The organism is Streptacidiphilus albus JL83 (assembly GCF_000744705.1).
GTDB lineage: Bacteria > Actinomycetota > Actinomycetes > Streptomycetales > Streptomycetaceae > Streptacidiphilus > Streptacidiphilus albus.
On the sequence record NZ_JQML01000001.1, the window covers coordinates 5,096,098 to 5,151,532 of the forward strand.

Here is a 55,435-nt window from a genome sequence, read left to right on the forward strand (position 1 = left end):
CGAAGCGCTGGTACGCCAGTACGCCGTCGACCAGCCGCGCGGTCTGCGCGCACTCGGCGGCCAGCCGCCGCAGCACCCAGTTCGCCTCCGGCCAGAGCTGGCCGGCCGGGTCGCGGGCCAACTGGTCCAGGGTCTCCTGGAGCCGGGTCAGCGGGGAGTGCAGCTCCTCCGAGAGCAGCGCGGTCAGATGGTCGTTGCGCGCGGTCAGCGCCAGCTGTGCGGTCCGGTCGGTGAACGTGACCACCGCGCCGACCAGCTGGTCCCCGTCGCGGACCGGAGCGGTCGACAGCTCCGCGCTGACCGGGCGTCCGTCCTTGCGCCAAAGCGTCGCCGACTTCACCCGGTGCTTGCGGCCGGAGGCCAGGGTGTCCGCCAGCGGGGACTCCTCGGGCGGCAGCAGCGTCCCGTCCGCGCGGGAGTGCAGTACCAGCGACAGCAGCTCCTGGCCGCCCAGCTCGCTCGCCCGGAAGCCCAGGATGTGCGCGGCGGCCGGGTTGACCAGCACCACCTTGCCGTCCATGTCCACGCCGACCACGCCCTCGGCGGCGGCCCGCAGGATCATCTCGGTCTGCTTGTGCTGGCGGCGCAGCTCGGCCTCGACCTCCAGCCGGGCGGACAGGTCGCGCACCACGATCAGCAGCAGGTCCCGGTCCGAGGGCGAGGGGGTGGGCCGGGCGGCGCCGCCGGTGCCGTAGCCGTAGCGGGACACCCCGCCGAAGGAGTCGTACGAGGAGGACCCGCCGAACCCCTCCCGGCCCTCGGCCTCGTCCTCGAACTCGTTGCCGGCCACCTCGACCGGGAAGGTCGTGCCGTCGGTCCGCCGGGCGGTCATCCGCACCGGCTTGGCCTCGTCCTCGGCACCGGCGTCGGTCGCGCGCGGCCGCATCGAGCCCGGGATCCGGCTCGGGTCGAACTCGGGGAGGAGGTCGAGGACGCCCATCCCGACCAGTGAGGTCCCGGGAGCCTGCAGGCTGCGGACGGCGGCGGCGTTGGCATCCACCACGGTGCCGTTGCTGTTCACCAGCAGTAGGGCATCCGGAAGAGCGTCGAGTATCGCTGCGAGGCGAGCAGTGCCTCGAGTCGGCCTGCTGCTCACGACGAGCGTCCTCCCTTGCCTGACTGCGCTTCCGCGGACCGGCCTGGCCTCGGACCGCCGCGGTGGCGGGCCTCCGTCCCCCAGGCGCGCCAGCAAGCACTATCCCACACTGTTTTTGCATACGCGGCGACCTGCCTAGTAACGTGGATACCAGTTGGCCGCAACCCTGCGGGTTGTGGCATCATCCATGCAGAGGTTGTGATCGCCGGTCGGCGAACGCAGTTCTCAGCAGGGAGGCTTCGCCTAGTCCGGTCTATGGCGCCGCACTGCTAATGCGGTTTGGGTCTTACCACCCATCCGGGGTTCAAATCCCCGAGCCTCCGCGTGATCAGGGTCCCTCGCTTCGGCGAGGGGCCCTGTCGTGTTTTCCGGGGCGGACGGGTTGGCTTCGGGGCGGCTCGAAACCGAGGGGCCGGGTCGGCCGTCGGACTTCCTCAAGGCCCTCGGGCCGGTCGGCGGGTCCGCACAGGAGACGTTGCTGCGGCAGGAGTTGGAGTGCCTGGCGCATCCCCGCTGCGGGCGGCGGCCGCCGAGCTGACCCGGCAGGCCGGGCGGCTGCGGGCCTGATTCACGTGAAACCCTGCGTTCGGGCGCTGCGGTGGACCGTCAGGTTCCGGTGGCCGGTGGATTCCCTCGGGTACGGCGTCCGCGTACTGTCCGGGCGCTGTCACGGTCCTGCAACATGATCTTGTAGCCGCTGCTCCGCAGCTCCCTCGCCGATGCGTCTCTGACCTGCTGTCAGGCGGTTTTCGGGGGCGGGTGCGGTCGGAATCGGGTCCGGTTGGCCGGTTGGCGGACACAACGGTTCCTGGTGTTCCATCGAGAGACGTCTTCGCCCGGATCCCCTCCGGCGTGGCAGGGGCGCGGCGGGACGTGGCAAGGAGCAGTGCATTGAACTCGATGAAGTCGTGGGTCTCAGGGGCCAGGACCGCAGGGTCGGCCGGGGTGCTGGCGCTGGTACTGGCGGGAGCGGCGGCCTGCTCGGGCTCCGGGGCCTCGGGCGGCCATGGAACGGCCGGGAGCGGCTCCTCCGCCGACGGGGCGCCCGCCGTCATCACCGTCACCCTGGCGAAGGACACGGCCGGGGACGTCGTTCCCGACCAGCCGGTCAGGATCGCGGTCAAGGGCGGGACGCTCGGCTCGGTCACCGTCGACGACTCCAAGGGCGACCCGGTGCCGGGCGCGCTGAACGCCGCCGCCGGGACCTGGACGCCCAGTGCGCCCTTCGCGGTCGGGGTGGCCTACACGCTCCGGGCCAGTGCCTCCCCGTCCGGGGGCGGCGGGAAGCCCAGCACCGACCAGGTCCCCTTCACGGTGGAGACGCCCAGCAGCGCCACCAGCATGCTGCTGGACTCGATCACGCCGGCGAAGGGCGCCGTGGTCGGTGTCGCCATGCCGGTCTCGGTGGTCTTCTCCAACCCGGTCGCCGACTCCGCGCGGGCGGCGGTGCAGAGCCGACTCAAGGTCACCACCAGCATCCCGGTCACCGGTGCCTGGCACTGGTTCAGCAGCACCCGGGTCGACTGGCGGCCGGAGAACTTCTGGAAGCCCGGCACCTCGGTGACGGTCGACGCCGACCTGGACGGGGTGAGCAACGGCAACGGCCGCATCGGGATCCACGACTACGTGCACACCTTCACCGTCGGCAGCGACGTCGAGACGGTGGTGGACGCGACCACCCACACCATGACCGTGTCCGAGAGCGGCAAGACCATCCGCACGCTCACCGTGGACACCGGCGGGCCCGGCTTCCAGACCTGGGGCGGCACCTTCGCGGTGATCGACAAGGAGGCCGAGGTCGAGATGACCTCCTGCAGCGTCGGCATCCAGTGCACCAAGGGCGCGCCGAACTACTACGACATCAAGCTGCCCTCGGACGTCCACCTGACCTTCTCCGGCACCTACGTCCACTTCTCGACCGGCGACACCGACCCGGGCGACAGCACCTCGCACGGCTGCGTCCACCTCTCGAAGGCCGACGCGCTGTGGTTCTTCAACACGGTCAAGGAGGGCGACCCGGTGACGATCAACGGCGTGCCCAAGAACGCGGCCCCGGACAACGGCTACGCCGACTTCAACCTGAGCTGGGCCCAGTGGACGGCGGGCAGCGCCTCCTGACCGCCCGGCGTGGTCCCCGGCGGCGCCGCGCCGGGGACCGCGCCCCTGCTCAGAGGGCACGGAAACTCGATTTCACCCGGAGCTGGTGCTCGTGTAATGTAGTTCTCGCAAGGCAGCGGGGCGAGTGCAAAACGTCCGGAAGCCGAGCAGAGCGCTCATAGCTCAACGGATAGAGCACTTGACTACGGATCAAGAGGTTGCAGGTTCGAATCCTGCTGAGCGCACAGCAAGTCGAAGGCCCCCACGGAAACGTGGGGGCCTTCGCCGTTCAGGCGCCGACCAGTTCGTCGACGGTCACCAGCCGGTAGCCGTCGTCCAGCAGCCCGCCGATCAGCACCGGCAGCGCGGCGACGGTCTGGCTCCGGTCGCCGCCGCCGTCGTGCATCAGCACGATCGAGCCGTCACGGGCCTGTTGCCGGGCGTTGGCCACGATCTGCTCCGCCCCGGGGGCGGCCCAGTCCTGGGTGTCGGTGTCCCACAGCACGGTGGTCATCCCGTGCTCGGCCGTCCAGCGCAGGGTGTCCGGCGTGCGGGAGCCGTAGGGCGTGCGGAGGTGGCCGGGCCTGACCCCGGTCACCGCTTCGAGCGCGGCGTTGGTCGCGTCGAGCTGGAACAGCAGGTCGTCCCGGGACAGGTCGGGCAGGAACGGGTGCGACCAGGTGTGGTTGCCGATGCCGTGGCCCTCGGCGGCGATCCTGGCGACCGTGCCGGGGGATGCGGCGGCGTGCAGCCCGACGCAGAAGAAGGTGCCGGGTACGCCGTGGTCCCGCAGGATGTCGAGGACCCGGTCGGTGTAGGGGGCGGTCGGGCCGTCGTCGAAGGTGAGCGCGATCCGCCGGCCGTGCCCTGCGCCGCCCCCGTCGCCGCGCAGCAGGTACCGCCCCTGCCCGGCCAGGTCGGCCGCCGTCTCCGCGCTGCGCTCCGCGTGCGCCGCCAGCTCGGCGACGCGGCCGCTCAGCGTGCCCGCGTCGTCGTCGGTCGCGACCAGCCGTCCGGGACGGGCCAGCGCGCACGCCGCCAGCTCGGCGGCGGTGACCGATGCGTCGGACGGCCGGGCCGGGAGGTCCCAGGGGTCGGCCCGCAGCACGGTCAGTCCGAACACCCGCAGCGGGCCGTCCAGCAGCCCGTTGGTGCTGTCCACGACCACGGTCGCGCCGGGGCCGCAGACGGTGCGCACATGCGCCGCGATCCGGGCGACCTCATCGGCCCCGAACCGCGCGCCCGGCCCGGCCGTCCCGTCGCTGCGGACACAGGCCACCGTGTAGCCGGCCCGGTCCCAGGCGATTCCAGCTGACCACATTTCAGCTCCCGTCTCGTTCGTCCACCGGACGAATGATCACAGCCCCGCCGAAAGCTGTCACCCGCCGCCGGCGGAGGCGGCCGGGCGGGGAGGGCCCGCTCCGGTGCGCTAGAGTTGTCGACTGGAAGCGCACGAATCCGGCGAAAGCAGCCGGTATGCAGCGGACCGAGCGCGCTCATAGCTCAACGGATAGAGCACTTGACTACGGATCAAGAGGTTGCAGGTTCGAATCCTGCTGAGCGCACAGCAGGTCGAAGGCCCCCACGAAACCGTGGGGGCCTTCGTCGTCCGCACGGGCGAAACAGGAGGGGCGGCGCCCGGCCCGGATCGGGCAGGCTGGCCGGATGAACATCGCCGAACCGTTTCCGCAGAGCCTGCAGGAGCTGCAGGACCGCTCCCCGATGGAACGCGCGCTGCGGCAGGTGGCCTCCGTCTCGTCCGGGCCGCCGCTCGATCCCGCGCTGCGGGTGACCCTGAACTTCCACCCGGACCGGGCGGCCGCCGACGGCCGCCCGATCCTGCGGGCGATGGCGGAGGACGGCGGCTACCGCTCCCAGTTCGTGACCGGTACCAGCAACGGCGGACTGACCGCCTTTCCCGGCGGGGACCGCTGGCGCTGGGAGGCCCGGATCTTCGGCGGGGCCTACGACGGGGCGCCGGCCTCCGCGCGTCCGGTCTACGGCGCGCTGGACTTCCGGGGCGGGGCGCTCGGGGCCGCGCCGCGCTTCGGCTCGGCCTTCTTCCGGCTGGCGGCGCCCACCCTAGCCAGGACCACCTTCTGCTACCCGGACAGCGTCCAGGAGCCGGCGCACTTCGGGGTCGCCGCCGCGATGCCGCTGATCGCGGTGGCCGAGGCCGACCGGCAGGACGCGCTGGACGACTACATCGAGGCGCAGGTGCACGGCCCGGTGCTACTGGGGCGCGACGTCGAGGCCCTGGTCCTCGACCCCTGCTACCGGGGGACGGCGGTCGAGGACGCGGCGCGGGCGCTGCCGTGCCGGCTGGAGTGGCACCCGGGGGTGGTCCTCACCGTCGACGAACTGCGTCGGCACCCGGGCTACCGGGGGCAGGAGTTCGTCGACCTGGGTGCGGAGATCGCCGTCGACGGGCGGCTCGACCCCGCCCTCATCGGGGCCGCCGCAGCCACCGGACGCCATGACGCACAGGCGTTGAAGCGGGTCTGGCACTACCTGGCCAGGTACGGCGTGCCCGGCAAGTAGTGTGGTGTACATTTAGTTGCTAGACGCAAGCAACAATGTAAGCAGTACGTGACGGAGAGTAACCATGGGCGGCACGGCGACGGCAGCCGAGGCGGCCAACGCACTGGGCGACGAGATCGCTCGCTTCGTGCGATTGGTGACCGCGTGGAAGCAACGGGCCAAGGACGACCCGGCCGGCGGTGACCGGCTGCTGCTCAGCCGGCTCGCCCGCTGCGGCCCCCGGCGCGCGACCGACCTGGCCGCCGACACCTACCTCGACCTCTCCACGGTGAGCCGGCAGATCCGCTCCCTGGTCGACCGGGGCCTGGTGGAGCGCAGCCCCGACCCCGAGGACCGGCGCGGCACCCTGCTGTCCGCGACCGCCGACGGGATCGCCGCCTTCGAGCACTACCGTGCGCAGCGCACCGACCAGTTGGCGGCCATCCTCGACGTCTGGCCGGATCAGGACCGCCATGAGCTGGTCCGCCTCTTCACCCGCCTCAACGACGACCTCGCAGAGAACCACGCCCAGCTCTTCGGCGGCACCGGGCAGCACCAAGGAGACAAGTAAGTGAGCAGCAGTCCGTCCGCGGCCACCGCCGGTAAACAGATACCCGAGTCCGGGGGCGGGCTGAGCCACCGCCAGATCCTGACCATTCTCAGCGGTCTGATGATGGGCATGTTCCTGGCGTCGCTGGACCAGACGATCGTCAGCACCGCGATCCGCACCATCGCCGACGACCTGCACGGGCTGAGCGAGCAGGCGTGGACCACCACCGCCTATCTGATCACCTCCACCATCGCCACGCCGCTCTACGGCAAGCTCTCCGACCTCTACGGCCGCAAGCCCTTCTTCCTCGCCGCGATCAGCATCTTCATCGTCGGCTCGATGGCCTGCACGTTCTCCACCTCGATGATCGAGCTGGCCGGGTTCCGCGCCTTCCAGGGCATCGGCGCCGGTGGTCTGATGTCGCTGGCGCTGGCGATCATCGGCGACATCGTCCCGCCGCGCGAGCGTGCCCGCTACCAGGGCTACATCCTGGCGGTCTTCGCCACCTCCAGCGTGCTGGGCCCGCTGGTCGGCGGCTTCCTGGCGGGACAGTCGACGATCCTCGGGATCGCCGGCTGGCGCTGGGTGTTCCTGGTCAACGTCCCGATCGGGATCGCGGCGCTGGTCGTCGTCGCCAAGGTGCTGAACGTCCCGCACAAGCGCCGCGAGCACCGGATCGACTGGCTCGGCGCGGTCCTGATCGCCGTCGGCGTGGTCCCGCTGCTGCTCGTCGCCGAGCAGGGGCAGGGCTGGGGCTGGAGCTCGACCCGTTCGCTGGCCTGCTTCGCGGTCGGCATCGTCGGCGTGATCGCCTGGATCCTGGTCGAGCGCCGGATGGGCGACGACGCGCTGATCCCGATGCGGCTCTTCGGCAGCAAGGTCTTCAGTCAGACCAGCATGCTGTCGGTCCTGGTCGGCGCGGGCATGTTCGGCGGGATGCTGATGATCCCGCAGTACCTGCAGATCGTGAAGGGCGCCAGCCCGACCGAGTCCGGTCTGATGATGCTGCCGCTGATGCTCGGCATGATGACCGCGTCCATCGCCACCGGCCAGCTGATCGCCCGCACCGGGCACTACAAGATCTTCCCGGTGATCGGCACGGCGTTGATGACCGTGGCGATGGTGCTGTTCCAGCAGCTGGTGCAGTGGAACACCCCGCTGCCCGAGACCATGGCCTTCATGCTGCTGCTCGGCGTCGGCCTCGGCTTCACCATGCAGACGCTGACGCTCGCGGTGCAGAACGCGGTCCGGCCGCAGGACATGGGCGTGGCCACGGCCTCCGCCACCTTCTTCCGGCAGCTGGGCGCGACCGCGGGCACCGCGGTCTTCCTCTCGGTGCTGTTCAGCAGCGTCGGCGGGAAGATCCAGACCGCTTTCACCGGAGCCGCGAAGACCGCCCAGTTCCAGGCGGCGCTGCACGACCCGGCGGTGGTCGCCGACCCGAACAACGCTCCGGTGATCGAGATGCTCAAGCACCCGGCGGCGGCCCGGAGCGGCGCCTCCTCCGTGCTCAGCGACTCCTCGTTCATCCAGAAGCTGACCGAGGTCTTCGCCGACCCGTTCAAGCAGGGCTTCGCCGACTCGATGCACACGGTGTTCCTGCTCGGCGGCATCGTCACCGCCGTCGCCTTCGTGCTGGTGCTCTTCATCAAGGAGGTGCCGCTGCGCAAGGTGTCCGCCATGCAGGCCCGGGCACAGGACGCCGCCGCGGCCGACAGGCAGCAGCTGAAGGACGAGCTGGCGGCCGAGTGGGTCCCGGAGGAGCCGGCCCTCTGACGACCGCTCGGACACGTGACCGGCCCCGCCCCCGAAAGGGGCGGGGCCGGTGGCGCTGGTGGTGCTCCAACTGGGAGGGTGTTGCCGCGCCGGTCCGGGCGCATGAACAGTCTGGAGAGCACATCGTGAAGGGCTTCCGCGGCTTCCTGCTGCGCGGCAACGTCGTCGACCTCGCGGTCGGTATCGTCATCGGCGCGGCGTTCACCGCCATCGTCACCGGCTTCGTCGCCGCCTTCCTCACCCCGATCATCGGTCTGATCAGCGGTACCAAGGGTGAGTTCGGCTCGGCGGTCTTCACCGTCGACGGGGTGAAGTTCCCCTACGGCACCTTCGTCCAGGCCGTGATCAGCTTCGTGCTGGTCGCCGCGTTCATCTACTTCTGCGTGGTGCTGCCGGTGAACAAGCTGACGGAGCGCTTCACCCCGAAGAAGGAGCCCGCGGTCACCACCAAGGACTGCCCCGAGTGCCTGAGCGCGGTGCCGCTCGCGGCCACCCGCTGCGCCTTCTGCACGGTGCAGCTCGCGCCGCCGCAGGGCCTGCCGCTGCAGAAGCCGGTCCACCACTGATCTCGGGTCAGCCGACCACCAGCGCCGGGCGGGCCGGGTCGTCGGCCCGGACGACCAGGTCGGCCGCCTCGGCCGGGCGCGCCTCCTGCTCGTAGCGGGCGAAGGCCGGCAGCGTCCACTGCTGGTCGGCGGGGGTGCGCCGGGCCAGCGCGGCCGGGCCGAGCCGCAGATGGACGGTCAGGTCCAGTGGGAACCAGCGGCCCAGCAGCAGCGGCCCGTCGAGTACCAGGACGCCGCCGGGCGGCAGCTCCACCGGCACGGCCCGCTTGGCCCGGTCCGCGCTCGCGTCGCGCAGCGCCGGCAGTACCCGGCCGCTGCCGCCCGGCTCCAGCGGGTCGAAGACCTCGCGGAACAGGGCGTTGGCGTCCAGCCAGCCGTCGTAGTAGGCGTCGGCGTCCCGGTGGCCGTACTCCAGCCGCAGCGAGGCGGGCCGGAGGAAGTCGCCGGCGTCGATCCGCAGCGCCGGGCGGCCGAGCAGCCGCAGCCGCTCGGCCACGGCATCGGCCAGTACGGCGGTGCGGGCGGCCGGGGCCCCGTCCACGGCGATGCGGAGCCGCCCGCCCTCGGGCAGCGGCAGCCCGGCGACGCGCTCGCCGACGGTGTCGGCGAGCGCGTCCGGGGTCAGCGGTCGGACCTGCACGTCACTCCAGTGCGCCCGGTGTGGACGGGTGATCAGGCCGAGGCGTCGTTCAGCAGCGCCAGCTCGTCCGCGGTCAGTTCCAGCTCGGCCACCGCGACCAGGGCCGGCAGCTGCTCCACGTTCCGGGCGCTGGCGATCGGCGCGGCGACGGTGGGCTGTGCGGCGAGCCAGGCCAGGGCCACGGTGGCGACCTCCGCCCGGTGTGCGGCGGCGACGGTGTCCAGGGCCGTGAGCACCTTCTTGCCGCGCTCCGAGGCCAGGTGCTTGGCGGCGCCGCCGGCGCGGACGCTGTCCACGGCCGGGCCGCCCTCCCGGTACTTGCCGGTGAGGAAGCCGGCCGCCAGCCCGTAGTAGGGGACCGCCGAGAGCCCGAACTTCGCGGCGACCTCCGCGAGTTCGCCCTCGTAGCGGTCGCGGGCGACCAGGTTGTACTCGGGCTGGAGGGCCACGTACGCGGCCAGGCCCTCGGCCCGGGCGAACTCCAGCGAGGCGGTCAGCCGGGCGGGGGAGATGTTGGAGGCGGCGACCTGCCGCACCTTGCCGGCCCGGACCAGGCCGTCCAGCGCCGTGACGATCTCCTCGACCGGGGTGCTCTCGTCGTCGAAGTGGGTGTAGAGCAGGTCGATGCTGTCGGTGCCGAGACGGCGCAGCGACTGCTCGGTGGCGGCGGTGATGTTGGCGGCCCGCAGCCCCTTGTACTCGGGGTGGGCGCCGACCTTGGTGGCGATGACGACCTGGTCGCGGTTGCCGCGCGCGGCCACCCACCGGCCCAGGATGGTCTCGGACTCGCCGCCCTTGTTGCCCGGGGCCCAGGCCGAGTAGGCGTCGGCGGTGTCGACGAAGTTGCCGCCGGCCGCAGCGTAGGCGTCGAGCACGGCGAAGGAGGTGGATTCGTCGGCCGTCCAGCCGAAGACGTTGCCGCCCAGGGCCAGCGGGAAGACCTGCAGGTCGCTGGAGCCGAGCGGGGTGCGGTGAGAGGTCGTCATGTGTCGGCACAACACCGGGGGTCGACCGGGTATTTCCGGCCGGGGCTCGGAGGCGGGCCGAGGGGGGTCTCCCCTGATCTTCCGATGTTCAGTACAGTGAATTGCATTCACGAACATGAACACTGTCGTGAGTGCCGTCGCTCTGCCGTCACCCAAGTCGAGGAGCCCCATGGATCTGCACGCTGCCCTGGTCCCGCCGCTCTCCTTCCCGCTCACCCCGTTCACCGACGACGACCGCCTCGACGGCGAGGTCTTCGCCGCCCATGTCGACCAGCAGATCGCGGCCGGCACCACCGCCGTCTTCGTCGCCTGCGGGACCGGCGAGTTCACCGCCCTCGGCCGCGAGGAGTACCGCCAGGTCGTCGCCATCGCGGTGAAGACCTCGGCCGGACGGGTCCCGGTCCTCGCCGGAGCGGGCGGCGGCCCCGCCATCGCCCGGGAGCACCTCGCCGACGCCACCGCGGCCGGCGCCGACGGCATCCTGCTGCTGCCGCCCTACCTGGTCGGCTCCACCCCCGAGGGGGTGCTCGACCACATCCGCTACGTCGTCCGCGACAGCGCGCTGCCGGTGATCGTCTACCAGCGCGCCAACGCCCGGCTCAGCCCCGCCACCGCGCTGGCCCTGCTCGACCTGGAGCCGGTGATCGGCCTCAAGGACGGCATCGGCGACATCGAGCAGATGCAGCGCATCGTCGCCACCGTCCGTACCAGCGACCATCCCCGGGCGGGCGGGTTCCACTTCCTCAACGGCCTGCCCACCGCCGAGCTCTCCGCCCGCGCCTACCGGGCCATCGGCGTCGGCAGCTACTCCTCGGCGGTGCACGCCTTCGCCCCCGACCTCGCCCACGCCTTCGCCCGCGCCCTCGACAACGGCGACGACGCCCTGGTGGACGCGCTGCTGGCGGCCTTCCTGCTGCCGCTGGCCGACCTCCGCGACCAGGTCCCCGGCTACGCCGTCGCGCTGATCAAGGCCGCCGCCCGGCTCGAAGGGATTCCGGTCGGCCCGGTCCGTCCGCCGCTGGTCGAGCCCCGGCCCGAACACGTCGCGGAGCTGGCCCGGATCGTCGCGGCCGGCCGGGCGGTCCTGGCCGAGCGGGCGGCCAGGGGATGAGGATCCGCCGGATCACCGTCACGCCCGTCGCCTTCCACGATCCCGCGCTGCTCAACGCCGTCGGCGTGCACGAGCCCTACGCGCTGCGCAGCGTCGTCCAACTGCACTGCGAGGGACCGGAGGGCGCCGTCGTCGGGCTCGGGGAGTCCTACGGGGACGACGCCTTCCTGGAACTGCTCCGCACCTCGGCCGAGGCCGTCATCGGCCTGGACGTGTTCCACCTCGGCCGGATCGAGCAGGCCGTCGCGGCCGCGCTCGGCGGCGGCGCCTTCGCCGACCGGCACGGACTCACCGGCGCCGGGTCCACCAGCAAGACCCTGCTGTCGGTCTTCGCCGCCTTCGAGGTCGCCTGCCTGGACGCCCAGGGCCGGACCGTCGGCCGTTCCGTCGCCGACCTGCTCGGCGGCCCGGTCAGGGACAGCGTGCCCTTCTCCGCCTACCTCTTCTACAAGTGGGCCGGGCACCCCGGGGCGGGGTGCCCGACCGGCGTCGAAGAGGGCGGGGACGAGTGGGGCGAGGCGCTGGACGCCGACGCCGTCGTCCGTCAGGCCCGGCGCATGATCGACCGCTACGGCTTCGGCGCGGTCAAGCTCAAGGGCGGGGTCCTCCCCCCGGAGGAGGAGGTGGAGGCGGTGCTCGCACTGCGGGCCGCCTTCCCCCGGCTGCCGCTCCGGCTCGACCCCAACGCCGCCTGGACCGTCCCGACCGCGCTGCAGGTGGCCGAACGGCTCGACGGGGTGCTGGAGTACCTGGAGGACCCGGTGGCCGGCATCGACGCCATGGCCGAGGTCGCCCGCAGCGCGCCGATGCCGCTCGCCACCAACATGTGCGTGGTCGCCCCCGAGCACCTCGCCCCGGCCCTGCGGGCGCGGGCGATCGGGGTGCTGCTCTCCGACCACCACTACTGGGGCGGCCTCCGGCACACCCGCGAACTCGCGGGACTGTGCGCGGACTTCGGCGTCGGGATGTCCATGCACTCCAACAGCCATCTCGGGATCAGCCTGGCCGCCATGGTCCAGGTCGCCGCGGCGACCCCGCAGCTCGACTACGCCTGCGACACCCACTGGCCCTGGAAGCGCGCGGACGAGGATGTCGTCCGGCCCGGTGCGCTGCGCTTCGTCGACGGTGCGGTGCCGCTGCCGTCGGGGCCCGGCCTCGGCGTCGAGCTGGACCCGGACGGCCTGGCCCGGCTGCACGAGCTCTACCTGCGCTGCGGGCTGCGCCGCCGCGACGACACCGGCTACCGGCAGCGGGTGGAGCCCGGCTTCCGCCCCCGGCAGCCCGGCTGGTGAGCACGGAGACGGACCGTCCGGGCAACCGGTCCGGCCACTCTGGTACAGGACTGCGACACGTCGAAGTGACTACTGTTCGTCCGGATTGGCTAGAGTCCTCTGCCATGGCCGACTACCAGAACACCCCCGTCGAGGATCCGTCCGCGAGCACCCAGATGTTCCGTGCCTTCGTCGACGATCCCCAGCCCCAGCCCGCCACCGCCGTCAGCGGCGGCAGCCGCACCGGAATGATCACTCTTGGCGTGATCGTCGCGCTCGTGGTCGTGATCGGCGTCGTCTACCTCGCGATCAAGTAGTCGCGGGGGCGGACGTACCGCGCCCTTCCCGTCCCCCGTTCACCACGGCTCCCGTCCGTTCACCACGGCCCCGCAGCCGACCGTCGCCCCCGGCGGTCCGCTGCGGGGCCGTGGTGCGCCCCGGCCGCGACGCCCGGCGGCCGGTACGCGACCTCGGGCACCGGTACCGGCCCCGGCGCTGTTCGCGGGCCTGCCTAGACTGGCCGGGCACTGCCCACACGCTAGCTCGGACCGGTTCGAGCAGGGGAGAGAGGCCGACGTGAGCGAGCCGCAGACGATCCACCCGCAGGCACCCGTCCCGGCCCGCAGCCTGGGCCTGAACACCGCCGCCAACGCCCGTGACCTCGGCGGCTACCGCACCGCCGAGGGGCGGACCGTGCGCAGCGGGGTCGCCCTCAGGGCCGAGGCACTGGTCCGGCTCGACGACGCCGACCTGGAGACGCTGACCGCGATCGGCGTCCGCCAGGTCGTCGACCTGCGCGGCCTCAACGAGGTCCAGGAGAACGGCAGCGACCGGCTGCCGGGGCTGGACCCGGTCGACATCGCCACGGTGGAGCTGACCGACGGCGTCGCCGTGGTCGAGGGCGACGCGATCCGGCTGCTGCACCTGCCGGTGTACTCGCCCGACCACGACATCTACGTCGAGCTGCGGGAGGTCCTCGGCAGCCAGGACGCGGCGGCGCAGCGCGCGCTGCTCGGCGACGGCGGGGGCGAGCGGATCATGACGGAGATGTACCGCTGGTTCGTGACCGACCCGGTGATCCGTACGCGCTTCGCGGAGACGGTTCGGCTGCTGGCCGACCAGGCGGGCACGCCGGTGCTGTTCCACTGCACGGCCGGCAAGGACCGGACCGGCTGGGTGGCGGCGATCGTGCTGACGGCGCTCGGAGTGGACCGGGACACGGTCTACGCGGACTACCTGCTCACCAACGAGCGCTCGGCGGCGGTGGTGGAGCGGATCATGGAGTCCTTCACCCGGCACAAGGTACTGGAGGACCCCTCGCTGATCCTCCCGGTGCTCCGGGCCGACGCGGCCTACCTGGACGCCGCCTTCGCGGCCGTGGCGGAGGGGTGGACGGACTTCGAGAGCTTCCTCACCGACGGGCTCGACCTGGATGCGGCCGAGCTGGCCGCGCTCCGAGCCAACCTGCTGACGGACTGACTCCGGCGCTCTACTGACCCCGGCGCTCACTGACCCCGGCGCTCTGCTGACCCGGGCGTTCTGCTGACTCCGGCGTTCTGCTGACTCCGGTGCTTCGCGCGCGGGGCGGTGGCTCGGGCCGCCCCGCTCGGCGAATTCCTGTGCTTCCACGACCGTGCGATCAGGCCTCCGAGATCAGGCCCTCGCGGAGCGTGGCCAGGGTGCGGGTGAGCAGCCGGGAGACGTGCATCTGCGAGATGCCGATCTCGTCGCCGATCTGCGACTGGGTCATGTTGCCGAAGAAGCGCAGCATGATGATCCGCCGCTCCCGGGCGGGCAGCCGGGCCAGCAGCGGCTTCAGCGACTCCCGGTACTCCACGCCCTCCATGGCGGCGTCCTCGTAGCCGAGGCGCTCGGCCAGCGGTCCGTCGCCGTCCTCGTCGGTCGGGGCGGTGTCCAGCGAGCTGGCGGTGTAGGCGTTGCCGACGGCGAGGCCCTCCACCACGTCCTCCTCGCTGACGCCCAGGCAGGCGGCCAACTCGGCGACGGTGGGCGAGCGGTCCAGCTTCTGCGAGAGCTCGTCGCCGGCCCGGGTGAGCGAGAGCCGCAGCTCCTGCAGCCGCCGGGGGACGCGGACGGACCAGCTGGTGTCGCGGAAGAAGCGCTTGATCTCGCCGATGATGGTGGGCATGGCGAAGGTCGGGAACTCGACGCCGCGCTCGTTGTCGAAGCGGTCGATGGCCTTGATCAGACCGATGGTGCCGACCTGGATGATGTCCTCCATCGGCTCGTTGCGGCTGCGGAACCGGGCCGCGGCGTAGCGCACGAGCGGGAGGTTGAGTTCGATCAGGGTGTCGCGGACGTAGGTGTAGTCGCGGCACTCGGGCGTCAGCGTGGCGAAGCGCTGGAACAGCGAGCGGGAGAGGGTGCGGGTGTCGAGCCCGTCCCTCTCGACGACCGGGTCGCCGCCGTCGGCCGCCGCGGCGTCCGCCGGGGCGGCCTCCGTCAGCAGCACCGTCGGCGGGATGACGGTGCGTGAGATCACTGACCGGTCCGCGACGGTCGGCACGGCGGCGGCCTTGACTGCGGTTTTGGAGAGGACGACGACCTCCGACAGCACGATGTCGGGCACCGCGTGCTCCGGTCCGACCGCCCGGGGGGCGGGCAGGACCGACGTGGTGGAGTGAACCTCAGGGCTGCCCAGGTTTACGGACACGCTACCCCCTCATGTCTGCACAACTGTCGAAGAGTCGACAAGACGACGACTCGATGTACCTCCACTGGGATACCGGCACAGCATCCCCTGCAAACCCGAACAGGACCAGATGTCACGCGGCGGTAACGTGTCGTCAGGCCTGGTTTGGCTTGGAGTGCGAGGGAAAACGGCTGCTTCTGGGCCGGTCACGGGTGCTGCGGGGGAGGCTAGTGTTCCCAGGAGTTGCTGTTGCGCAACCGCGTGAAGATCCTTGCCAGCAGCCGGGATACGTGCATTTGCGACATTCCGAGCTCGGTGCTGATCTGCGACTGCGTCAGATTGCCGAAGAAGCGCAGCATCACGATCTGCCGCTCCCGCTCGGGCAGCTGGACCAGCAGGTGCCGGACCATGTCCCGATGCTCCACATGGGTGAGGGTCGCGTCCTCGTAGCCGAGGCGGTCGAGCAGGGCGAGCCCGCCGTCGTGCTCCTGTGCCGCCTCCAGCGAGGTGGCGTTGTAGGCCCGTCCGGCGTCCAGGCAGGCCCGGACGTCCTCCTCCGGGATCCGCAGGTTGGCGGCGATCTCCGGAATCTTGGGCATCCGGCCGTGGGCGACCGTCAGGTCCTCCATCGCGGCGCTGACCTGGACCCACAGCTCCTGGAGCCGGCGCGGCACGTGCATGGTGCGGACGTTGTCGCGGAAGTACCGCTTGATCTCGCCGAGGATGGTCGGCAGGGCGTAGGTGGGGAACTGGACGCCGCGGGTCGGGTCGAACCGGTCGATCGCGTTGATCAGCCCGATGGTGCCGACCTGGACCACGTCCTCCATCGGCTCGCTGCGGCCCCGGAAGCGGGCGGCGGCGTAGCGGACCAGCGGCAGGTTGACCTCGATCAGTGCGGCCCTGACCCGCTCGCGCTCGGGGGCCCCGGGCGGCAGCTCGGCCAGCCGTTCGAACAGGACCCGAGTGAGGGTGCGCACATCCACCCGTGACTGGTCCACGGGGACGGCGGCCGCGGGTGCGTCACCCTCGTCCTTCGCGCTCCCCTGTGTCTGCACCGACACGCCGCCCCTCGCGAGCTCCCAAGAGGCGCAACGCGTGCCCCAGTCCACCATCCGGCAAACCGGTCATAGCATCACAAGACACATGCTATCGGGGCAAGCACCGCATACAGGTGTGTTGGTGGGAACTGTTCGGGGGAGTGAACGAAAGCCGCCGTCCGGCGGTGCCGCGGCCGATCCGGCCGCCCGTTCGGCCACCCCCCGGCCCGGTCAGACCTCGATGTCCGCGATCACCCAGGTCGCGAAGGCCTTCCACAGGGAGACGCCGGCCTGGTGCGCGGGGTGGACCAGGTACGCCTGGAGCGCGGCGGCGTCGTCGACGAGGCTGTTGATCGCGAAGTCGTAGGCGATGTCACGGTCGGTGACGTTCCACCCGCACTCCCATTCGCGCAGTTCGATGATCTTCGTGCCCAGCTCGGCGAAGACCTCGGCGCCTTCGACGACTCGCGGGTCGTCCCTGGTGACGCCCTCGTTGAGCTTGAAAAGGACCAGGTGGCGGATCATCGGGCGCTCCTCGGACGGTTGATCGAGATCTCCCGAGACTACTTCACCAGGCTGGTCATGAAGGTGCCCACCGACTTGGCCGCGTTCGATATCCCGGTGAAGCCGACCTGGACCAGCGAGGCCGCGCGTACGGGCGAGGTGATGATCGTGTAGAGCACAAAGATGACCAGTAGATACATCGCGATCTTCCTTGCCTGCCCCATGACCCCGTCCGCCTCCCTGGTGCACCCGCCGTGCCACCCCTGCCGCGCTACCCCTGTTGGCCGAAGCCTAGCGCCGAAGGCCGTTCATATGACCGGTCTGCCGGGCATCGGGTGTTCCGGTGCCCCTGCGGTCCCAGGGGTAACGAGCGTGTCAGGACGGTGGGTCATAAGTCCTGCCAAATCGGGTCCAATGCCGGATGCGCGACGCATGTTCGTGTAGCAGAGTTGGTGGTGTACCGAGCGGGTCTGGCAGGAACCTCCCGGTATGAGGATCCGGAACCCCCGCTGTGGGACCGGCGCCGCGACTTCCCCCGACGCGGCCCGGTTGTGGGGTTCCGCCCAGGGGGGCGGCTTGTCCCCCCGCAACCGCCCCCCTGCCAACCTCAGGTCCGCAAGGACCGTGAGCCTCTTCCCCGGGCAGATGGTGGTCAACCCGAGGAAGGGGCCCTTTTGCGTTCCCGGCCGCCCGCCCGGCCGCCCGCCCGGCTGCTAACCGCCCCCGACTTCCGCCCGCCCCGACTGCCGCCGGCCCCGACCGGGGCTCAGGCTGCCGACCCGCTGTCTGGTGACAGCGCCGTCGTCGCCGCCCCGGCGGGCGTCAGCCGCTGCGCGGGGTCGGCCGGGCCGGTGGGCGCGAACCGCACCAGCAACATGGCCGCGTCGTCGTCGAGCGGGCCGGAGGTGTGCGCGGTGAGTGCCCGGCGCAGGCCGTCCAGGCCGTCGTGCAGGTCGTCCGCGTCGAGCAGGTGCGCGTGGTCGGGGACCGGGAAGAACTCGCCGGCCGCGTCCCTGGCCTCGGCCGCGCCGTCGGTGTAGAGCAGCACCCGGTCGCCCGGCCGCAGCACCGCCGTGCAGCGCCCGGGCTCGGAGTCGCCCAGCGAGCCGAGGCCCAGCGGCAGGCCGGGCACGGCAGGCTCGGCGAACTCGGTGGTGCCCTCGGCCCGGCGGATCAGCGGCGCCGGGTGGCCGTAGTTCAGCACGGTGACCTCACCGTCGTCGCGGCACTCGACCAGGACGGCGGTGACGAACTCCTCGCTGTCGCTCCGGCGTCCCAGCGCCCGTTCGAGCCGCGCGCCCACCTGCTCCAGCGTGGCGGCCTCCGGTGCGGCCTCGCGGAACGCGCCCAGGACGGTGGCCGCGCTGCGCACCCCGTCCAGCCCCTTGCCCTGGACGTCCCCGACCACCGCGCGCAGGCCGCCCGGGATCGGCACGGCCTCGTAGAGGTCGCCGCCGATCGTGGCCGTGGCGGCGGCCGAGGTGTAGGAGAAGGCGAGGTCGAGACCGCCGATGCGGGCCGGCACCGGGCGGAGGATGACCTGCTGGGCGACGTCCGCGACCATCCGCACCTCGGCGAGTTCGCGTTCGGCGTTCTGCCGCTCCTGCTCGGACCTGGTGCGCATCGAGGCGGCGTAGGCCGCCGCGGCGGTGACGGCGGCGACCGCCACATAGGCGACCACGCCCCGGGCCTGGAACTCCAGGCCGTTGGCGGTCGCCATCACGAAGCAGACCAGCAGCGCGACGACGCCCGACAGCAGCACCCGGAGCAGGCTGCGGTTGGCCGAGGCCAGGGCGGGGCCGATCGAGCAGAGCGGGAGCAGAACGATGTCGTCGCCGGCCGCCAGGTCGCCCACGACCGCACCCGCGAGTGCGGCGTAGGGCAGAACGGTGGTGACCGTGTCCCGCAGCCTGCCGCGCGAATGCATGTGGTGTCTCCCGTCTCCCTGGGGCCGGCCTGTCTCCGCTCCGTCGCCCGGCGTGGGGCAGACGGGCGTCAAGCCAAGGGTACCTAAACCGGGCAAAAGCCAGTTTTGCCCTTGTCTCGTCCTGACTGGCCCGTCGAGCGTCCGGTGCTGTTCAGCCGAGGAAGTCGACGCGATCGATCAGGCCCTCGCGAACCCGGTAGGCCACCAGGGTGCGGATCGGATCGGCGGCCACGCCGTGGGCCAGTTCGTGGTCGACCACCCAGTCGCCCTCGCCGAGCCGCCCCAGGATCTCGGCCCGGCAGCGGCCCTGGGCGAATTGCCCGGTGTAGTGGTCGCGCAGGGCCTGGCGGCCCTGCAGCAGACTGCCGTCACGCCGCTGGATGAGGACGTCCTCGGCATAGGCGGCGGCGAAGGCGTCGATGTCGTGGCTGTTGTAGGCGGTGAGCTGCTGCTCGACCACCGCGCGCGGATCGGTCATGTGCGTGATCAGTCCTAACCCGGGTGAATCTGACGGATGGTTCAGAGGGCGAGACGGCGGGTGGCGAGTTCGGCGTAGAGCGCGGCGCCGTCGGAGAGCACCGCGTCGTCGAACTCCGCGTAGGGCGAGTGGTTGAGCGGCAGGTTGTCGAGGTCGGCCCCCTTCGGCGCGGCGCCGAGCCACGCGAACGAGCCCGGAACGGCCTCCAGTACCCGGGAGAAGTCCTCCGCCCCGGTCATCGGGTTCGGCATCGGCTGGTAGCGCTCCTCGCCGAAGACCTCCCGGACGGTGTCCGCCAGGAAGTCGGTCTCGGCCCCGTCGGTCACGGTCACCGGGTACCCGGGGAGGTACTCGACCTCGGCCCGTAGGCCGTGGGCGGCGGCGATGGCCCTGGCCAGCTCCACCACGCTGTCGGCGACCTTGGCCCGCGCCTCGGCGGAGAAGGTGCGCACGGTCGCCTCGAACCGGGCGGTCTCGGGGATGATGTTGCGCTGGGTGCCCGCCTGGAGCAGCCCGACGGTGACCACCACCGGATCGAACACGTCGAAGCGGCGGGTCACCATGGTCTGCAGGGCGGTGACCATCTCGCAGGCCGCCGGGACGGGGTCCTTGGCCCGATGCGGCGCCGAGCCGTGGCCGCCGGCGCCGTGGACGGTGACGTTCAGCGCGTCGGAGGCGGCCAGGATCGGCCCGCGCCGGGACCTGAACTCCCCCTGCGGCATGGCCGACGCCACGTGCAGGGCGTAGGCGGCGACCGGGCGTCGGCCCGCCGCGTCCAGCACGCCCTCGGCCAGCATGGCGCCGGCTCCGTCCCAACCCTCCTCGCCGGGCTGGAACATGAGGACCACGTCGCCGTGGAGCTGCTCCCGCCGTGCGGCCAGCAGGTGCGCGGCGCCCGCGAGCATGGCGGTGTGCAGGTCGTGTCCGCAGGCGTGCATGGCGCCGTTGCCGGCGGCGAACGGCAGGGGGGCCTTCTCGGCGATCGGCAGGCCGTCCATGTCGGCGCGCAGCAGCACCGCCGGACCCGGTCGGCCGCCGCGCAGCACGGCGGTGACCGAACTCAGCGCGGAGCCCAGGCTCACCTCCAGCGGCAGTCCGTCGAGGGCCTGCAGCACCCGCTCCTGGGTGCGCGGCAGGGCGAGGCCCAACTCGGGGATCCGGTGGAGGTCGTGGCGGAGCCGGATCAGGTCCGGGGCCAGCCCTAGAGCGTCGTCGTACAGGGACACGGGTACCTCCGTCGAAACCGCCGGTGGCGGGAGTTTGCGCAGAGCGATCTTGTTCCGTGATTCTGGGTGTTACGGCGGGAATCTCCCGCGATTTCGCAGGATCACACCATGAAGAGGCCCTCCGATGAACGAATCCACCGGCGGTCGACGGTGACCGGCGCCGATGTGACCGTGGACGAGCTGGACCTCGCCCTGGTGAACGCGCTGCAGCTGCGGCCCCGGGCACCCTGGTCGCTGCTCGCCCAGACCCTCGGGATCAGCCCGGTCACCGCTGCCCGCCGCTGGCGACGGCTCTCGGAGGCCGGGATCGCCTGGGTGACCGCCTACGGCCTGCCGCACCCCGAGGACCGCGGCTGCGTCGCCTACCTCGACCTCGACTGCGCTCCCGACCGGCTCCGGCAGATCGCCGACGACCTGGCCGAGGACCCGCACGTGATGAGCATCGAGCACCACTCCCAGGGCTGCGACCTCGTCGTCACCGCGGCCTTCACCGACCTGGCGGCGGTCTCCCGGTACACCACCGAGCGGCTCGGCCGGCTCCCCGGGGTCAACGCCGTCCGCGTCCACCTGGCGACCGGCTTCTACGCCGAGGGGATTCGTTGGCGACTGGACTCACTGGACCCCGCCCAGCGCGTGGAGCTGCACGGCGATCACCCGTCGGGCGCCGGGCCACTGTCCGGAGCGCGAGCCGAAGTCCGGGAGGAGGACCGGGAGTTGCTGATCAGACTGGGCGTCGACGGCCGCCTCGACCAGGCCGAGCTGGCCGCCGCCACCGGGCTCAGCCCGTCCACGCTGCGCCGCCGCCTGGACCGGCTGGCCGCCACCGACACGATCCGCTTCCGCTGCGAGATCGCCGCCCGCGATGCCGGCCGACCGGTGATGGCGACCTTCCGGGCCGACCTTCCCCCGGACCGGTTCGAGGAGGTCGGCCCCCAACTCGCCAGGCTCCCCGAGATCCGGCTGTGCGTGTCCGTCACCGGCGCCCACAACCTCATCCTCTCCGTCTGGCAGCGCTCGCTCGCCGACGTACAGCGACTGGAGTCCGCCCTCGCCCGGAGGTTCCCCGACCTGCGGGTGGCCGAGCGCCGCGTGTCACTGCGCACCGTGAAGCGGATGGGCCGGATCCTCGACGCGGACGGACGCGCGCTCCGCGCCGTCCCGATGGACATCTGGCGGGACCCGACCCCGGTCCCCGCGCCGCACCCCGGTCGGGACCGGAACGCGTGAGGCCCCGACCGTCACCGGTCGGGGCCTCACGTCTGTCCTGCTCAGAGCAGTAGCGGTGGGATTCGAACCCACGGTGAAGGTGCCCCACACACACGCTTTCGAGGTCTGCACCTGGGTTCTGCGGGCGGTTCGCCATGATCCACAGCTGTTCGCCTCGGTTCATTACCGCAGGTCAGGCGGGCTCGGCTCGACATCAAGGCCGTAGCCGGACGAGCGCGGACAGCGGCGGATGAGACTGCAGACAGCCAAGACCGACTCGGCTCAGCCGATCACTGCCTCGGGCCGCTGTTCACGACGGCCAGGTGGACCATCGCCACAGGATGTACGCCGCTGAGACGAAGAAGATCACCGCCTCGACGTCCACGGCGCGCATCCACTTCCAGATCCTCCTCAACGGTGCACCATTCCCTGCTGTCTGGCCGACTGTGCCAGCGGGGTCGCGGCACGGATTCCTCGGACGAGGACGCGCCCGCCGGCAAGGGGGGCGAACATGAATGCGACCGGGGCTGCGCCGGTCCGCCGCCGGGCCCGGTCCTGCGCGGACGCGGTGGGCGGCAACCGCGCACGCCTGCCGGGCTCCGGGCGTGGGCGGGGTGGCTAGGACGCGTCCTTCTCGCCGCGCACCAGCCACAGGCCGACTCCGGTGGCGAGGGCGACCACGCCCGACACAGCCCGGCTGATGATCTCGGTGGTTCCGCTGAGGTCGGCGAAGTTGGTGAAGTAGACGGCCGCGCAGAGAGCGATGACGAACAGAATCCAGAGCGTGGCCTTCATGGGGTGGTGCCTCCTGTGTTGAGCTGAAAAGTGATCGGCAGCTTTGGTCTGGGGGCTGCCTCCCTTACGTCATCCACTCTGCCCGTGCGCTCGGGCGCACACATCAGAGCAGTCCCCCCGATCAATGGTGTAGCCCGCTACACCCCGCTCCCCGCGCGGGTCGCCTAGCCTGATCCGTATGCGCGAACCGGTCCGTAGAGCGGGAAGGGCTTCGGTCCAGCTGCTGGTCGGAGCGGGAGTCAGCGTGGCCTGCTACCTGCTGCTCGGCATGCTGATGGTCACCACGGTCCTCTCGCTGACCGTGATCGGCGCCGGTCTGCTGCCCGAGGGCGTACTCACGCTGCGCCGGCTGGCGGGCTTTCAGCGCCGCCGTACCTCCGAATGGACCGGGGAACCGCTGCCGGAGGCGTATCTGCCCCTGGCCGGCTCGCTGACAGCGCGGTTGCGGACAGCAGCCAGTGATCCCGGCACGGCGCGCGACCTGTTGTGGATGGCTGCGGACCTCGTCTACGGCATGGCGCTGATGAGTGCGGCGCTGCTGCTGTGGGTGCCCGCGCTACTGGTCGACGCTGTCTGGTGCGGCGCGGCCAGGAACGATGCGGTGCTGCTGCCGGTGATCGGGCGGCTCGCCGACCTGGAGGCGTCCTGGTCGCACCTGCTGCTGCAGCCCTCCCCGGATGCCGGTACGGCCGACCGGATCGAGCAGCTGACCGTCACCAGGGCGGGAGCGGTGGCCGCCCACGGCGCGGAACTGCGCCGGATCGAGCGGGACCTGCACGACGGGGCGCAGGCGCACCTGGTGGCGCTCTCCATGCGGCTGGGCCTGGCCCGTCGGGCGTACGACTCCGACCCGGCGACCGCGCGACGGCTGCTGGAGGAGGCACAGGACCAGGCCGAGACGGCCCTGACCGAGCTGCGCCATGTCGTGCGCGGCATTCACCCGCCGATCCTGACCGACCGCGGACTGGCCGGGGCCGTCCGTGCGCTGGCGGCGGGCAGCGGGCTGGCCGTCGACGTCGAGACCGGCGGCGTCGAGGACGGGCCGCGCGCACCCGCGGCGGTCGAGGCGGCGGCGTACTTCGCGGTGGCGGAGGCGCTGACCAATGCCGCCAAACACAGCGGCTCCGACCAGGCCCGGGTGGAACTGGTCCGGTCGCCCGGGATGCTCCGCATCTCGGTGCGGGACGAGGGGCGCGGCGGAGCCCTGGCGAGCGGTGACGGCTCGGGGCTGCTCGGATTGCGTCGCCGGGTGGCGGCGCTCGACGGAACCGTGGGCATCACCAGCCCGGTGGGAGGCCCTACTGTGATCACTGTGGAGCTGCCGTGCGCGTGGTGACCACTCAGGCTCAGAGGTAGACCGTCTCCGAGGGGAACCGTCGTGCGGGTAGTGATCGCCGAGGACAACGTCCTGCTGCGGGAGGGGCTGCAACTGCTCCTCTCGTCCTCGGGGCACGAGGTGGTGGGTGTGGCCTCCACCGGTCCGGAGGTACTGCCACTGCTGCTGGAGCACCGTCCGGACGTCGCCGTGCTGGACGTCCGGATGCCGCCCGCCTTCCGCGACGAGGGGCTGCGGGCGGCCCTCGCCGCCCGCGAGCAGCTGCCGGACCTGCCGGTCCTGGTCCTGTCCCAGTACGTCGAGGAGACCTACGCCGCCGAGCTGCTCAGCGGCGGCGCCCGGGGTGTCGGCTATCTGCTGAAGGACCGGGTGGGCCGGGTCGACGAGTTCCTCGACGCATTGGAGCGGGTGGCGGCTGGCGGTACAGCGCTGGACCCGGAGGTGGTGACGGAACTGATGCAGCGCCGCCGCGACCATCCGCTGGACGGCCTCACTCCCAGGGAGCGCGAGGTCCTGGGCCTGATGGCACAGGGCCAGGACAACGCGTCGATCGCGAAGGCACTGGTGATCACGGAGCGCTCGGTGCACAAGCACATCAGCAACGTCTTCGCGAAGCTGGGCCTGCCACCGAGCGACACCGGGCACCGCAGGGTGCTGGCGGTCCTCGCCTTCCTCAACTCCTGAGCCCCTGCATTCCTGAGCCCCTGCATTCCTGAGCCCCTGCATTCCTGAGCCCCTGCATTCCTGAGCCCTTCCGGGTCAGGTGGTGCGGCGGCGCAGCACTCGGCGGGCCGGGGCGAGTACGCCCGCGAAGCCGGTGAGCACCGGGACCGCCACCATCAGGCCCAGCTCGGCCGGCGGCAGGTACGGCAGGCTGTGGGCGACCGTCAGGGTGAAGGCCAGCAGGGGGAACGCGGCGACGGCCGCGCCCACCACCAGGCCGGTCGCGGTGACCGCTGCCGCCTCCACCCGCAGCATCAGGCGCAGTTGCCCCCGGCTCGCGCCCAGGCGGCGCAGCAGGGCCAGTTCGGGACACCGGCCGACCGTGATCAGCGCGAGTGTGCTGAACACCGCGATGACGGTGAGGGCGGCGATCGCGGCCATCAGCACCGTCGACATGGTGCTGTTCAGCTGCGCGCCCTCGACGGTGAGCTGTATCGGCGCGGCGGGTGATTGGACCTGGGCTCCCGCGCCGGGGGCGAGACTCTGCAGGGCGTGCCGGACGCCGGTCGTGTTCACGCCCGGGTCCGTCGCGACCAGGACCTGTTCCGCTGCCGGCGCGGACATGTGCCGAGCCAGTTCGCCTTCGGCCAGCATGAAGTCGCCCAGGGCCAGCGAGCGGTCGTAGACCGCAACCACCCGCAACCGCTGCTGCTCCCCGTCGTCGAAGCGCAGGGTCACCGTCGAACCGACCCCGACGTCGAGGGACTTGGCGCGTTCGGCGCCCACCGCCACGGTGCCGGGCTGTCCGAGATCGGTGAGACTGCCGTCGGTCACCTCTGGGTCCAGGGTGCCGGTCAGTCCCCCGGGGGTGACCCCGAGTACGGGCAGTCGGTCCAGCAGCGGGCTGCCCGCCGAGGTGTGCGGCAGGATCACCGTGCCCGGCAGGATGTCCGTGGCCGCCGCGACCCCCGGCACCCTGAGGGCCTGCTGCGCCGTGATTCCGGCACCCGACACCGAGAACTCGGCGCGCATCGCCCGATCGGCCTGCGCGGCCCCTGCGTGGACCATCGTGGCGCCCGCCGAGAACTGGACCGCGGCAAAGGCGATCACCAGCACGATCGGGGTGATCGCCGCGCCCAGTCGGCGGGTGTCCGACGCACAGGCAGCGGCCGCGAGCCTGCCGGACGCTCCGCCCAGATGCCGCATCGGTCCACCCAGGACGCGCAGCGCACCGCGAGCGATCCACGGGCCGAGCAGCGCGCAGGCGGCGACCATGGTCACGGCCGCCGTCCCCGCCGCAGCCGCGGCGGTGTCACTGTTCTGCAGGGTCGCGGCACCCGCCGCGCTCACCCCGCAGAACAGCAGGGCCAGACCGGTGATCCGCCGGGCCGTCCCCGGTTCCGCCGGGCGCCCGGTGGGGCGGCCGCAGGCGAACGGGACGACCGCCCGCGCGGCACCGACCGTCAGCCCTGCCGTGACCAGGACCACGGTGAACAGCCAGGGCGGGGTGGGCAGTTCGAGGCCGTCCGGCAGCGCCCCCTGGGCCCGTAGCAGGTGCCACAGTCCCAGGAAGGCCGGGACCGCGGCGACCGCGCCGACAAGTGCGGCCCACATGCCGATCCGCACGACCTCCCTCCCGACCGAGGAGCGGAGCTGGCGCGGCGTCATCCCGACCGCGCGCAGCAGGGCCAGTTCACCGGAGCGCTGTTGGAGTGCCTGGGCCACCAGGGAGGAGAGAACCAGCAGGGCGATCACGAGAACCAGCCCGGAGACCGTGGCCAGCATCCCCAACAGCTCGCCCTGGACGGGTGCGGTCGCCAGATACTCGGCATTCCCGCGACCGTCACCTGTCAGCACCCGCAGCGACGAGGAATCCCCAGGAGCCCGCCGGCCCGCACTCATGTCCTGCATGTGGGCGGCGTCCAGGGCGTGCCGCACCTCGGTGTACAGCTGCCGTGCCGAGACCCCGGAGGCGGGCAGCACCCCGATGGCGTCGACCGAGGCCGGGTGACCCGCGAGCTCCTGCGCGCGGTCCTGGGTGAAGTAGAGCGCCGGCGGACCGTCCGCCACCCCGACGACCCGGTAGCTGCCCTCGGTCGCCGTCGTGACCTCCTGCCCGGTCCGAAGACCGAGGCCGAAGCCCGCGACCACCTCGTCGGGCCGCTGCGGGGCCCGTCCGTCACGAAGCCCGTACGGCGCCAAAGCGGCGGCCGGCCAGGGCCGTCCGGCCACCGGCTGCACCTGGACCTGGTTCTGCACCTGGTTCTGCACCTGGCTCTGGTCCACCGTTTCCGAGGTCGCCGTCCGGCTGTCCACGCGTACCCCGGGAACGGTGAAGACGTCGTCCGCGACCACGGACCCCACCACCGGCAGCGAGCGCAACAGCTCGACAGCGCCGATCGGCACGCCCACCCTTTCGGTGAGCGGTGCCGTCGCCGTCGTGGGCGGGTCGCCCCAGGGCTTCGTCGTGTACCGGGTGGACTGGTTACCGGTCACCACCACCGGTGCCGCGGCGTACCGGTCCACCGAGGCGTGGCCGAGTGCGGCCGAGCCGATGGCCAGGCCCACGCCGCCGAGCAGCGCCGAGACCATCGCGAGCGCCACGAACAGGGACGCCCATGCCCTGCGGTGGGTCTTCAGCGCACGCGAGGCGAGCAGGCGCGTGGCCGCGCGGCCCTCCCGCCACCGCACCCGCGGCCTGTCGACGCGCTTGTCCGCCGTGCGCTTCCCCGCCGTGTTCATCGCTGCCGTCCCAGTCCGCGAAGTGCTTGTCGGACGTCGCCGGCCTGCGGATGCGCCAGACGGCCCGCGATCCTGCCCGAGTCGAGGAAGATCGCCTCATCGGCCCACTGCGCGGCCATGGGGTCGTGGGTGACCAGGACGACCGTTCGGCCCCGCTGGTCCACCGCCGATCGCAGCAGCGCCAGGACCTCGTCGGCGGTCACCGGGTCGAGCGCGGCCGTCGGCTCGTCAGCGAAGATCACCTCCGGTTCGGTGACCAGGGCCCGCGCGATCGCCACCCGCTGCTGCTGCCCACCGGACAGCCTGGCCGGGATGTCCTGCGCGCGGTCGGCCAGGCCCACCGACGCCAGCGCGGCCAGCCCCCGCTCCAGCCGCGCCGCTCCCGCCAGCATCAGCGGCAGCACGGTGTTCTCCAGCACCGTCAACGACGGCACCAGGTTGAGGGACTGGAAGACGAAGCCGATCCGGTCCCGCCGCAGCCGACTGAGCGCGGTCTCCTTGAGCCCCGCGAGATCGGTCCCCCCGAGCCGCACCGTTCCGCTGGTGGGCCGTTCGAGACCGGCGGCGCACTGCAGCAGCGTGGACTTGCCCGAACCCGACCGGCCCATCACCGCGAGAAAGCCGCCGCGCGGCACATTCAGGCTCACCTCGTCCAGCGCGGGCGCGACCTTCCCGTACCTCCGGCTGACCCTGTCGAGGGTCAATGCGTCCCCCGACTCGGCCGTGACCGCCACGGCGGGGCCGCCGCTCCGCCACTTGATCTCTCCCATAGCTCCCTCGCTCACTCTCACCCACGTCAGGCGGCCGAAACCGCCACCCATGACGCTAGGGAAGGCAGGAATGAGCGAGGAGCCTGCCAGTACCCGTCGTTGAGACAGCACAGGTACCTAGGAACAGGTGGAGCCAGCTCCACCTCAAGGTCCGAAGCGGAGGCGGTGGAGCGTAGTAGCCGCGCTGAGGAACTGAGGACCACCGGAGTAAAAAGCACCCGGTGCTCATCCCGGTGGCTGCCAGCGGACCTGGCTGCGGCTTGGTGACGCGCTGCTCGACATCGAAGCTGATACGCCTCTCGGCCGGTGATTCAGAGCGCCGTCGTGATCTTGACCCCGGGCGCCAGGTGGCGCACGTACCCGCCGCCCAGATTTTTGAACACTGTGACTCGGGCGATCAGGTCGGCGCGCAGGCCACCGGCCGTGTCGTCCAGCCGCTCGGCGGTCTGTGGGCGCCGTGGCCGACCATCGCTGCCCGCAGCTGGACGAGGGCGGTTTGGGGAGACATCTTCCGGAATCACCAAAGTGAGATTGTTGATTTGTTTGGAGATTTGCTGCGAACTGCGGCTTGAGCGAGCGGCAGGCCCAGTACGCCCTGGAACTGCTGCGCGAGGAAGGGCGTGCCGAGCTGCTCGGGGGACGGGGAGTTACAAGCAAGTACCGAACCTGGAAAGAGGACTGATGTTGCTTTGGTCGGGGTCGACTCCGGAGCGACGGCAGCGCAGTCACACACGCCGCAGGAGCGTGTTCCTCGCCCCCCGGACGGTCACTGAACCGCCCTTGACCAGCTGATTTGTGGCCGGGGCAGGGCTTTCACGGAACCTCGATCGAGACTGCAGATGAGACCGGAACGCGTGAGGCCCCGACCGTTGCCGGTCGGGGCCTCACGTCTGTCCTGCTCAGAGCGGTAGCGGTGGGATTCGAACCCACGGTGAAGTTGCCCCCACACACGCTTTCGAGGTCTGCACCTGGGTTCTGGGGGCGGCTCAGCATGATCCACGGTTGCTTGTCAGCGTTCGTCTCTGCCGGTCAGCGCCGGTGTAGCAGGGGCCGAGGCCATCCGCGAATCTGGGCGAATCATGGTGGATGAGACTAGGAACGCGGGGCGCTCGGCGGCGGCGAGGGATCAGGTCCCTGCGACCATGTGCCCGCACTCGCGCTCCAGCGGAGCTTCTCCACGCCATCGGCGGAGAGGACCGGGTCGGCGAAGGCTGTCACGTGCTGGACCACCTCATCGAATTCCTCGGGATAGCCGACTGCGGCAGGTCCTTGTCGTCGGCGCCACGCGGTGTAGGAGGACTGGCGGCGGACTCCGAGGTCTGTGATCGAGGTGCTGAGCCGTTGCAAGGGGATGCCGCGATGCTCGGCGGTCGCGACCACGGCCGCCGTAAGCTCGTCCCCGTCGAGGTCGTTGAGGGTGAGTAGACGATAGAGGTCCGCGTAGTCCCGGTCGCGGGTGTTGAGGTCCCCGAGGGAAACCGCAGTCGTGAGCTTCTCGGCGATGACGGTGGCCAGCGGATAGCCGAAGAGCTGGAAGCTCTCCGCGGCGAGATGCTGGGGGTAGTCGACGACTTGCGGTTCGGGTGTGACCGGGTCGCCGAAGCTGACGTCGAGTTGGAGCTTGAGCCGAGCGCGGGCAATCGTCGCCGCCATGACCAGGCGCAGGCCGTGGTACTCGTCCTCCTCGCGGATCGGTACGGCTTTGAGAGTCGCGGGGTCGAAGGTGACGCCATCGTCGACCTCGGCCGCCGCGATCGCTGTGATCCGGCGAACGATCTCGGCTTCCTCGCCGAGGAAGCCACAGCCGAGGATGTCGATGTCTCGCGTCATCCGACGAGCACCGAACCTGGCCAGCAACAGGCCGCCCTTGAGGATGAAGTGCCGGCCTCCGAGCGGTGACTGCGCCAACCGGTAGAGAAACCGCTCGAGTACGTACTCGACCATGATCTCGTCGGTCGAGCGGCCATCTCTCCGAGCCAGGTTGCGCAGGTCGTTGTAGACACGACCCGACTGGGTGTCACGGGTGGGATTCGGCATCAGGCAAGGACCGCCTCAACTGCGGGACGAATGACGGACAGTGCCCCGAGTTCACGGGCGATGCGCTGTAGTTCGCCCACCCCGGGGCGTCCGCTTGTCCGCAGGTACCGACCCAGTGCGGACAGGGCGAGTGATTCGCCGATCTGCTTGCGGTGGCGCATGGCATCAACCACGCTCCGAGCGGCGCTGTATAGCGGGATCCACTCGTTCTGGGCTGCCTCGAAGCGCTCGATACCCAGGGCGAAGGTTTCGGCGGAGTACTGGGTGACCACGACGGGTGGATAGGCGATCACTGGTCGGTGGGTACCCCGAGGCACCGCTATGTGGACAGCCGCAGGGATGTCGTCGATCAGTTCGTGGAGCGCCAGCGCGGACTCGCCGCACACTACGGCTCTCGGTGCCCGCGTGCAGACGGCGAGGAGATCCAGGTGCGCGGTCTCTGGGGCCGTCGCGCGGCGGTAGACGCCGTAGGACAGCTCGTCGATCTCTGCAGCCGCGGCCAAGGTCGCCATATCGCGCGGGGAGAGCCCCGACCGACGGGCCTGTCCCGTGGTGAAGGTGGGGGGGAGCGCGGCGAGGCGCTGCTCAAGCCGCGAGGCTTCCAGAGCACTCATGTATTGAATCCTACCCCTCCGATGGCCACAGGGGATGGATTCGATACAGGCTGATCTTTCGATGGAAGTAATGTCCCATTTTTCGCCCGTATCGGAATCTGCTGAGACTGGAACGCGTGAGGCCCCGACCGTTGCCGGTCGGGGCCTCACGTCTGTCCTGCTCAGAGCGGTAGCGGTGGGATTCGAACCCACGGTGAAGTTGCCCCCACACACGCTTTCGAGGCGTGCTCCTTTGGCCGCTCGGACACGCTACCGTGGGACAGCCTACCGGATGCCGGGCAGTGCTCCTAAACGGCTTTCGGGGAGGCCCCCGGAAGGCGCTGCCCGTCGAAGAAGGCGTGGAGGTCGGCGGCGCACTCGGCGGCCAGGACGCCCGCGACGACCTCCGGGCGGTGGTTCAGCCGGCGGTCGCGGACGACGTCCCAGAGCGAGCCGGCCGCGCCGGCCTTGTCGTCCAGGGCGCCGTAGACCACCCGGTGCAGCCGGGAGAGGACGATCGCGCCCGCGCACATGGTGCAGGGCTCCAGCGTGACCACCAGGGTGCAGCCGGTCAGCCGCCAGCCGTCCGCCGCCGCGCGGGCGGCCTCGCGGATGGCCTGGATCTCCGCGTGGGCCGTGGGGTCGCCCACGGCCTCGCGCTCGTTGTGGCCGCGGCCGATGACCGTGCCGTCCGGGGCGAACACCAGCGCGCCGACCGGCACGTCGCCGCTCGGCAGCGCGTGCCGGGCCTCGGCCAGCGCCAGCCGCATGGCCGGGGCCCACTTGTCGCGGAGCGGATCGGTGCCGGTGCCGGTGTCGGTACGGGTGCGCATGGACTCCAGTGTCCTGTACCGCCGCGTGTCCGGGTCCGGCCGGTACCCGGCCGGACCCGGACACGCTCGCGCTAGCGGACGGCCTCCAGCACCTCGCTGCAGCCCAGCGCATCCGCGATCTCGGACAGCGCGTCGCCGGGGATCGCACCCTCGACGCTCATGTCCATCAGCTCCTTGGCGCCGACGCCGTACTCGATCAGCAGCCCGGCATCGCCGAGCGGCCCGTTCGGCACCCCGTCGAGGTCGCCGGCCAGGGCGTCCTCGTCCTCGTCGTCGTCCTCGTCATCACTGTCCTCGTCCAGCTCGACCACCAGGTCGTCGAGGTCGTCGTCCGACCCCCGACCGAGCAGCTCGTCGGTGAGGAGGATCTCCCCGTACGCGCTCCGCGAGGCAGCGGCGGCGTCGGAGACGAAGATCCTCGGGTCCTCCTCGCCGTCCACGCGGATGACGGAGAACCAGACGTCCTCCTGCTCGATGAGGACCAGGACGGTCTCTTCGTCCGTCGCGGCCTCTCGCGCCAGATCGGCCAGATCGGCGAGGGTCTCGACGTCATCAAGCTCGGTCCCGCTCACGTCCCACCCGTCCTCGGTGCGAGCGAGCAATGCAGCGAAGTACGCCACCAGCGACTCTCCCAGGGTCTTGTGCGGCTAGGCCACGCCCGTCGTATCGGGGTGCCCGTGCGAACGCCCCATCGGCATCGTGACAGAAACCGGAGCCTTGCGGGGAGTGTTCGGCAGCGCGTCTTCCCTGGTCGTGTCGTGAGCCGGGGGTGGCGCACGCACTCATACCCGGAAGGTCCGCATTCGCACGGCTTGCCGGGCGCGTGCCGCTTTGGTGCGGCGCGGCTGCACCCGGGCCCGGAGTTCGCGGGCTTCGGTCAGTTCGCGCAGGAAGGCGGCCCGCCGGCGGCGGCGCTCGGCCGGAGTCTCTGATCGTGGCTGGGCGTGGCGTTCGGCGCCGGCCGGGTCCGTGCTGCCGGTCGGGGCGTCGGCGGCCCTCCGCTGGTCGGACATGCCTGCTCCCGGGGAAGAATGGATGCGCTTCACGGTGCCCCTTCCCGTTGGCGGCACATTGACACCCGTGCCGCCGGAATCGAACGCTCCGGACCGGAGTCCCGGCGTGGCGGAGGGGTGTGTCGTGCACCGCGTCCTGCTCGGTTAGGGTCACTGTCATGCGCATTCACGTCCTGGACCACCCGCTGGTGGCGCACAAGCTCTCCACGCTGCGCGACGAGCGCACCGACTCGCCGACCTTCCGCCGTCTTGCGGACGAGCTGGTGACCCTGCTGGCGTACGAGGCGACCCGGGACGTCCGCACCGAGCCGGTGGAGATCACCACGCCGGTGGCGGTCACCACGGGTGTCCGGCTCAGCTACCCGCGTCCGCTGGTGGTGCCGATCCTGCGGGCCGGGCTCGGGATGCTGGACGGGATGACCCGGCTGCTGCCGACCGCCGAGGTGGGCTTCCTCGGGATGGTGCGCAACGAGGAGACCCTGGTCCCCGAGACCTACGCCACGCGGATGCCGGAGGACCTCTCGGGCCGTCAGGTCTACGTGCTGGACCCGATGCTGGCGACCGGCGGCACGCTGGTGGCGGCGATCCGGCTGCTGATCGGGCGTGGCGCGGACGACGTCACCGCGATCTGCCTGCTGTCCGCCCCGGAGGGGGTCGCAGTACTGGAGCGGGAGCTGGCCGGTCTGCCGGTCACCCTGGTCACGGCGGCGGTGGACGACCACCTGAACGAGCACGGCTACATCGTCCCCGGCCTGGGCGATGCCGGGGACCGGCTCTACGGGACGGCCGGGGACTGATCCCCGGCCCGGCCCCACGGCCCCCGGGCGGCGCTCAGCAGCGCGCGGTGGCCGCGGGGGTCGGCTTGGTCGCCAGCGTCAGCGCCTGCGCGGCCTGGGCCGGGGTGGCCAGGGCGGTGAAGGTGTTGCCGATCACCAGGTCGACCGAGCCGTCCTTGCGCGTGTCGGTCACCGGTTTGGCCCCGGTCACCTCGGAGCCGAGGACCAGCATGGCCTTGGCGCCGGCCGCCCCGCCGGTGACCTGCGCCGGTCCGGCGATCTTGCTCTGCAGCGGCGCCGGGGCGTTGCCCACCGTGCCGATGGTGAAGCCACGCTGCTTCAGCAGGGCGGCGGTGCGTCCGGCCAGGCCCACCTGGTTGGTCGCGTTGTAGACGTTGACGGTGATCCCGGCGCCCGGGCCGGTGCCCGCAGCCGCCGCGCCCTTGGCCCCGGCGGAGGCCCCAGCCCCCGCCGAAGCCCCGGCGGAGGCTGAAGTCCGAGTGGCCGCGGATGCCCTGCCGGACGGCGCGGAGACGCTGTCGGCGGCATCGCCGGAGGCCGTGTGCACGCAGCCGGCGGTACCGGCGGCGGTGGTCCGTCGCCCGCCGCCGAAGATGCCGACGAGCTGCACGGTGCCCCAGGCCAGGACCGAGAGCGTGAGCACTCCGGCGATGGCGATCAGGATGCGCCGACGGCGCTGGTGCGGACGACGTAGCCGGGGATAAGCAGTACCGGTGATGCGGTACTGCTTTCCCTTGAGGCCAGGGGGAGTCAACATGCTCACCGCGGGATGCCCCTTGCGCCGGACGGTCATTGCTGGTGATTGAGCGACTACTGGGTGCTGCTGTCGCCAGCCTAATGCCGAAATCGGACGATGCGCACTAAAGGATCATCATCTGGGTTATTGGGGCACTCGAAAGTGTGTCCTGAGGGCCGATCAGTCCATCGCCGGCAGCCGTCAGTCCATCTCCAGCACGCGCGCGTGCAGCACCTGACGCTGTTGCAGGGCGGCGCGGACCGCCCGGTGCAGCCCGTCCTCCAGGTAGAGGTCGCCCCGCCACTTCACGACATGCGCGAAGAGGTCGCCGTAGAAGGTGGAGTCCTCGGCGAGCAGGGTCTCCAGGTCGAGCTGTCCCTTGGTGGTGACGAGCTGGTCCAGACGCACGGGCCGCGGGGCCACGTCCGCCCACTGTCGGGTGCTGACCCGGCCGTGATCCGGGTAGGGTCGCGCGTTACCGATACGCTTGAAGATCACACGGAAAGCCTACCGTTCCCGGAGGGTCGGCCGCAGCCAGGTCGGCCGGGAGCGGCGAAGGGCCCCGTTCCCACCTGCGCTTTTCCTGGCAGGCCGGGAGCGGTTGCGGCCGCGTTGTCACTCCGGAGTGGTGCGCGCCGCGAATTCGCACCCCTGATTCCGGACCCGCGAATCCGGAGCGCCGATTCCGGAGCGCCGATTCCGGACCCGCCGTCACCGGGACGACAGCGCGGCTCCGATCCGGTCCATCGAGGACAGCCGCATCAGGCCGTAGTTGTAGAACTCGACCTCGGGCACGCCCAGCCCGGCCAGGACGCGGATCTTCTCGGCCAGGTTCTCCGGCCCTTCGCAGTCCTTGGACATCGGCCGCAGGATCACGGCCAGGGCCTCCGGGGCGACGCCGTGCAGGGCGAAGGCGGCGACCTTCTCGCGGACCTCGGCGGCGGTGCGGGCGTAGCCGAGGGTCTCGATCTGCGGGACGGCCTTGGCGAGCGCGGGCAGGTCGACGCCGGAGAGCCAGCCCGCGCCGGGGCCGTCGGCATCCATGAAGGAGAGCCGGATGCCGTGCTCGGCCGCGACCGCGGCGGCCTCGGCGGCCAGCCCGGTGACGGTCGCGGCGGCGGCGTCGATGTAGGCGGCGAGTGCCCCGCCGGCCAGCGAGTCGAGCGCGGTGTCGTCCGCCGCCGCGTCCTCGTCGGCGAGGCGGCGGCGGATCTCCGCGCGGACCACGTCGCGGACCTCGTCGGCGGGGACGCCGAGCCGGTCGGCGTGGGCCCGGCAGTGGTCGCAGAAGCAGAGCCCGAGCAGGGCCTCGGTCAGCGGGCCCAGCTGTTCGAAGTAGCGCTCGTGGTGGTAGCCGTGCCGGAGGCCGTGGAAGTGCAGCGACTCGGCCCGGATGGCGTCCACGCCGTAGCGGCCGTGCTCGGCGACCAGGGCCAGCACATAGGCGCGGACGTCGGGGTTGGCCGGGCAGAGGTCGGTCAGCGAGCGGTCGCCGAAGGCGTTGGCGGGGGCGCAGTCGGGGTGCTGGAAGCCGAGCCGGTCGTTGTGCAGGAACACGGTCCAGGCGTGCAGCTTCATTCCGCGCCGGGTGGTCTCGGCGGCGGCCTCGGCGAAGGGGTCGCGCCCGTCGATGGCGGTGGACGGCACCGGCTGCAGTCGCAGGCCCTGCCAGCGGGCGGGGTCGGGGCGGAAGTAGGCCGCGCCGGGCTCCAGGTAGCGGACCACCCGCGCGGGGTTGTGCGGGAAGATGTCGCGCGCCTCGTGGTAGACGGAGGCGAGGGTGACCCCGTCGACCCCGGCGCGGTCGCGGAGGTTGCCGAAGAACCCGTCGGCGCCCTCGTCGATCAGGTCGGTGGCAAAGGCGAGGACGGACGACTGCATGGGGGGACTCCGGCAGGTCAGGGGCGGGTGCGCTGCCCGGCCAGGGTATCCGGATCGCCCGGATTGGTATAGACCTAATGGGGTCTATCGGGACTGGTCGGGAGCGGCCGGATCGGCCGTTGCAGCGCTCCGGCCCGCGGTGCCGGGCCCTGCCCAGGGGCGGATCGGGCCGGGGTGGTTCAGATCCAGTCCTTGTGGCGGAAGGTCAGGTAGAGCACCACCGACAGGACGATCATCAGGGCGCTGGAGGTGTAGAAGCCGGTGTGGCCGCCGAAGCCGGGGAAGGGGACGTTCTGGCCGTAGAAACCGGTGACGGCGGTGGGCACGGCGATGATCGAGGCCCAGCTGGTGACCTTCTTCATGATCATGTTCATCCGGTTGCCCTGGACCGTCAGATGGGTCTCCATCACCGAGGTGACCAGGTCGCGCAGCGACTCGGTCCACTCGGTGGCACGCAGGACGTGGTCGTAGACGTCCTGGTAGTAGGGCATCAGCGGTTCGGTGACCAGGTGCAGGTCGCGCCGGAGCAGGGAGTTGACGACCTCGCGCATCGGCAGCACCACCCGGCGCAGCCGCACCAGGTTCTTCCGCAGCTCGTAGGTCTGCCGCTGGAGGGCCTGCGCCTCGGTCCGGCCGTCCTCGAACAGCAGTTCCTCCAACTCCTCGATCCGCTCGTCGAGTTCCTGGACGGCGGCGAAGTGACCGTCCACCAGGAAGTCGAGCAGGCCGTGGAGCAGGAAGCCGACGCCCTGCTTGGCCAGGTCGGGGGAGTTGTCCCAGCGGTCGACCACGCCGTCCATGGTGAAGCGGTCGTCGGTGCGGACGGTGATCAGGGCGTTGGCGGTGACGAAGACCGAGAGCTCGACGGTGTCGAGGTTGTTGGCGGACTGGTCGGAGCAGACCGCGTAGGCGCTCATGAAGAGGTGGTCGCGGTAGCGGTCCAGCTTGGGGCGCTGGTGCTCGTGGCCGGCGTCCTCGACGGCGAGCTCGTGCAGCCCGAACTCCTCGCGGATCATGTCGAAGTCGGCGGCGGTGGGAGCGCACAGATCCAGCCACACCATGGCGCCGGCTTCGCCGAGGTGGGTCGATATCTCCTGGCAGGAGAAGTTCTCGGCGGAGAGGACGCCGTCGCGGTACAGCCGGGTTCGAGCCATGCGGGTCAGCGTAGCGAGGAGGTCGGCGCGCGGATCGGGCGGCCCTGGTCGACACGCGGGCCGGGGCCGGGAAGCAAGACTTACCGGTATATGTCCTGGCATACCGGTGTCTGTGCCCAGGCCACGGCCCGTTCCCCGGCTGTTCATGCGCCGTCCCCGCAACCCGGGGGCGGCGGTCGTCCATGGCTGTGACTCTTCGGGCGATTCCCGAGGATCGCTGGAACATGCCCATGGAGGCCGCAGTGCCAAACCCCTCGCGCAGAACCGTGCTCCGTGGTGCGGCAACGGCCGGTGTCGCCGCCGCCGTTCCGCTCTCGCCCGTCTTCTGGGCGCAGCCCGCCATCGCCGACGCCCCGGCGCCGGACCAGATCCACCTCCAGTACGGCAACCGCCCGTACGAGCAGATGACGGTCTCCTGGTCGACGGCGGCCGGCGTCCACAAGCCGCAGGTGCGGATCGGCACGGTCGAGGGCGGACTCGGGCACACGGTCCAGGCGGAGACGCTGACCTATGTCGACGGGCTCAACAAGGTCGAGACCTACACCCACCACGCCCGGCTGAACGGGCTGCGCCCCGACACCACCTATGTGTACGAGGTGACCCACAACGGCGCCTCGCCGGTGCGGGGCACCTTCCGCACCGCGCCCGACAAGGACCGCGCCGCGTTCCGCTTCACCAGCTTCGGCGACCTGAGCACCGGCGACGCCTCCTTCGCCAAGTCCTCGGTCAACGCCCGGACCGCGGTGCACCAGGTCGAGCAGTTCGACCCGCTGTTCCACCTGCTCAACGGCGACCTGGCCTACGCCAACAACAACACCGCCCAGCAGCCGCAGTGCTGGGACGCCTTCATGAACAACATGCAGGTGTCGGCGGCCAACCGGCCGTGGATGCCGGCGCCCGGCAACCACGAGGTCGAGGCCGGCAACGGCACCCTCGGCTACAACTCGTACCACACCCGCTTCCAGCTGCCGGACAACGGCAGCCGCGACTACGCCGGCAACTGGTACAGCTTCCAGGTCGGTTCGGTGCTGTTCGTCTCCATCGACGGCAACGACATCGTGGTCGAGGACGATTCGAGCATCGACCCGACGACCGGTCAGTCGATCTACATCCACGGCTACAGCCAGGGTGCGCAGGTCGCCTGGCTGGAGCGGACCCTGTCGCGGGCCCGGTCCGGCCGGGACGTGGACTGGATCGTGGTCTCCATGCACCAGTTCGCCATGTCCTCCTCCGCCACCAGCCACGGCGGCGACATGGGCATCCGGGAGACGCTGCTGCCGCTGTTCGACAAGTACACGGTGGACCTGGTGCTGGCCGGCCACGACCACGACTACGAGCGCACCCACCCGGTGCACGGCACCGACCCGGGCACGCTGCTCCGGCCGACGGTGGTCAGCGACGACCTGTTGGAGATCGACAGCTCCAAGGGCGCCGTCCACATGATCCTCGGCGGCGGCGGCACCGCCTCGGCCGACGACGTCTTCCTGCCGGACGACGCCAACGGCATCCCCACCGCCTTCGTCCGCACCCAGCGGCTGACCTTCAAGGCCAACCCGGACGCGACCGAGGAGGCCACCTGGTCGGCGGTGCGCGACCCCAACACCGCCTACCCGTACGGGGTCGCGGTCTTCGACGTCGACCCGGGCACGCTGCCCGGCGGCCGGACCACGATCACCGTGAACTACTACCACACCCCCGTCGCGACGGCCGCGCAGCCGTTCCCGGCGCCGGTGCTGTTCGACAGCTTCACCCTCTACCGCGACCGCTCCGACGGCTGGGGCCTGCACCGCCACGGCGGCAGCCTGGTCGGCGCGACGGCCTGATCCACGCCGGAAGAGGGGGCGGTCCACCGGCGGTCGGGCCGCCCCCTGCGAATCCATACCCGATCCATGCGGGAATGACTGGCCTCGACGGTCCTATGAGAATATTTTCAGCTGCTGCCATGTGCGGATGCCATGGACCGCATTCACCCAGGCCAGGAGCCCGATCCCGTTGTCGCTGACCGAGTCGTCCGAGCACGAGACCGCAGCTTCACCCTCGTCGGCGGAGGCGGAGGAGGCACCCGACCTTCCGCAGCGGCTGCGCGCCGCCCTGCGGCGGGCGGTGCGCTCGCCCTGCAGCTGGCTGGTGGCGATAGCCGTCGCCGTCTACGGCACCTTCGGGTACCACCAGTACACCCAGCTCAAGACGGGCGCCTGCGACCTGGGGATCTTCTACCAGGCCACCGAGGGCTGGGCGTTCCACGGCTTCCCGACCGACCCGATCAAGGGCTTCCCGCAGATCGGCGACCACTTCTCGCCGATCTTCATGCTGCTCGCCCCGGCGCTGTGGGTCTACAACTCGCCGCTGACGCTGGTCTTCGCCCAGGTGCTGCTGCTCTGCTCGGCGGCGGTCCCGGTCTACCTGGTGGCCCGACGGGCCTGGGGGCGGCCGGTCGCCTCGGTGATCACCGCCGCCTTCCTCTCCAGCATGGGCATCCAGGGCTCCGTCGCCTTCCCGGTGCACGAGGTGATGTTCGGCGCTCCACTGATCGGCTGGGCGCTGGAGCGGGCGCTGTCGAAGAAGTGGACCGCCGCCTCACTGATCATGGCCTGCGGCGTCTTCGTCAAGGAGGACATGGGCGCCATGGTCGTCATGTTCGGCCTCTGGGCGCTGCTGAACCGCAAGTGGCGGCACGCCCTGGCGCTCTTCGTCTGGGGCGCCGGGATGTTCGTGCTGACCATCGACGTGATCATTCCGCACTACAACCCCAGCGGCTTCACCTACGCGGCCGACTACGCGGGCAACCTGCACGCGAACAACTTCAACCAGCTGATCGTCTCGCTGGTGAGCCACCCCGGGACGGGGCTGCACCTGCTGTTCGACGACCCGGTGAAGCAGCAGACCTGGCTGGACCTGCTGAGGCCGGTCGCCTTCATGTGCCTGGCCTCGCCGATCGCCCTGCTGGGCGCGCCGATGATGGTGACCCGGATGCTCTCCGCCCGGAACACCGAGTGGGGCGACCAGCTCTACTACGACATGCCGCTGATGGTCATCACGTTCATCGGCGCGATGGACGGGGTGCAGCGCGTCCTCCGGCTGGTGCGGCGGTTCCTGCCCCGGCTGGACCGGGCCTGGCTGCCCGCGCTGGCCGGCTGCTGCCTGGCCGCCGTCTCGCTGGTGACGACGGTGAACATGGACCGGCACCGGCAGATCTACGCCTGGCTCACCACCTCGACCTTCACCTCCCGGCCCAGCTGGGTCGCGGACGTCCACGCGGCGCTGGCGGTGGTGCCCTCCGGGGTGGAGGTGCGGGCCACCAACAACCTGGTGGTCCCGCTGGCCGCGCGGGACACCGTCACCCTGGTCGGCTCGAACGTCGACAAGGGGAGCTGGGCCGCGGTGGACACCAGCAACCCGCAGTGCCCGATCAGCGCCAGCGCGATCCCGGCCTATCTGACGCAGCTGGAGTCGCAGGGCTTCCGGGTGGTCGCCCAGTACGGTCCGATCGAGATCCTGCACCAGGCCTGACCGGCGCGAAGAGCGCTCTTGACGTGCGGCGAAGGAGATGACAATTTAAGTTAGTCAACTTTACGAACCAACGGGAACGGCGTGGCGATGGTGGAACAGCTCACTCGGCAGCTCAACCTGCGCACGGTCATGGACCTGTTCGTGGCGGTGGGCCGGATCAGCAGAGCCGAGCTCGCCCGGCGCACCGGCCTCTCCAAGCAGACCGTCTCGGAGCTGGTCGGCGAGTTGGAGGAGGGCGGCTGGATCCGCTACACCGGCGACAGCGTGTCCTCCGGCGCCAGCGGACGCGCCGCCGCCCTCTACGAGCTGGACCCGAGCGCCGGCGCCATCGTCGGGGTCGACCTCGGCGGCACCAAGATCAACGCTGCCCTCGGCGACTTCAGCGGCGCCGTGCTGCGCGAGGCGACCGCCCCCACCGACCCGCGCGGCGGCCGGTACGTCATCGCCCAGATCGTCGGCCTGGCCCGCGAGCTCGTCGCCGCCGAGGGCGTCGACCCGGCCCGGCTGCGGGTGCTCGCGCTCGGCAGCCCCGGCGCCCTGGACCGTGACACCGGCGTGATGGCCTTCGCCCCCAACATCCCCTCCTTCGGCGACCTGGACGTGGCCCGGGAGATCGCCGCCGAGCTCGGCACCGTCGTCGTCGTCGACAACGACGTCAATATCGCGGCCCTGGGCGAGCACTGGGCCGGGCACGGCCGGGGGCAGTCGGAGTTCGTCTTCATCGCCGTCGGCACCGGCATCGGGATGGGCCTGATCACCGGCGGGGTGCTGCGCACCGGCGCCACCGGCGCGGCCGGGGAGATCGCCTACCTGCCGCTCGGCACCGACCCCTTCGACCCGGCCAACCAGGTCAAGGGCCCGCTGGAGGAGGCCGTGGCCGGCGAGGGACTGGCCCGCCGCTACGCGGGCGGACCGGCCGGCCGGGGCAGCGTGCCGGAGATCTTCGCCGCCGCCGCGGCCGGGGAGCCGGCCGCGCTGGCCGCACTGGACGAGGAGGCCCGGCTGATCGCGCTGTCGATCTGCGCGGTCGCGGCCGTGCTCGATCCCGCGCTGGCCGTCATCGGCGGCGGCATCGGCTCCCGCCCGGAGCTGCTGGAGCCGGTCCGCGCCTGGCTGGCCCGGCTGATGCCGCGTCCGGTGCCGGTGCGGACCAGCGAGCTCGGCCCGCGGGCCGGCCTGCTCGGCGCCGTCGCCGTCGGCCTGCGGACCGCACACCAGAGGCTGTTCCAGGCGCCGGGCCAGTCCACCGCCGCCGACCGGGGACCGGTCCCGGTCCCCGCCCCCGCACTCGACCGGGTCGTCACCGCCGCACCGGTGCCGGTCCCGGTCGGGGGCTGACCCCAGGTCGGCCCCGACCGGAGCAGGGGGCGCCGCCGAGTACTTCGGCGGCGCCCCCTGCTCCGTTCCGTACGTCGTTCAGTACCGGTTCGGCTCCTCAGTGCGCGGTCTCCAGCGTCCGGTCGTCCATCTTCGGGCGGATCTCCACGGCGGGCTTCGACGGCAGCGGCTGCTGGTTCTGGTACGGGTGGCGGCCGACGAAGGAGGTCCGCCTGCCCTGGGCCTTCAGCCTGCGGCGGGCGCCCCGGCCCTTCAGCCCGGCCAGTGCGATCAGCAGGAAGACGCCGAGCCAGATCAGCGTCATCGGCCGGGCCATCCGCTTGACCCGGGTCAGCATCGGGGTGGTGTTGTGCCAGGCGGCGGTGGAGTTGTGGCCGACCACCACCGTGCCCTCGGCCCTGGAGGCCGAGACCGGGCTCGGGCCCGAACCGGTGAGGGTGTTGTCCGCGACCCGCGTCCCGCCGACCGTGCCGACCAGGGTGATGCCGTGCTCCTGGGCGCCCTTCACGGTGTTCCCGGAGATCCCGGCACTGGAGTCGCGCAGGTAGATGCCGGTCACCGCGCCCTGCACGGTGTTGCCGGTGACCACCGCGCCGGTGTCGCCGTCGCGCACCGATATGCCCTCGCGCTGCTGCGCGGTGAGGGTGTTGTCGACGACCGAGACGTGCGCGGCGCTGCGCCGGACCACGATGCCCATGGTGTTGCCGACCACGGAGTTGTGGTCGAGGTCGACGTTCTGCCCGCCGAGCACCTCGATGCCGTAGTGGCCGTTGTCCTGGGTGCTGCTGTGGGTGACGGTGTTGTTGCCGTAGGCGCCGACCGGCTCGCCGGAGGCCGAGGGGCCGGCGGACAGCGCCTGCCCGTTGATGGTGAAGCCGTTGCCGGAGTTGTCCATCGCGGTCGAGTTGCTGATCTCGACGTCCTGGGCGGCCCGGGCGATGTCGAAGCCGTCGCCGTGGTTGCTGTTGGAGCTGTCGTCGCTGAGCACCGCGTTGGTGGCGAAGCGGTGCAGCACGATGCCGGCGATCAGACTGCCGGTGACCTGGGTGCCACTGATCTCGATGCCCTGGGCGCTGGAGATGAAGATGCCGTAGGCGTTGCCCTGGATCACCGAGTCGGAGATCTTGGCCGAGACGTAGGACAGGCCGCTGACGTCGTACTGGTTGCCGGTGCCGTTCAGGGCGCCGGTCGGCAGGCTGGCCACGCCGTTGGCGCCGAGGTTGCCGCTGGGCTGGGCGATGGTGGTGCTGTCGCCCGAGGTCGCGGTCGTCTCCTTCTTGTGCGCCTGGTTGGCCTTGCCGTGCAGGTGGCTCGCGTGCACATGGACATAGGTCGAACTGCCGGTCGCGGCGCCGGTGGTGGGGCGGTCGCTGCCGGTGAGGCTGATCCCGCCGGTGCGCCCGCTCCAGAAGCCGAGGTCGTAGACGTCCACATGGCTCATGCTGAAGTGCCCGCCGATGGCCCGGATGTAGGCACGGCCGTCGCTCGGGTCGGTGTCCGGCGCGTTGTTCTGGGTGTCCCAGCTGGTGACCGTCATCGGGTGCTTGGCGGTGCCGGACAGGTTGATGGTGCCGTCGAAGGAGACGATGGTGACGAAGCCGGTCGGTGTGCTCGCCATCCGCAGCACCAGGCCGCCGGGGGTGTTCAGGTTCAGCGTCGCGCCCATGCCGACGTAGACGTTCTCCAGCAGCAGGTAGGAGCCGTCGGTCAGCCGGAGGAAGGTCTGCGGGGCCAGCTGCAGCAGGTCGGCGACGGTGTACGGGGCGGACCGCTGCGGCAGCACCAGGGTGTAGCCGGAACCGGTGGCCAGCCGGTACGGGGTGTTGCCCTGGGTGGCGTGGAGGGTGGCGTTGGCGCTGACCGCGCGGACCTCCAGCAGCCGGTGGTCCTCGGCGGCCACGTCGGCGGCCTCGCGGGCGGCGGTGGCGGAGTCCACGGTCGGGGCCGGGGCGACCGGGCCGCCGGGCGCGGCGGCCTGCGCGGTGGCCGGTGCGAGCAGGCCGGCGCCCAGCAGCGTCAGCAGGGCGAGCGCGGGGGCCCCGACCCGGCTGCGGGTCCGGGCGGGACGGGGGGACGTCATCGGGCAGCCTCCGGGGAAAGGGTCGCCGCACTCTGGCCCGCGCCGCCGATCTGGTCCGAACTGCGGGTCAGCCAGCCCTGCTTGTTCATGGTGAAGAAGGCGTACATCTTGATCGGGAGCGAGATCATGATCACGGTCAGCGCGGTGAGCGGCAGCAGCAGGATCTCCCAGGGGTGGCGGCGCAGGTGCGAGTACCCGCGGACGCCGCGGCCTATCAGCAGCCAGGCGGCGGCCAGCAGGTAGCCGCGCGGGGTGTAGTCCAGCCGGTCGAAGAGGAGGAAACCGATGGTCAGGCCCATGGTGATCGGGGTGATCAGGATCTGCAGCACGGTGATCCGGGAGATCAGCGGGGTGCGCCAGAGCCAGCCCTTCCAGATGGCCGTCAGGTAGCAGCGGTAGGAGTTGCGGCTCCAGCGCACCCGCTGCTTGACGAAGGCCGAGAAGGAGTCCGGGAACATGGAGATGGCACGGGCGTTGGACTGGTGCACGGTCTTGTAGCCGGCCGCGAGGGTCAGCCAGGTCATCCGTCCGTCGTCGCCGGCGATGCAGCGACGGCCGAGGAAGAACTCGTCCTCCAGGTTCTTCACGGTCGGCAGGATCACCGAGCGCCGGTACGCGGCGGTGCGTCCGGACAGGCAGATCACGCCGCCCTTGCGGCTCATCGCCGGGACGTAGTCGTAGTACCGCAGGTTGACCAGCCAGTCGGCGATCCGCCGCCAGACGCTGGTGGTCCGCTGGTACACGTTCTGCTGCGTGCCCACGCCGCCGACCTGCGGGTCCACGAAGGGCATCTGCACGGCGTCGAGGAGGCCGGGCTCCCATGCGGTGTCCGAGTCGGCGAAGACCAGGATCTCGTTCCGGGCCGCGCGGATTCCCACGCCCAGCGCCGAGCGCTTGCCGGTGTGGTCGAAGACCAGCACCCGCAGCCGGGCGTCGCTGACGGCGGCGAGCCGGCGCTGCGCCTCGACGTCGGCGGTGTCGATCACGATGATGACCTCGCCCGGGTCCTGGGCGAGCCAGGTCCACAGGCAGCGCATCAGGATCTCCGGGTCCTCCCGGTAGGAGGGGACGACGACCGAGGTGGTGGTGCGGAAGTCGTTCACCACCGGATGCGCGAAGCGGGAGACCACCGCCCGGTAGAGCCAGAGCAGCCAGACCAGGACGCCGGCCATGCCGAGCGGCACCACCTGGCGCCAGTCGTCGCCGGCCACCAACTGGTTCAGGAAACTCGATACGTCATGGAGCGGGCCAGACAAACCGGACATGGGGATCCTAGGGGTCATGCTGAAGCAGGCGTGGCTCAAGAGCACAGAGTGATGGGGGTGCCGGACCGCACGTGCGGCAACGGGGTGATCCTAGTGATGCACTACATCCCCAGAAGCTGGCTGAGCCAGTTGTTTACCTGATGGCATCAAACTGTTGATCGAACTGTCTGATATGTCGGAGTCTCAATGGCCTTGGTAAGAAGGTCATGCAGTGGAGTAAGTGTGAAGGCCCAGTGAAACGCGCTGGTCCTGGTGTACGCATGGAACGTGCGCTTTGACGCGGTTCCGATGCCGCCCACCGTTCAGGACCGCCCCCGGGACGCCCGGGGCTACCCCGTGCCGGCCATCACCCCGTGGGTGGAGGAGCAGCCGCAGTTCGCCCTCACCGACTACGGGCGCAGCGCCGCCTGCGCCCGGGAGCGGCTGTGCTCGGTCTGCGGGCGGCTCATGGCCAGGGGCAGCGTCTGGCGGGTGGTGGGCGCGGCGGAGTGCGCCGCGATCGGCGAGGCGCTGGCCGCAGGGCGGCCCTACCGCAACCTGGCTCCCACGCTGGAGGGCCCGGGCCACCGGGCGTGCATGCTCTACGCCTCGATGGTCTGCCCCTACCTGGCCCGCCCCAACGCCCGGCGCGGCACCTCGGCCGGTCGGCCGGACGAGCTGACCGCGCACGTCGTCCGGGGCGCGGTCCGGGGGACGATGGGCGCGGTGGTCGGCTTCGCCGACTACGAGTTCGCGGTGACCGCCACCCAGGTGCTGTTCCGCTTCGTCGACGTGGTGGAGTTCCTGCCGCACGACACCGCCGACGCCCACGCCGAGGAGCTGCGGGCCGAGTTGGCTCAGGACCGGTAGGCCGGCAGCCCGACGTGGCCGGAGACCTGCACCGCCGCGCCGCCGCCGACCGCGACGGTGTCGATGCCGGCCGGGGTGCGGAAGGCGATGGTGCTGCCGTCCGGGGACCAGGTCGGCTCGGTGTCGTCGGCGGTCGCGTCCGGGGTCAGGTCCCGCGCCGTCCGGGCGTAGGCGGTCTCCTCGAAGATGTGGTCGTGCCCGTCCACCGAGCGGACGAAGACGACGTCCTGGCCGTCCGGCGAGAGCGCCGGCTCGGAGCCCTGCGCCAGGGCGCCGCCCATCTGCCGCAGGTAGTCGTCGCGGATGTAGACCTCGCCGGTGCCCGTGTTCTCGTACACGGTGGTCCCGGTGGCGGCGGTCCCGCCCCCGTTCGGCCAGGTGTTGCCGGTCTGCGGCAGCGGCTGGACGTTCTGTCCGGCGCCGGCGTTCAACGGCAGGACGGTCGGCGTGCCGTCGACGGCGGTCGCGGACACCCGCTCCAGCCGGGTGCTGCCGTTGACCGCGGCGGCGAAGAAGAGGTTGTCCTTCGGGACGATCCCCTCCGGGTCGCCCTCGGTGACCTGCCAGGCCGGGTGGGACCAGACCTGGTCGCCGGGGTTCCTGGCGACGACGGTCCGCCCGCTGCCGTCGGGGTTGCTGACGACCAGGTCGCCGGCGCCGTCGATGAAGGCGGCCTTGGCGCCGCCCGGGCTCCAGGCGAGGTCGCGGACGACGGCGCCGAAGTCGACGGTGGTCCCGTCCATCACCACCGTCCCGGTCCCGTTGCTGATGGTCAGCCCGTTGCCCGCGGTGCCGTTGAGCGTGGTGCCGTTGCCCGTGCTGCCCGGCGCGGGGGACTTCACGGGCGCCGCGGCGGAACCGGACGCGCGGCCGGACGCGCTGCCCGACGGGGAGCCGGGGTCGGGGTCGCAACCGGTCAGCAGCAGGGCGGTGCCTGCGGTGAGGGCGGCGGCGAGGGTGATGGCGGCGGCGGTTCTGGAGCGACGGTCGCGAACGGACATCTCGGACTCTCCCACGGCGGGTGACGGGTGCTCGGCGGGCGTCGGCCGGAGTCCCCGCGCTGCGACGGCTCGACTGCCCCGCGGTTCCGGCGTGCTGAGTGAAGCGTGGCAGCGCCGGATGCCGAAGCCGTGCGCACCCGGTCACAGTCCTGCAACAGAGCGTGGCCGAAGGGTGGTTGGCGACGGCTCAGGAAAGAGCTGGGTATGAATCCGGTGATGCTGCTCTCGGGGACCCGCTTCCGCCGCCCGGGGACCGGACCGCCCGGTCCAGGGTGAACCGCACGGCGACCACACCGGCCGCGCCCAGCGCACCCGCGCCGGCCACCACCTCGTGCACCGGCAGCAGCTCCGCCACCGCCCCGCCGACGGACATGCCCAGGCCCTGGGCCGTCATCAGGCCCCCACCATGAAGGCCATCGCCCCCGTCCGCCGGCCGAAGGCCGAGCGGGGCCGGGGGAGTGCGCTCCCCCGGCCCCGCTCGGGTCGTGCCGACTGGTGCTACCGCTGCTACTCGATCTCGATCGGGCCCTGGCCGACCACGCGCCGCCCGTGCTCCTTCTCCGCCGAACGGGCCTGCGGGGAACCGAGGTTCTGCCGGACCGAGTCCAGGATGGTCAGCCCCTGGCCGACCAGCCCGGCGGCGATCTCGCCCAGTCCGTCGGCGCCGTTGAGGACGTTGACATTGGCGCCGGCCAGTCCGGCCGCCGCCTCCTTGACGATCTGCGGCAGCTGGTCGATCAGCATCCGGTCCAGCGCCACCCGGTCGTAGGACGCGGCGGCCTCGGCCTGGACCTTCATCCGGTTGGCCTCGGCCGTGGCCAGCACCCGGATCCGCTCGGCCTCCGCCTCGGCCGGCTTCACGATCTCGGCCACCAGCTGCTGCTGCCGCAGCTCGGCGGCCCGCTGGGCCAGCTCGGTCTGGGCGATCAGCACCTCCTGGGTGGCGTGGGCCTGGGCCAGCGGACCGGCCTGGGCGGCCTGCGCCTGGGCCCGGTCGACCTCCGCCGAGTACTCGGCCCGGACCACGGCGGTCTGCCGGGCGTACTCCGCCTGGTTCCGCTCGGCCTCCTGCTGCGCCTGGACCGAGGCCTGGGTGGCCTGGGCCTGGGCGATCTGGGCCTGCCGCTGGATCGCGGCCTTGTGCGGGGCGGCCATGGCGGCGATGTAGCCGGTCTGGCCGTCGTCGATGGACTGGATCTGCAGCGAGTCGACCGTCAGCCCGATCGTCGCCATCTCGGCCTTCGAGGTCTCCAGGACCTCGGTGGCCAGCTTCTGCCGCTCGGTGACGATCTCCTCGACCGTCATCGAGCCGATGATGGAGCGCAGATGGCCGGCGAAGATCCGGCCGGTCAGGATCGACATCTGGTCCTGGTCGGAGAGGAACCGCTGACCGGCGTTGACGATGCTCTCGGTGTCGTTGCCGACCTTGAACGCGATCACCGCGCGCACCGTCAGCGCGATCCCCTGCTTGGTCACACAGGTCTCGTCGACCTCGGCCTCGCACATGGCCAGCGTCAGGAACCGGGTCTTGCGGAAGACCGGCAGGACGAACGCGCCATGGCCGGTCACCACCCGGAACGGCGCGGTCCCCATCCCGCGCTTGCCCCCGGAGATCAGCATGGCCTCGTCAGGGGCAGGAACTCGGTAACCGAACATCCTTCTTCTCCTCAACCTGCGTTGTCCGGCTCCCCGGACAACGCTTCCAACGGATCGGCCCACTCGATGACCTCGACCTGGCGTGAGCCCCGGGAGTTGATCACGAGCACGGGCGCCCCCTTCGGCAGGGGCTCTTCGGACCAGGCGAGGAAGGTCTCCGTACCACCTCTGACCCGCACCAGAGCCTCTCCCGGACCCGCACTACCACGCGTGCCGAGCAGCAGCACTCCGGTACAACCGATCACGGCTTCGTCCGATGCCATCGAAGGCCGTCCCCCCAACGTTCTGTTCCTGGAGGCAGACACTAGTACCAGCGGCCCTCCCGGCCCATCCCCCACGCAGGTTCTAACGGATCTCGGCCGCTCCGCCGCCCGCGGAACCGGGCGTGACGGTCACCCCCAGCAGCTCCCGCAGGGCCCCCGCGCCGTCCGGGGTGACCCGCAGCGCGCGTCCGGTGCCGATGCGTTGGACCCAGCCCAGCTCGAAGGAGCGTCGGCAGAGCGCCGCGCCCACCGCTCCGGCCAGGTGCGGTCGGCGCACCGTCCAGTCCAGGCAGCTGCGGAGGGCCGGGCGGCTGCGCGGCATCGCGCCGACGTCGATGCCGAGCCCGGCGAGCCAGTCGACGCCGGTCCCGGTGACCGCCAACCCGGCCTCGTCGGAGACCAGTCCGCGTTCCAGCGCCGCGTCGGCGACGGCCACGCCCAGGTCGCCGGCCAGGTGGTCGTAGCAGAGCCGGGCCCGGGCCTCGGCGCTGCGCCGGACCGAGGCGCGCAGGTTCTCCGGCGGCGAGGCGGCGTCGCCGGCCAGCGGATGGCCGGACAGCTCCTCGATCAGCGTGGCCGTCCGGGCGTCGGCCAGGCGGACGTAGCGGTGCCGGCCCTGGCGCTCCTCGACCAGCAGACCGGCGGCGACCAGCCGGGACAGGTGCTCGCTCGCGGTGGACGGCGAGACGCCGGCGTGCCGGGCGAGCTCGCCCGCGGTCCAGGCCCGGCCGTCGAGCAGGGCCAGGCAGAAGGAGGCACGGGTGTGGTCGGCGAGCAGGGCGGCGATCTCGGCGAGGGGCATGACACCAGGATGCCCCCGGCACGGTTCGGCGCCGGCCGAACCGTGCCGGGGGCGGTCTGGGTGCCCGGCAGTGGAGCGTGTGCTGGGTGGTGCGGTCGAGCTCGTGCGGGCAGGGTGGTGCGTACTGGGTCGCGGGTCAGCGCGAGTGCGCCGCCAGCGCCTTCACGAAGAGCGTGGCGTTGATGGTGCCCCAGCCGGTGGCCAGGTCGTAGCCGTGGCCGGCCGAGTAGCCCTTGACGCCCTGGAAGCTGTTGTTGCCGGTGGTGATGTCGACGATGCCGTCGGCGGCCGGCCGGCTCTCGCCCATGGCGTACAGCTCGGGGTTGATCAGGCCGAGGCGGTGGCCCGCCTTCTGGTCGGCGAGGGCGACGATGCCGGAGAAGATCGGCGTCGCCTCACTGGTGCCGCCGACGATCCCCCAGCCCTGGCCGGGCAGGTAGGACGAGTAGACCCAGGCGCCGCCGTTGACCGCGGCGCTCATGCTGATGTCCGGGGTGCCGCGGTGGTTGCCGACGACCTTGGCGACGCCGTTCTGGTACGAGGGACGGCCGAACACGGCGGACAGGCCGCCGCCGCCGGCGCCGTAGCCGTCGTTCCAGGTGGTGTCGGGCGCGGTGCGGGCGCCGGCGTTGTTCAGCGTCAGCTGGGAGCCGCCGACCGAGGTCACCAGCGGGTCCGAGGACGGCCAGGAGTTGGCCGGGTCCTTGTAGAGGCCGCCGCTGTTGTTGTCGCTCGCGGCGCCCTCGTCGCCGGCCGCACCGAGCACGGTGACGTTGTGCCGGGCGGCGTCGGTGAAGGCGTAGCGGAGGTCGGTCAGCGAGGGCGTGCCCTTCTTCCCGAAGCCGGGGAAGGTGTTCTCGGTCGCGCCGAAGCTCTGCGAGATGACGTCGCCGACACCGTGGTTGATCAGGTACGTCTCGGCGTCCATCATCTGCGGCAGGCCGCTGGTGCCCTCGTTCTCGTTCACCGCGGTCTCGACCAGCACGATCCGCGCGCCGGGGGCGACGGCGTGGGCGTACTCGACGTCCAGGGTGGTCTCGCCGGCCCAGCCGGTCTGGTTGGTGTCCTTCGGGTTCCAGGCGGGGACCTTCCCCCACTTGACCACGTTCACGGTGGTGTTCGGCAGGCCCCAGGCCTTGTCGAAGACACTGAGGTCGTGCTGGATGGTCGGCGAGCCGTAGGAGTCCACGATCACGATGGTCCGGCCCTTGCCGGTGATCCCGGCGCGGTACAGCGGGTTGAGGTTGTAGGCGTCCCGGTACTGCAGCGGCGAGTAGCAGCGGACCTTGAACTTCGCCAGGCAGGCGGTGGTGGAGATCGGCGAGGTCGCGCCGGATATCAGGGTGTGGCCGGCCACGGCCGGCACGACCTGGACGGACGGCGTCGCGGTCGGCGCGGCGCCCGCGACGGCACCGAAGGGTGCGGCACCCGAGAACGCCGCCACGGCCGCAGCAGAGGCCGTGAGGGCGGCGGCGGTCCTGGCGGTGCGAGCACGAACGGTGGAGCGGTCCATGGATCTCCTCAGGCAGTGGGCAGTGGGCGGCGTCCTGCGGGTGCGCGGGCGGCCCCGTCGGAGCGCGTCGGAGCGCGACGGAACCCGTCGGGGCGCGGCAGGAGCGCCCCCGACCGAAGTGATAATCACCCACCGCATCCCCGCTGTGACACCCCCGATCGGGGGGACCTGGCAGCCGACCGGCGACTTGCCACTGCCGGACCACCCAACATCAGGCGTCATGTCTGGTATTGACGGTATGTCAGTGACAGGAGAGCAGTCCGGTCCGGTTCAGGGGGCGCGGAAGAAGGCGGGGAAGGCCGGCGCCAGCAGCGGCCGCCGCCCCCAGGCCGTGATCCTGCCGCGGGCGATGGCGCTCCACGGGTTGCACCGGCCCAGGGCGATCAGCAGGAAGGTGACCGGCTCGGTGACGATGGTGCAGTCCGGCCGGGGCGAGCTGCCGGGGGTCACGCTGAGGACGCCCCGCTCGAAGGCGGCGGTGAAGCGCGGCCCGCCGCGCAGGCCCAGGGTGAAGCGGGCGGTGAGGCCGTCCACGGCCTGCCGGTCGACCACCCGGGGCATCGCCGTGGTGAGGAAGGGCAGGCACAGCTCGGCCCGCTCGCGGTCGAGCATGTGCGGCCGGCGCAGTGCCCGGGCGAGGTCCCAGCCGTGGCCGAGGACATGGGTCAGCAGATAGGAGTCCAGGACCGACAGCTCCATCGGGCCCATCGGCGTCACGGTCGGGGTGGACGGCGGCAGCGCCGCGGAGGCGGCGACGAAGTCACGGGCGCCGGCGGTGATCGCGTCGGCCAGCGGGGCGGGGGCCCGCTCGGTGAACTCGGCCAGCGACACCGCGTTGGCGGCGGCCAGTCCGCCCGGCGTGCCGTCGCCGTACGGGGGCTCCAGGCCGGCCGCGAGGTCCGCCATCAGCCGGTTGGCGAGCGCGAGATGGGCCGCTGCCTCGCCGACGCTCCACTCCGATCCGGGGACCCGGACCGCCGGGTCGACGCCGGTGCGCAGCAGCGCGGCGACGGACTCGGCGGTCGCCAGTATCGCCTCGTGCAGCGGTGCGCGCCCGTCGGGTCCGGGCAGGGGAGCAGTCATGGAGCCGAAGCGTGGCCCAACGGGGCCGGGCTGTCCAGGGGCGGCGCAGCGGGCGCTCCCCCGCCACCGGGTCAGTACGGCGTCGTCCCGCAGTAGGAGGGCGTCCAGGCGGAGGCGCCGTAGGCGTTGGCCGCGCGGACGGAGACGCAGATGTTGTCACCGGAGTACGGTCCGTCGATGACGTAGCTGGTCCCGCCGGTGGAGTAGACGGTGTTCACATTGCCGTTGCTGTCGGTGTAGTGGATGTCGTAGCCGGTCGCGCCGGACTCCGCCGACCAGGACACGGTGAGCGGCATGCTGCAGGCGCCGAAGCAGGACTCGTTGTACAGGGCGTTGAAGCCGGTCATGTTCCCCGGCGGCCGTCCGGCCGCGGGGGTGGTCGGTGCGCTGTGCGTCGGCGCGCTGCCGTGCGTCGGCGTGGACGAGCCCGGCGCGCCGCCGCTGGTCGAGCCGTTCGACGACCCGCCGGAGGACCCGGCGGTTCCGCCGGCGGACCCGTTGTTCGCTCCGCCGTTCGTACCGCTGTTCGCTCCGCCGTTCGTACCGCTGTTCGTTCCGCCGTTCGTACCCGCCGACGACCCCGGGTTCGATCCTCCGGTCGTGCCCCCCGGCGGCGTCGCCCCGGCCGATCTGCCCGGGGAGCCGCCGGACGACGCCGACGGACGGCTCGGAGCGGGGCTGCCGGAACTCCCGCTCGTGGTGCCGCCGGTAGCGGTCGGGGTGCTGCCGGTGGAGGCACTCGACCGGGGCGTCCCCTGGCTGCCCGGGCTCTGGGCGGCGGCGTGGTTCCCGCCGTCGTCGAGGGTGACCGCGAGCAGCACGACGAGGGCCACCGCTCCGGCTGCGGCGGAGGCTGCCAGTATTCGGCGCCGGGGCCCGCGTTCGGGCTCGTGCCCGCCTTCGTGGCCTGCGGGCAGGAGCCTCGGCCGGACGGTGGTCCCGTCCCGGGTCTCGCCCCCGGCCGCCGGAACGTCACCCCCGGCCGGCGCCGCCGGGCCCGGCGGGTTCGCCGGCGCCGCCGGGGCGAGCGGGGCCACCGGGTCCGCCGGGTCCGTGACCACGGCCACCACCGCGCCGGCGTCCGAAGGCGCCTTGTCCTCCTCGTCCCTCTTCTGCTCCTCCTCGGCAGCTGCGCCGCCCTCCGGCAGGGGCTCCGGGCGCGTCGCCGGGACCGGGCCCAGGCACGAGCCGGCCTCCTCGCGGAGCGCTGCGGCCAGCTCCTCCGGCGTCGGCCGGTCCTCGGGCTGCTTGGCCAGACAGTGCCTGATGATCCGGGCCAGGTCGTCCGGGACGAGGTCGAGTTGGGGCTCCTCGTAGACGATCCGGAAGCCGATCCCGTAGGAGTCGTCCTGACCGAAGGGGTGCTCGCCGGTGACCGCGAAGGCCAGCACCAGGCCCAGGGCGAAGACGTCCGCGGCAGGTCCCACCCGGGACCTGCCGCGCAGTTGCTCCGGTGCCATGTACTGGGGCGTGCCCAGCACCGCGCCGGTCTGGGTCAGGGTGGTGACCGCCGTGCCCCGGGCGATGCCGAAGTCGATCAGCCTGGGACCCTCGCCCGACAGCAGGATGTTCCCCGGCTTGACGTCCCGGTGCACCAGGCCGGCGGCGTGGATCGCCGCCAGGGCCTCGGCCAGGTGGGCCCCGGTGCTCCTGACCGACGCGGCGTCCAGCGGCCCGCGCTTGACGATCACCGTGTGCAGCGACGGGGCCGGCACGTACTCGGTGGCGAGCCACGGCTGTTCGGACTCGACGTCGTAGTCGATGACGGCCGCGACATGACGCCCGGTCACCGCCTTCGTGGCGAGGACCTCCCGCCGGAATCGCTCACGGAAGGCCGCGTCCTGGGCCAGCTCCTCGTTGATGACCTTCACGGCCGCGGTGACGCCGTCGTCCCGGTGCCCCAGGTAGACCCGGCCCATGCCGCCCGCTCCGAGCAGCCCGATCACCCGGTAGGGACCGATGTGTTCCGGGTCCCCGTCCTGCACCGGCTTCAATGCCCCACCCCCGTTGTCGGCCCCCGCCAGGCTTGCACCGGCGACATTGAACCACAGCGTGTCGAACGGCTCGCGTCCCGCGCTCCGGCTACGCCACCCCGGCGCCGACCGCCTCACGGGCGTCCGCCGCCGGGAGCCAGTCCGCTCCGGGCCGGTACTCCAACCACCGGTCGGCGCGGCCGGATTCGGTGAAGGCCGCGACCAGCGCGGACCGGTCGGGGTGCCGGTCGGCCGACCGCCACAGCAGCGACCAGGCGTACAGCGGAGTGGGCTGCACCAGCGGCACGGCCCGGACCCGGGCGCCCTCGGGCAGCGGTGCGTCGGCCGGGAAGAGGGTGAAGCCGCCGGGCAGTGCGGCGACCCGGGCCATCAGGTGCTCCGGCCCCAGGTTGGCCCCGCCGTCCACCGCCGGACCGAAGCGCTCGGCGAAGCGCTGGAGGAACTCCAGCCGGTCGATCGCGGCCGGCGACACCAGGGTGCCGTCGGCCAGCTGGTCCGGACGCAGGGCGTCGCGGCCCGCCAGCGGATGGTCCAACCCGAGCACGGCGTCCATCGGTTCGAGCCGGACCAGCCGGTGCGTCAGCGCCGCGTCCCAGTCCGGGCCGAGGGCGTGGACCCGGCCGAACCCGAGGTCGGCCTCCCCGCGCACCAGCGCCGCGATCGCGGTCGGCAGGTCGCGGGCGGCGCCGACCTCGGGGGCGGGCCCGGTGAAGTGTTCGAGGGCCCGGCCGACGGTCCGCATCGGCGCGAACAGGTGCCCCCAGGCGTCCAGTCGCAGCGGCTGTCCGCCCTGGCGCACCGCGCGTACCGCGACCTCCGCGGCGGCGATGGCGGCGATGGCGGGTTCGAGGAACCGGCGGCCCGCGTCGGTGGGTTCGACGGTCCGGCCGTCCCGGAGCACCAGGGCGGCGCCGAGTGCCTCCTCCAGCCTGGCCAGTCGCTTCGACAGCGCCTGCTGGCTGACCATCAGCTCCTCGGCGGCCCGCCCGAAATGGCGGTGCTCGCAGATCGCGACGAATGCGCGGGCCTGCCCGAGATCCAGTTCCATGGCTCCCAGCTTGGGCGACAACCGTTGCTTGTCAAACCG

52 protein-coding genes and 4 tRNA genes (1 of these 56 cut by a window edge) are annotated in these 55,435 nt (G+C 71.7%); 20 read left to right on the plus strand and 36 right to left on the minus strand.

The features are described from left to right. Window positions 1-1,096, minus strand: partial view of a hybrid sensor histidine kinase/response regulator gene (locus tag BS75_RS22180; protein ID WP_034089505.1) — the beginning only. Its footprint begins 2,564 nt before the window's first position; the window shows 1,096 of its 3,660 coding nt (coding positions 1-1,096); the start codon lies at window positions 1,094-1,096; its stop codon lies beyond the left edge, outside the window. Between the two features lie 232 nt (window positions 1,097-1,328). Between BS75_RS22180 and BS75_RS22185 the strand changes: the two genes are divergently transcribed. The 3 genes from BS75_RS22185 to BS75_RS22195 all read left to right on the plus strand — a co-directional run bounded on the left by BS75_RS22185 (window position 1,329) and on the right by BS75_RS22195 (window position 3,438). Beyond that, a tRNA-Ser gene (locus BS75_RS22185) sits at window positions 1,329-1,419 on the plus strand. 577 nt (window positions 1,420-1,996) lie between these two features. Continuing rightward, window positions 1,997-3,214 carry a L,D-transpeptidase gene (locus BS75_RS49425; protein WP_081983342.1) on the plus strand — a complete coding sequence of 406 codons (1,218 nt, stop codon included), beginning with the start codon at window positions 1,997-1,999 and terminating at the stop codon, window positions 3,212-3,214. A 151-nt stretch (window positions 3,215-3,365) separates the two neighbouring features. Next, window positions 3,366-3,438 (plus strand) — tRNA-Arg (locus BS75_RS22195). 44 nt (window positions 3,439-3,482) lie between these two features. On the opposite strand, the gene BS75_RS22200 is transcribed toward BS75_RS22195, so the two are convergent. Beyond that, entirely contained in the window at window positions 3,483-4,514 is a 1,032-nt protein-coding gene (locus BS75_RS22200; RefSeq protein WP_034089506.1) for a polysaccharide deacetylase family protein, read from the minus strand. 171 nt (window positions 4,515-4,685) lie between these two features. On the opposite strand from BS75_RS22200, the gene BS75_RS22205 reads away from it, so the two are divergent. From BS75_RS22205 to mscL, 5 genes are all read left to right on the plus strand, one after another. Further along, window positions 4,686-4,758: transfer RNA gene (locus BS75_RS22205), tRNA-Arg, on the plus strand. 157 nt (window positions 4,759-4,915) lie between these two features. Next, window positions 4,916-5,734, plus strand: a complete 819-nt coding sequence (locus BS75_RS22210; protein WP_034093542.1) for a DUF3626 domain-containing protein — start codon at window positions 4,916-4,918, stop codon at window positions 5,732-5,734. Window positions 5,735-5,798: 64 nt separating this feature from the next. After that, entirely contained in the window at window positions 5,799-6,284 is a 486-nt protein-coding gene (locus tag BS75_RS22215; protein ID WP_034089507.1) for a MarR family winged helix-turn-helix transcriptional regulator, read from the plus strand. After that, window positions 6,285-8,039 (plus strand): MDR family MFS transporter, encoded by a 1,755-nt coding sequence (locus BS75_RS22220; protein ID WP_152645754.1) that lies wholly within the window; start codon window positions 6,285-6,287, stop codon window positions 8,037-8,039. 122 nt (window positions 8,040-8,161) lie between these two features. Then, window positions 8,162-8,605 (plus strand): large conductance mechanosensitive channel protein MscL, encoded by a 444-nt coding sequence (gene mscL, locus BS75_RS22225; protein WP_034093544.1) that lies wholly within the window; start codon window positions 8,162-8,164, stop codon window positions 8,603-8,605. 7 nt (window positions 8,606-8,612) lie between these two features. Here mscL and BS75_RS22230 read toward each other — a convergent pair whose 3' ends face one another. Beyond that, on the minus strand, window positions 8,613-9,245 hold the full coding sequence (locus tag BS75_RS22230) for a nucleoside/nucleotide kinase family protein (RefSeq protein ID WP_034089508.1): 633 nt from the start codon (window positions 9,243-9,245) through the stop codon (window positions 8,613-8,615). Between the two features lie 32 nt (window positions 9,246-9,277). Next, the gene (locus BS75_RS22235) at window positions 9,278-10,231 is read right to left on the minus strand and encodes an aldo/keto reductase (RefSeq protein ID WP_034089509.1); all 954 of its coding nucleotides are present in this window, start codon (window positions 10,229-10,231) and stop codon (window positions 9,278-9,280) included. 169 nt (window positions 10,232-10,400) lie between these two features. Here BS75_RS22235 and BS75_RS22240 point away from each other — a divergent pair, with 169 nt between their 5' ends. From BS75_RS22240 to BS75_RS22255, 4 genes are all read left to right on the plus strand, one after another. Then, on the plus strand, window positions 10,401-11,342 hold the full coding sequence (locus tag BS75_RS22240) for a 5-dehydro-4-deoxyglucarate dehydratase (protein ID WP_034089510.1): 942 nt from the start codon (window positions 10,401-10,403) through the stop codon (window positions 11,340-11,342). After that, entirely contained in the window at window positions 11,339-12,634 is a 1,296-nt protein-coding gene (locus BS75_RS22245) for an enolase C-terminal domain-like protein (protein WP_034089511.1), read from the plus strand. Before BS75_RS22240 ends, BS75_RS22245 begins: the two co-directional genes overlap by 4 nt. 104 nt (window positions 12,635-12,738) lie before the next feature. Beyond that, window positions 12,739-12,930, plus strand: a complete 192-nt coding sequence (locus tag BS75_RS22250; protein WP_034089512.1) for a hypothetical protein — start codon at window positions 12,739-12,741, stop codon at window positions 12,928-12,930. A gap of 259 nt (window positions 12,931-13,189) precedes the next feature. Then, window positions 13,190-14,092: a tyrosine-protein phosphatase gene (locus BS75_RS22255; RefSeq protein ID WP_052069610.1), complete on the plus strand. Its 903-nt coding sequence runs from the start codon at window positions 13,190-13,192 to the stop codon at window positions 14,090-14,092. A 160-nt stretch (window positions 14,093-14,252) separates the two neighbouring features. Here BS75_RS22255 and BS75_RS22260 read toward each other — a convergent pair whose 3' ends face one another. From BS75_RS22260 to BS75_RS22285, 7 genes are all read right to left on the minus strand, one after another. Then, window positions 14,253-15,116, minus strand: coding sequence for an RNA polymerase sigma factor SigF (locus BS75_RS22260; RefSeq protein ID WP_408022596.1), 864 nt, complete (start codon window positions 15,114-15,116; stop codon window positions 14,253-14,255). 377 nt (window positions 15,117-15,493) lie between these two features. Next, window positions 15,494-16,378 carry an RNA polymerase sigma factor SigF gene (locus tag BS75_RS22265; protein ID WP_081982511.1) on the minus strand — a complete coding sequence of 295 codons (885 nt, stop codon included), beginning with the start codon at window positions 16,376-16,378 and terminating at the stop codon, window positions 15,494-15,496. Window positions 16,379-16,534: 156 nt separating this feature from the next. After that, window positions 16,535-16,828: a Dabb family protein gene (locus tag BS75_RS22270; RefSeq protein ID WP_034089514.1), complete on the minus strand. Its 294-nt coding sequence runs from the start codon at window positions 16,826-16,828 to the stop codon at window positions 16,535-16,537. Between the two features lie 38 nt (window positions 16,829-16,866). After that, window positions 16,867-17,007 (minus strand): hypothetical protein, encoded by a 141-nt coding sequence (locus tag BS75_RS49430; RefSeq protein WP_169790769.1) that lies wholly within the window; start codon window positions 17,005-17,007, stop codon window positions 16,867-16,869. A 566-nt stretch (window positions 17,008-17,573) separates the two neighbouring features. Continuing rightward, window positions 17,574-18,734 carry a PP2C family protein-serine/threonine phosphatase gene (locus tag BS75_RS22275; protein WP_042437461.1) on the minus strand — a complete coding sequence of 387 codons (1,161 nt, stop codon included), beginning with the start codon at window positions 18,732-18,734 and terminating at the stop codon, window positions 17,574-17,576. A 151-nt stretch (window positions 18,735-18,885) separates the two neighbouring features. Beyond that, on the minus strand, window positions 18,886-19,212 hold the full coding sequence (locus BS75_RS22280; protein WP_042437460.1) for a nuclear transport factor 2 family protein: 327 nt from the start codon (window positions 19,210-19,212) through the stop codon (window positions 18,886-18,888). 41 nt (window positions 19,213-19,253) lie between these two features. Beyond that, window positions 19,254-20,438, minus strand: coding sequence for a M20 metallopeptidase family protein (locus tag BS75_RS22285; RefSeq protein ID WP_034089515.1), 1,185 nt, complete (start codon window positions 20,436-20,438; stop codon window positions 19,254-19,256). A gap of 108 nt (window positions 20,439-20,546) precedes the next feature. On the opposite strand from BS75_RS22285, the gene BS75_RS22290 reads away from it, so the two are divergent. Then, window positions 20,547-21,665, plus strand: a complete 1,119-nt coding sequence (locus BS75_RS22290; protein ID WP_052440035.1) for an Lrp/AsnC family transcriptional regulator — start codon at window positions 20,547-20,549, stop codon at window positions 21,663-21,665. 597 nt (window positions 21,666-22,262) lie between these two features. Here BS75_RS22290 and BS75_RS48410 read toward each other — a convergent pair. Beyond that, window positions 22,263-22,439 carry a hypothetical protein gene (locus BS75_RS48410; protein ID WP_156164277.1) on the minus strand — a complete coding sequence of 59 codons (177 nt, stop codon included), beginning with the start codon at window positions 22,437-22,439 and terminating at the stop codon, window positions 22,263-22,265. Between the two features lie 178 nt (window positions 22,440-22,617). Here BS75_RS48410 and BS75_RS22295 point away from each other — a divergent pair, with 178 nt between their 5' ends. Further along, window positions 22,618-23,775 (plus strand): sensor histidine kinase, encoded by a 1,158-nt coding sequence (locus BS75_RS22295; protein ID WP_034089516.1) that lies wholly within the window; start codon window positions 22,618-22,620, stop codon window positions 23,773-23,775. A 42-nt stretch (window positions 23,776-23,817) separates the two neighbouring features. Continuing rightward, window positions 23,818-24,459, plus strand: a complete 642-nt coding sequence (locus tag BS75_RS22300) for a response regulator (RefSeq protein WP_034089517.1) — start codon at window positions 23,818-23,820, stop codon at window positions 24,457-24,459. A 75-nt stretch (window positions 24,460-24,534) separates the two neighbouring features. On the opposite strand, the gene BS75_RS22305 is transcribed toward BS75_RS22300, so the two are convergent. From BS75_RS22305 to BS75_RS22340, 9 genes are all read right to left on the minus strand, one after another. Then, window positions 24,535-27,180 (minus strand): FtsX-like permease family protein, encoded by a 2,646-nt coding sequence (locus tag BS75_RS22305; RefSeq protein ID WP_081982512.1) that lies wholly within the window; start codon window positions 27,178-27,180, stop codon window positions 24,535-24,537. Beyond that, the gene (locus BS75_RS22310; protein WP_042437459.1) at window positions 27,177-27,950 is read right to left on the minus strand and encodes an ABC transporter ATP-binding protein; all 774 of its coding nucleotides are present in this window, start codon (window positions 27,948-27,950) and stop codon (window positions 27,177-27,179) included. Before BS75_RS22310 ends, BS75_RS22305 begins: the two co-directional genes overlap by 4 nt. A 311-nt stretch (window positions 27,951-28,261) precedes the next feature. Then, window positions 28,262-28,474: a hypothetical protein gene (locus BS75_RS48415; protein WP_152645753.1), complete on the minus strand. Its 213-nt coding sequence runs from the start codon at window positions 28,472-28,474 to the stop codon at window positions 28,262-28,264. Window positions 28,475-29,042: 568 nt separating this feature from the next. Further along, window positions 29,043-29,987 carry a nucleotidyl transferase AbiEii/AbiGii toxin family protein gene (locus tag BS75_RS22315; RefSeq protein ID WP_034089518.1) on the minus strand — a complete coding sequence of 315 codons (945 nt, stop codon included), beginning with the start codon at window positions 29,985-29,987 and terminating at the stop codon, window positions 29,043-29,045. Further along, window positions 29,987-30,601: a type IV toxin-antitoxin system AbiEi family antitoxin domain-containing protein gene (locus BS75_RS22320; RefSeq protein ID WP_034089519.1), complete on the minus strand. Its 615-nt coding sequence runs from the start codon at window positions 30,599-30,601 to the stop codon at window positions 29,987-29,989. Before BS75_RS22320 ends, BS75_RS22315 begins: the two co-directional genes overlap by 1 nt. A 167-nt stretch (window positions 30,602-30,768) precedes the next feature. Further along, a tRNA-Ser gene (locus BS75_RS22325) sits at window positions 30,769-30,855 on the minus strand. A 33-nt stretch (window positions 30,856-30,888) separates the two neighbouring features. Beyond that, window positions 30,889-31,413: a tRNA adenosine(34) deaminase TadA gene (tadA, locus tag BS75_RS22330; protein WP_052069611.1), complete on the minus strand. Its 525-nt coding sequence runs from the start codon at window positions 31,411-31,413 to the stop codon at window positions 30,889-30,891. Window positions 31,414-31,484: 71 nt separating this feature from the next. Beyond that, window positions 31,485-31,985, minus strand: a complete 501-nt coding sequence (locus tag BS75_RS22335) for a tRNA adenosine deaminase-associated protein (protein ID WP_231607863.1) — start codon at window positions 31,983-31,985, stop codon at window positions 31,485-31,487. Between the two features lie 210 nt (window positions 31,986-32,195). After that, window positions 32,196-32,426, minus strand: coding sequence for a hypothetical protein (locus tag BS75_RS22340; RefSeq protein ID WP_034089521.1), 231 nt, complete (start codon window positions 32,424-32,426; stop codon window positions 32,196-32,198). Window positions 32,427-32,584: 158 nt separating this feature from the next. Between BS75_RS22340 and upp the strand changes: the two genes are divergently transcribed. Further along, window positions 32,585-33,223, plus strand: coding sequence for a uracil phosphoribosyltransferase (gene upp, locus BS75_RS22345; RefSeq protein WP_034089522.1), 639 nt, complete (start codon window positions 32,585-32,587; stop codon window positions 33,221-33,223). 34 nt (window positions 33,224-33,257) lie between these two features. Here the strand turns inward: upp and BS75_RS22350 are convergent, their stop codons facing one another. From BS75_RS22350 to BS75_RS22365, 4 genes are all read right to left on the minus strand, one after another. Continuing rightward, window positions 33,258-33,980, minus strand: a complete 723-nt coding sequence (locus BS75_RS22350) for a LytR C-terminal domain-containing protein (RefSeq protein ID WP_063771453.1) — start codon at window positions 33,978-33,980, stop codon at window positions 33,258-33,260. 180 nt (window positions 33,981-34,160) lie between these two features. Next, window positions 34,161-34,457 carry a type II toxin-antitoxin system VapB family antitoxin gene (locus BS75_RS22355; protein ID WP_034089523.1) on the minus strand — a complete coding sequence of 99 codons (297 nt, stop codon included), beginning with the start codon at window positions 34,455-34,457 and terminating at the stop codon, window positions 34,161-34,163. Between the two features lie 213 nt (window positions 34,458-34,670). Next, complete coding sequence (locus tag BS75_RS22360) at window positions 34,671-35,840, minus strand: hypothetical protein (RefSeq protein WP_034089524.1); 1,170 nt, start codon at window positions 35,838-35,840, stop codon at window positions 34,671-34,673. A 179-nt stretch (window positions 35,841-36,019) separates the two neighbouring features. Then, a complete protein-coding gene (locus BS75_RS22365; protein ID WP_034089525.1) occupies window positions 36,020-36,994 on the minus strand; it encodes a magnesium transporter CorA family protein in 975 nt (324 codons plus the stop codon). 242 nt (window positions 36,995-37,236) lie between these two features. Between BS75_RS22365 and BS75_RS22370 the strand changes: the two genes are divergently transcribed. The 3 genes from BS75_RS22370 (at window position 37,237) to BS75_RS22380 (ending at window position 41,842) form a co-directional block, all read left to right on the plus strand. Beyond that, on the plus strand, window positions 37,237-38,817 hold the full coding sequence (locus BS75_RS22370) for a purple acid phosphatase family protein (RefSeq protein ID WP_160312242.1): 1,581 nt from the start codon (window positions 37,237-37,239) through the stop codon (window positions 38,815-38,817). Window positions 38,818-38,944: 127 nt separating this feature from the next. Next, a complete protein-coding gene (locus BS75_RS22375) occupies window positions 38,945-40,504 on the plus strand; it encodes a DUF2079 domain-containing protein (RefSeq protein ID WP_081982513.1) in 1,560 nt (519 codons plus the stop codon). 87 nt (window positions 40,505-40,591) lie between these two features. Beyond that, a complete protein-coding gene (locus BS75_RS22380; RefSeq protein ID WP_052069614.1) occupies window positions 40,592-41,842 on the plus strand; it encodes an ROK family transcriptional regulator in 1,251 nt (416 codons plus the stop codon). 97 nt (window positions 41,843-41,939) lie between these two features. On the opposite strand, the gene BS75_RS43460 is transcribed toward BS75_RS22380, so the two are convergent. Together BS75_RS43460 and BS75_RS22390 are read right to left on the minus strand one after the other, a co-directional pair. After that, window positions 41,940-43,922 carry a right-handed parallel beta-helix repeat-containing protein gene (locus BS75_RS43460; protein ID WP_052069615.1) on the minus strand — a complete coding sequence of 661 codons (1,983 nt, stop codon included), beginning with the start codon at window positions 43,920-43,922 and terminating at the stop codon, window positions 41,940-41,942. Next, window positions 43,919-45,187, minus strand: a complete 1,269-nt coding sequence (locus tag BS75_RS22390) for a glycosyltransferase (RefSeq protein ID WP_034089527.1) — start codon at window positions 45,185-45,187, stop codon at window positions 43,919-43,921. The genes BS75_RS43460 and BS75_RS22390 overlap by 4 nt, the downstream gene beginning before the upstream one ends. Before the next feature lie 288 nt (window positions 45,188-45,475). Between BS75_RS22390 and BS75_RS22395 the strand changes: the two genes are divergently transcribed. Next, window positions 45,476-46,036 carry a hypothetical protein gene (locus BS75_RS22395; protein ID WP_034089528.1) on the plus strand — a complete coding sequence of 187 codons (561 nt, stop codon included), beginning with the start codon at window positions 45,476-45,478 and terminating at the stop codon, window positions 46,034-46,036. Here BS75_RS22395 and BS75_RS22400 read toward each other — a convergent pair. The 9 genes from BS75_RS22400 to BS75_RS22435 form a co-directional block, all read right to left on the minus strand. Continuing rightward, window positions 46,024-47,037, minus strand: coding sequence for a TolB family protein (locus BS75_RS22400; protein WP_034089529.1), 1,014 nt, complete (start codon window positions 47,035-47,037; stop codon window positions 46,024-46,026). The two genes, BS75_RS22395 and BS75_RS22400, sit on opposite strands and share 13 nt — an antisense overlap. Window positions 47,038-47,224: 187 nt before the next feature. Further along, window positions 47,225-47,431, minus strand: a complete 207-nt coding sequence (locus BS75_RS48420; RefSeq protein ID WP_042437456.1) for a hypothetical protein — start codon at window positions 47,429-47,431, stop codon at window positions 47,225-47,227. A 113-nt stretch (window positions 47,432-47,544) separates the two neighbouring features. After that, on the minus strand, window positions 47,545-48,693 hold the full coding sequence (locus tag BS75_RS22405) for an SPFH domain-containing protein (RefSeq protein WP_034089530.1): 1,149 nt from the start codon (window positions 48,691-48,693) through the stop codon (window positions 47,545-47,547). Between the two features lie 11 nt (window positions 48,694-48,704). Further along, a complete protein-coding gene (locus BS75_RS22410) occupies window positions 48,705-48,956 on the minus strand; it encodes a hypothetical protein (protein ID WP_034089531.1) in 252 nt (83 codons plus the stop codon). Window positions 48,957-49,038: 82 nt separating this feature from the next. Then, complete coding sequence (locus tag BS75_RS22415) at window positions 49,039-49,758, minus strand: ArsR/SmtB family transcription factor (protein ID WP_034089532.1); 720 nt, start codon at window positions 49,756-49,758, stop codon at window positions 49,039-49,041. 136 nt (window positions 49,759-49,894) lie between these two features. After that, entirely contained in the window at window positions 49,895-51,271 is a 1,377-nt protein-coding gene (locus tag BS75_RS22420; protein WP_042437455.1) for a S53 family peptidase, read from the minus strand. A gap of 270 nt (window positions 51,272-51,541) precedes the next feature. Beyond that, window positions 51,542-52,354, minus strand: coding sequence for a maleylpyruvate isomerase family mycothiol-dependent enzyme (locus BS75_RS22425; RefSeq protein WP_034089533.1), 813 nt, complete (start codon window positions 52,352-52,354; stop codon window positions 51,542-51,544). A 71-nt stretch (window positions 52,355-52,425) separates the two neighbouring features. Then, window positions 52,426-54,339 (minus strand): serine/threonine-protein kinase, encoded by a 1,914-nt coding sequence (locus BS75_RS22430; RefSeq protein WP_052069616.1) that lies wholly within the window; start codon window positions 54,337-54,339, stop codon window positions 52,426-52,428. Window positions 54,340-54,436: 97 nt separating this feature from the next. Then, window positions 54,437-55,396, minus strand: a complete 960-nt coding sequence (locus BS75_RS22435) for a LysR family transcriptional regulator (protein ID WP_034089534.1) — start codon at window positions 55,394-55,396, stop codon at window positions 54,437-54,439. Window positions 55,397-55,435: the final 39 nt, after the last annotated feature.

Bases quoted from the DNA above. Each gene is read 5' to 3' on its own strand.
- BS75_RS22215 (WP_034089507.1), top strand. From the start codon at position 5,799: ATGGGCGGCACGGCGACGGCAGCCGAGGCGGCCAACGCACTGGGCGAC.
- BS75_RS22415 (WP_034089532.1), bottom strand. From the start codon at position 49,758: ATGCCCCTCGCCGAGATCGCCGCCCTGCTCGCCGACCACACCCGTGCC.
- BS75_RS49425 (WP_081983342.1), top strand. From the start codon at position 1,997: ATGAAGTCGTGGGTCTCAGGGGCCAGGACCGCAGGGTCGGCCGGGGTG.
- BS75_RS22410 (WP_034089531.1), bottom strand. From the start codon at position 48,956: ATGGCATCGGACGAAGCCGTGATCGGTTGTACCGGAGTGCTGCTGCTC.
- BS75_RS22360 (WP_034089524.1), bottom strand. From the start codon at position 35,840: ATGCAGTCGTCCGTCCTCGCCTTTGCCACCGACCTGATCGACGAGGGC.
- BS75_RS22290 (WP_052440035.1), top strand. From the start codon at position 20,547: ATGAAGAGGCCCTCCGATGAACGAATCCACCGGCGGTCGACGGTGACC.
- BS75_RS22420 (WP_042437455.1), bottom strand. From the start codon at position 51,271: ATGGACCGCTCCACCGTTCGTGCTCGCACCGCCAGGACCGCCGCCGCC.
- BS75_RS22375 (WP_081982513.1), top strand. From the start codon at position 38,945: ATGCCATGGACCGCATTCACCCAGGCCAGGAGCCCGATCCCGTTGTCG.
- BS75_RS22265 (WP_081982511.1), bottom strand. From the start codon at position 16,378: ATGGTGGACTGGGGCACGCGTTGCGCCTCTTGGGAGCTCGCGAGGGGC.
- BS75_RS22390 (WP_034089527.1), bottom strand. From the start codon at position 45,187: ATGTCCGGTTTGTCTGGCCCGCTCCATGACGTATCGAGTTTCCTGAAC.
- BS75_RS22295 (WP_034089516.1), top strand. From the start codon at position 22,618: ATGCGCGAACCGGTCCGTAGAGCGGGAAGGGCTTCGGTCCAGCTGCTG.
- BS75_RS48420 (WP_042437456.1), bottom strand. From the start codon at position 47,431: ATGACGGCCCAGGGCCTGGGCATGTCCGTCGGCGGGGCGGTGGCGGAG.
- BS75_RS22235 (WP_034089509.1), bottom strand. From the start codon at position 10,231: ATGACGACCTCTCACCGCACCCCGCTCGGCTCCAGCGACCTGCAGGTC.
- BS75_RS22275 (WP_042437461.1), bottom strand. From the start codon at position 18,734: ATGCATTCGCGCGGCAGGCTGCGGGACACGGTCACCACCGTTCTGCCC.
- BS75_RS49430 (WP_169790769.1), bottom strand. From the start codon at position 17,007: ATGTATCTACTGGTCATCTTTGTGCTCTACACGATCATCACCTCGCCC.
- BS75_RS22400 (WP_034089529.1), bottom strand. From the start codon at position 47,037: ATGTCCGTTCGCGACCGTCGCTCCAGAACCGCCGCCGCCATCACCCTC.
- BS75_RS22315 (WP_034089518.1), bottom strand. From the start codon at position 29,987: ATGCCGAATCCCACCCGTGACACCCAGTCGGGTCGTGTCTACAACGAC.
- BS75_RS22310 (WP_042437459.1), bottom strand. From the start codon at position 27,950: ATGGGAGAGATCAAGTGGCGGAGCGGCGGCCCCGCCGTGGCGGTCACG.
- BS75_RS22365 (WP_034089525.1), bottom strand. From the start codon at position 36,994: ATGGCTCGAACCCGGCTGTACCGCGACGGCGTCCTCTCCGCCGAGAAC.
- BS75_RS22380 (WP_052069614.1), top strand. From the start codon at position 40,592: ATGGTGGAACAGCTCACTCGGCAGCTCAACCTGCGCACGGTCATGGAC.
- BS75_RS22270 (WP_034089514.1), bottom strand. From the start codon at position 16,828: ATGATCCGCCACCTGGTCCTTTTCAAGCTCAACGAGGGCGTCACCAGG.
- upp (WP_034089522.1), top strand. From the start codon at position 32,585: ATGCGCATTCACGTCCTGGACCACCCGCTGGTGGCGCACAAGCTCTCC.
- BS75_RS22435 (WP_034089534.1), bottom strand. From the start codon at position 55,396: ATGGAACTGGATCTCGGGCAGGCCCGCGCATTCGTCGCGATCTGCGAG.
- BS75_RS22425 (WP_034089533.1), bottom strand. From the start codon at position 52,354: ATGACTGCTCCCCTGCCCGGACCCGACGGGCGCGCACCGCTGCACGAG.
- BS75_RS22280 (WP_042437460.1), bottom strand. From the start codon at position 19,212: ATGACCGATCCGCGCGCGGTGGTCGAGCAGCAGCTCACCGCCTACAAC.
- BS75_RS22395 (WP_034089528.1), top strand. From the start codon at position 45,476: ATGCCGCCCACCGTTCAGGACCGCCCCCGGGACGCCCGGGGCTACCCC.
- BS75_RS22350 (WP_063771453.1), bottom strand. From the start codon at position 33,980: ATGTTGACTCCCCCTGGCCTCAAGGGAAAGCAGTACCGCATCACCGGT.
- BS75_RS22245 (WP_034089511.1), top strand. From the start codon at position 11,339: ATGAGGATCCGCCGGATCACCGTCACGCCCGTCGCCTTCCACGATCCC.
- BS75_RS22240 (WP_034089510.1), top strand. From the start codon at position 10,401: ATGGATCTGCACGCTGCCCTGGTCCCGCCGCTCTCCTTCCCGCTCACC.
- BS75_RS22305 (WP_081982512.1), bottom strand. From the start codon at position 27,180: ATGAACACGGCGGGGAAGCGCACGGCGGACAAGCGCGTCGACAGGCCG.
- BS75_RS22405 (WP_034089530.1), bottom strand. From the start codon at position 48,693: ATGTTCGGTTACCGAGTTCCTGCCCCTGACGAGGCCATGCTGATCTCC.
- BS75_RS22320 (WP_034089519.1), bottom strand. From the start codon at position 30,601: ATGAGTGCTCTGGAAGCCTCGCGGCTTGAGCAGCGCCTCGCCGCGCTC.
- BS75_RS48410 (WP_156164277.1), bottom strand. From the start codon at position 22,439: ATGAAGGCCACGCTCTGGATTCTGTTCGTCATCGCTCTCTGCGCGGCC.
- BS75_RS22250 (WP_034089512.1), top strand. From the start codon at position 12,739: ATGGCCGACTACCAGAACACCCCCGTCGAGGATCCGTCCGCGAGCACC.
- BS75_RS43460 (WP_052069615.1), bottom strand. From the start codon at position 43,922: ATGACGTCCCCCCGTCCCGCCCGGACCCGCAGCCGGGTCGGGGCCCCC.
- BS75_RS22210 (WP_034093542.1), top strand. From the start codon at position 4,916: ATGGAACGCGCGCTGCGGCAGGTGGCCTCCGTCTCGTCCGGGCCGCCG.
- BS75_RS22200 (WP_034089506.1), bottom strand. From the start codon at position 4,514: ATGTGGTCAGCTGGAATCGCCTGGGACCGGGCCGGCTACACGGTGGCC.
- tadA (WP_052069611.1), bottom strand. From the start codon at position 31,413: ATGCGCACCCGTACCGACACCGGCACCGGCACCGATCCGCTCCGCGAC.
- BS75_RS22340 (WP_034089521.1), bottom strand. From the start codon at position 32,426: ATGTCCGACCAGCGGAGGGCCGCCGACGCCCCGACCGGCAGCACGGAC.